Origin of the sequence: Pararhodonellum marinum (assembly GCF_015354735.1) — a bacterium.
Classification (GTDB): Bacteria; Bacteroidota; Bacteroidia; order Cytophagales; family Cyclobacteriaceae; genus Pararhodonellum; species Pararhodonellum marinum.
This window is the reverse complement of the sequence record NZ_JACEFJ010000001.1, coordinates 576,714-633,623: the sequence shown is the minus strand read 5'-3', so window position 1 is coordinate 633,623 and position 56,910 is coordinate 576,714. Positions and strand designations below refer to the sequence as shown.

Sequence of the window (56,910 nt, the reverse complement as noted above, 5' to 3'; positions counted from 1 at the left end):
AATCTGCCAGGCAACGCCGAATTTATCATTGAGGAAACCATATTTTTCACTCCAGTCATATTTGTCAAAAGGCATCATCACTTGCCCTCCCTGTTGCAAGGCTTCCCAATACTTTTCCGCCTCCGCCAAGGTTTCACAGGTGACATAAAAAGAAATCCCTGGTGAGAAAGGATACTGGTGATTGCCATTGAGTGCCAAAAATTCCTGTCCGTGTAGCTTAAAGCTGCAGGACATGAGGGTCCCCTCAGGCATCCCATGCTGATCTTGTCCGGCTTTTTCAAAATAAGCCTTATGACCTATTTCGGAATTCCCAAAAAGCTCAACATAAAACGAAACTGCTTCCTCGGCCTGCCGATCAAACCAGAGGCACGGAATGATCGGATAAATAGAATTGGACATGATTAAGGGGTTTTAAATTTCAATTCATTCTTTGTTGGGCAACTCAAAGTCGAGCATCCAATCTTTACCATACTTATCCTGTATGGAGGCAAAAAGGCTGCCCCAGAAAGATTCTTTGAGTTCATCATACACTTTTCCTCCTTCTTTCAAAAGGTCATATACCTTTCTGATTTCCTCTTCAGAATCAAAGTTGACAGCAAGACCTACTTCTGTTCCAGCCTTAAATCCACCTGGAGGAGTCATGTCTGTCCCCATGATGATAAAGTCCCCATGGGAAAGACTGGAATGAAGGATGCGGTCTTGTTTATCTGGGGGCGTCTGTTCGGACATTGGAGATTCGCCAAAGGTCTGGAAGGTCAGTTCTCCCCCGAAACATTTCTGGTAGTAGGTCATGGCTTCCCGGCAATTCCCATCGAAGCCAAGGTATGGATTGATTTTGATCATACTTTGCTGGATTACAAATTTATAGTGCTTGTACAAATTTAATGGATTCAGAATCCAGAAGACATGTGCAAATCCGACAAAGTCATGGGTTGATTGCGACAGCTTTAAAGCCTACTTTTATGGGAACAAATTTGACAAAAAGCTTGACCATGAAAAACCCTCCCGATAACATTGAAGCCTACTTTGATCAATTTCCTGCTGCTGTCAAAAAAATGCTTAATGAAATCAGGCAGACCATCCAACTCGTCGTGCCAGATGCAGAGGAGTGTATCAGCTACGGGATTCCCACATTTAAACTTCATGGTAATCTGGTCCATTATGCAGCCTTCAAAAACCATATCGGATTTTATCCTACGCCTTCAGGCATGGAAGCTTTCCCTGCTGAGATAGTTAAATACAAACGGGGGAAAGGATCCCTTAATTTTCCTTTTAATGAACCCTTGCCTTTGGATTTTATAAGGGAGGTGGTAAAATTCAGGGTAAAAGAAAATCTTAAAAAATAATCATTACGATAGACTTGATTTTTCTCACAGATAACACAGATGACCACAGAAAATCAAGAAAAAATCTGTGCAAATCCGTGGAATCTATGAGCCAATTTTTTTTCTCAATCAAAACCTAAAAGCTTATAATTTTTCTCACAGCTGGCACAGATGACCACAGAAAAACAAAAAAATCTGTGCAAATCCGTGGGATCTGTGAGCCAATTTTTTTTCTCAATCAAAACCTAAAAGCGTATAATTTTTCTCACAGATAACACAGATAGCCACAGAAAAACAAAATAAAAATCTGTGCAAATCCGTGGGATCTGTGAGCCATTTTTTTCTCGATCAGAACCTGAAACCTTATTATTTTCTCACAGATAACACAGATAGCCACAGATGATTTTTGAATTCGGAGAAAATCCGTGGAACCGGTGACCCATCTTTTCTTTCTCAATCAAAACCTAAGACTTTACAGTTTTTCTAACAGATAGCACAGATAGCGACAGAAAAAAAAAAAAATCTGTGCAAATCCGTGGAATCTGTGAGCCAATTTTTTTCTCAATCAAAACCTAAAAGCGTATAACTTTTCTCACAGATAACACAGATAGCCACAGATGATTTTTGAATTCGGAGAAAATCCGTGGAACCGGTGACCCATCTTTTCTTTCTCAATCAAAACCTAAGACTTTACAGTTTTTCTAACAGATAGCACAGATAGCCACAGAAAAACAAAATAAAAATCTGTGCAAATCCGTGGGATCTGTGAGCCATTTTGTTCTCGATCAGAATCTGAAACCCTATTATTTTCTCACAGATAACACAGATAACCACAGAAAATCAAGAAAAAATCTGTGAAAATCCGTGGAATCTGTGAGCCAATTTTTTTCTCAATCAAAACCTAAAAGCGTATAATTTTTCTCACAGATAGCCACAGATGATTTTTGAATTCGGAGAAAATCCGTGGAACCGGTGACCCATCTTTTCTTTCTCAATCAAAACCTAAAACCTTAATATTTTTCTCACAGATAGCACAGATTACCACAGAAAAACAAAAAGATCCGTGGGATCTGTGAGCCATAAAAAATTACTTGTCTACTTTTCGGTTGTACCTGCTTACAAAAGCACGGACATTTGTAGAAATCATTCTAAATTGAACCATGGAAAACAGCTTGAACCAACTTCGTCAACCTACCCATCTCCCCCATACATTCTTTGAAGATGGTCTTTTAGTTACCAATAATAAGATTGGCGCGGATGATGATCCAAGCTTCGAGCGGATGTTTCAGGCTGTGCTTGAAAAAGACAGCACCTTCGAAGGGGTATTTTTTACGGGAGTCAAAACTACGGGGATTTTCTGCAGACCTACCTGTACGGCCAAGAAGCCAAAAATAGAAAACGTGGAATTTTTTAATGACACTAAAGCAGCCATGTTAAAGGGATACAGGCCCTGTAAAATATGCAGGCCTCTGGAAAACCCAAGTAAAACGCCCGATGCGATTAAGGAAATCATGAACTTCATCACGCAAAACCCTTTTTTAAAAATAAAAGACTATGATCTGGTCAAAAAAGGGCTGGATCCCACACAAGTCAGGCGTTGGTTTCAGAAAAATCACGGCATGACCTTTCATGCCTATCAGCGGTTGTATAGACTAAATTCAGCATTCAAAAAAATTAAAGAAGGAGAAAGCATTACAGGAACTGCATTTGAAAGTGGATTTGAATCACTAAGCGGTTTTCAGGATAGTTTCAGGCAGATCTTTGGCGTGTCACCTACCGACGCCAAAAAACAAACCATACTGGACCTCAAAAGAATCGAGACCCCGCTAGGAACCATGGTGGCCTGCGCCAGTCCTGAAGGCATCTGTCTATTGGAATTTACCGATAGAAAAATGCTGGAAACCTCTCTGAAAAAATTGGCAAAATCCCTGAACGCCACCATCATCCAAGGTGCCAATGTGCATTTTGAAACGCTGGAAATGGAATTGAGTGCTTATTTTGAAGGAAAGCTGAAAAATTTCGAAACCCCTTTACATCTGATCGGATCTGAATTCCAGCTTTGTGTTTGGAATATGCTTAAAGACATCCCTTACGGTGCTACCAGAAGCTACAAGCAACAGGCGGAGGCCATTGGAAAACCCAGTTCGGTTCGCGCAGTCGCCAACGCCAATGGCATGAACAAAATTGCAATACTTATCCCTTGCCACCGGGTGATCGGTACAGACGGGCAACTTACTGGCTATGGCGGAGGAATTTGGCGGAAAAAGAAATTGCTTATGTTAGAAAAAACCCTTCCCCCATCAGACCTTTTTGGTGGACAAAATTTAGGATGAGAGCTCTGGGTTTTTGTGTCAAGCAGGATTTCTTTTATTTGCTTTCGATGCATTCCTCAAGGAGCATTTTCTATTATCTTTGAAGCCGATACCGATTTAAGAAACATGGCCAATTCCGATGCTTTGAAAGCCTCCCTTTTTAAACCTGTGGACAATACATTTTTGGTGGTCTTTAGGGTGGCGTTTGGCTTTCTGATCACTGCTGAAGCTTGGGGAGCTATTATGACCGGATGGGTCAGACGCGCATTTGTGGAGCCGGTGATGACTTTTCCTTTTTTGGATTTCCCCTGGTTACAACCCCTACCTGGAAATGGCATGTATGTCTACTTCATCATCATGGGAGGGTTTGGGATTTTGGTGATGCTGGGGTATTATTACCGCATCGGCATCGTGGGCTATACCATACTCTGGTCCATGGTCTATTTCATGCAAAAGACCCATTACAACAACCACTATTACCTGCTCATTTTGCTATGTCTGTTCATGTGCCTGGTGCCTGCCCACAGGGCTTTTTCATTGGATGTCAAAAGGAAACCGGAAATCCGCAGCCAATTCTGTCCGAATTGGTGCCGCTGGATTTTTATTATCCAAATGGGCATCGTATACACCTATGCAGGAATAGCCAAAATCAACACAGACTGGCTGCAAGGCATCTCTACCAAGGTTTTGTTGAGCACCAAGCAACATTATTGGCTGGTCGGAGAATGGCTTCAGCAGCCCATCATGCATTTTTTCGTAGCCATAGGCGGTCTGCTTTTTGATCTATTCATCACACCCCTGCTGCTGTGGAACAAAACCCGGAAGTGGGCCTTTATGGTTTCCATCTTTTTCCACCTATTCAATTCCTTTATCTTTCAAGTGGGTATTTTTCCCTACATGAGCATAGGATTGTGCATCTTTTTCTTTCCACCGGATCAGGTTCGGGAGACCTTTTTCCCAAAACGGATTCCTATTCCCCATCCACCCAACTATCGTTATCAACCCTATCTGATTTATGGAATGATGCTTTGGTTTTTGGTTCAGGTGATGCTTCCTTCCCGGCATTGGTTGTTTGACAGCAATGTGCATTGGACCAATGAGGGCCATCGCCTGTCCTGGAGGATGATGTTGAGGATGCAGTATGGTCATGTAAGTTTCCAAGTGGTAGATGGGGAGTCTGGGGAAACAGAACTGGTCAACCTATCAGATTACCTAACTCCCAAGCAAATGAATGCAGTAGCAACCCATCCAGACATGTGCTGGCAATTTGTACAGCGGTTGAAGGAGGAATACAGTGCCAAAGGAAAAGCCCGTGTGGCCATTTATGCGAAAGGCATGGTCAGCCTGAATCAGCGTCCTTACCAAGCCCTTTATGATCCTACTGCGGATCTGGCTCAGGTGGATTGGTACCGGTTCAAAAGTGCGGATTGGTTGCTGCCTTTGGAGTCAGAAAAATAAAATAAGGACCAAAATTCCGAGGTGACTAATCGCTGTTTTGGTTTAACCGATCAAGAATAGGCTTTTTTTACTTATCCCTTTTATCCTGCATTGCTGTAGCCCCATGTTGAGTACAATTGATTTTTAGCTTAATTTTTAAAAAAAAGATGGAACCTGCTAAAACAATGACCGGTAACAATCCTACCTGGCTGAATCGCTTGGTGTATGCTTTGATGATTTTGGTATCATTAATCAATTATTTTTGGCTAAAGGAAACAAGTCAGGCCTTTGTCACTTTTATGCTGGCTTTGGCTTTTGATCCATTCGATCCTTCCGTAAAATGGCAGGATCGGCCCTTGTGGCAAAAAGTTTGGTTGATTGGGCACCTTTTGATCGGTGTAATCATTTTAATGATGCTGATTTTAAATAAAAATTAACGTCTGGAGAGCATCGTAAATGGAAACAGCAATAAATTCCGGATGAAGGTAAATGATAGATCTATGGCGAAACCCAATAACCTAAAAGGCAATACCAATAACCAAATGATTGGATAAAGCACAATGGCCAGAATGGCTATTGGCCAGCACAACACCAACAAGATAAACCAAAGTAAGAAACCTACCATAAGCACAAATATTTCAAAAATAATATCAACTTTGATACCATGTTAGAAGTATTTGATAATGAATCAATTAAATAAAATGAAAAAGCAAAAGAGGGATATAATTGAACAGTAGGTGTTCGAAAATGAACCCCTGATTAAAATTGACCTGGGTTCAAATTATATTCGAGAATCTTATGGCACCGTTCTATTTGGATTCAACAAGCTTACGACCCTGCTTTTAACATCAGGTTTGAAATCGGATTTTTTTTGCAATATCTTCTGAGATGTACAAGGCGTCATGCTTGATTTCCCGGATCTGACCGGTGGGACTTACCCAAAATCCACAAAAATACAAACCGTCCCTGCCAAATTGCTTTTGTTTCCTGATGCTGAATTTAAGGTCTTCAAAACGGCTTTCGGCAATATCTAAAATTTCTACAGACTTTTTGTGAAATCCAATTCCGGCTATGATCGCACCGAATTCTTCTGACCTTCCATCTTCAAAATGTACTGTGTTTCCTTCGATTTCCTTTACACCCGGAAATATGGAAACATGACCTTTTCGGATCAATTTTATCGTGCCGATGTCCAAGACCGGTATTTTCCCTGTTGTGATGATTTGTTCCGCTGGTCCATAAGAAGGTGTTTTCAAACCAATCTTGTTGAGATCCCCCACCAAAAGCTTGATCAAAGGACCATTCATCTGATCAACCAACTTTGGGGGCAGTTTCCTGTTCAATATGGAAAGTTGGGTCACATCAATCCCAAAAACCTCCCTGGGTACAACATTGACCGGAGATCTCACTGACATGGCAGGTTGGGCACCTTGTTCATGCAAATCTATGGCAATTTCACAGGCCGAATTGCCAAAACCAATCACCAGTACTTTTTTTCCGGCATATCGCTTACCTGTTTTGTATTCGCTACTGTGCAGGATGTCTCCTTGGAAAGTATCCATCCCTTTGATATTAACTTCCCGAGGCTTGCCATAAGCTCCTGTGGCCATGATTAAATAATCGGACTTGATTTTACCCTTGGTAGTTTCGATGAACCAAGCTCCTTTATCCCTGAAAATTTTTTTTGCTTCTTTTTCCAATTGAACCTTGATACCAAACTCCTTTCGATAGGATTCCAGGTATTCAATGACTTGAAGTCTGGATGGATATTTGGGATAATCAGCAGGCATGCTTTTGAAAGGGAGGGCAGATAGCCTTTTATGGGTATGCAGGTGCAACCTTTCATAGTGGCGGTGCCATGAATCCGCTATCCGGGAGGATTTTTCGATCAGCAGATAGGGTATATTTTCTTTCTGCAAACAAGCGGCGGCAGCCAAGCCGGAAAAACTAGCCCCAATGATACATACTTTAGTGTTTTCCATATTATCCTCGTTTTTTTGACCAATGTTCAAAAATTTAGACAGCATGGCCTTCCCTGCCAGTTTTTTGTCCAAAACCAGACTAACCTATTCCACCTCTAAGGCTGTTACTTCGATAAACACTGGTCTCATATCTACAGGATACCCCTCGATTTCATCGCCACTCACCGTTACTTTTTTTCCAACATACTGATCCAGATCCACAGTAGCGCTCCTCAATGCATAGAGGATGTTCTCAGTCTGATTGCCAGTTGTTGAGGCATTTCCTGTAAGGGTATGGGTTCCGTATTGGTAGGTAGTCATGCCGGTTTTTTCCAGAACACCTGTCCATTTTGAAACCTCTCCATTGGCTTGGCTCGTATTTTTCTGACAGGATGTGAATAGAATCAGGCAAAACAAGAAGACGACAACATTACATTTTTGGTACATAAGATTGATATTTAAATACATGAATTATCTATCTCAATATACTTTTTTCAAGTGAATCTTCTATGGATATAAGTCAAATCTATTGGGCTGGAAATTGATTAAATATTGAAAATCACCCCACTCCCACTCTGGGAAGTCCAATCAAAAAAATTCTAAAGTATGTACAGAAAACTTTATCCTGTAAATAAAATCAATTTAGAGTTGGGTTGACCTTTTGGTCTGGCTCGGGTAAATTTATAGCATGATTACTGCCTACAATCCCAAAAATCTGCACCTCGAGTCCTTGGTTCACAAAATTATGGTGATTGAAACCCATGATGAAGAAATACAGGTGGAGTTACCCTTCTTTGCAGATGGATTTCCTGGCATTTTGTATTATGAAGCTGCTCAGGGTGTGTACCTCAGCGGCAAAAGGCTTTCTGAATTAATGCTTTATGGACAGACCATTTCTCCCATTACTTTGCAGATCAAAGGCTCCTATAAGCTCATCATTCTTCAACTTTATCCTTTGACTTCCAAATTGCTGCTTTCCATCGATCCAGCCACACTTAATGAGGATTGCCATGACCTTGCCGGGGTTTTTGAACCCGGTACCCTGGATGTACTTAAAAAACTAAAATCCACACCGGATCAAATCCAGCATTTGGAAACCCTACTTGAACAAAAACTTAGGAACACAGCCTCCGGTCCTGCCGAAAGTATACAGCTGGCCCTTCAGCTGATCTGGAAAAGTCGCGGACAGATGGGCATGCATCAATTGAGTCAAAGACTTCCCTTTTCCGAACGGACTTTCGAAAGACAGTTCAAAAGTCACATAGGCATCAGCCCCAAACAGTTCGCCAAGATCATACAGTTCAATGCCTCTTTGCTGCAACTTTCAGAAGAGCGCTTTCAAAAATTAACCGATGTGGCTTTTGACAACGGTTTTAGCGATCATTCCCATTTCATCAAAACATTTCGCCGCTTTGCCGGAAAAAGCCCCAAAGAATTCCTGGACCAGATATCATGACCCTTTTCCTCAGATTTTTTGACGGTTTTTTACAAGTCTGTGGTAAAGTTTTGTTCGAGATTTGGAGGAAACAAAAATCGATCAATCATGAGAGTTTTGGTATTTGGAGCCAATGGCACGGTTGGAAAACACCTGGTCAGCCAAGGGCTGGAAAAGGGGCATTTCGTCACAGCATTTATGCGACACCCGGAAAAGTTGGCATTTCAACACCCTTCCCTACAAAAGGTTAAGGGCGATGTGCTTGATCCACAGTCCATAAGAAAAGTAATGGATGGGCAAAATGCGGTTTTGATAAGCTTGGGAGACGGGCGAAAAGGAACAGTAAGGGCTTATGGAACCGCACAGATTGTCAAGAGCATGGAAGATGCCGGTGTAAACCGACTGATCTGTCAAACCACACTGGGTTGTGGGGAAAGTTGGCAGAATCTGAATTTCTTCTGGAAAAAGGTGATGTTTGGATGGTTTTTAAAAGCTGCTTTTGAAGACCACCAACTTCAGGAAAAACATGTGATGGAAAGTGGCCTGGACTGGACGATTGTCAGGCCTGGAGCATTCACAGATGGGCCGCTGACCAAATCCTATCGGGAAAACTTTTCACCTGAGGCCACTGATTTGAAACTCAAAATATCAAGAGCTGACCTTGCCTATTTTATCCTTCATGAAATAAATGAAGCAAAATACCTTAAGCAGGCAGTTGGTCTTTCCTATTGATCATGAAACAAAATGTATCATTTCACTTCAAAAGTCTTCCTCACCTGTTACCCGCCATAGGAAGATGACATGCTCTGCCCCATCCTCCATGACTATCTTTCTGGTTTCCTCAGGCTCCCAATCCCCCATGTCAAACCGGTGTGAAATCACGCGCGTTCCGGGCTCCAGTTGCAAAATTCTGGGTCTGAGCTTGAGGTTGATATCCGGAAAAAGGTAGAGCACCAAAACGGTGGCTTCGCTCAAATCCATGGCAAAAAGATCCCCCTGAACAAAGGTCACCAGATCGGATACTCCGGCTATTTGTGCATTTTCATTGGCCTCATTGACCAATTCTGCATCTATTTCTACCCCGAGTGCCCTGATCCCAAATTGCCTGGCCGCTGCGATGGGTATCCGGCCATCCCCTGAACCCAAATCATACAATACATCCTCAGACGTGACCTCAGCCAATTGGAGGATTTCCTGGATTACCGCGGGAGGTGTGGTCACATAAGGTACTAAGTCCGAAAAATCGGAACCCTTGTCCTGACATAAACCACAGGTCATTGGCAAAACTACTAACCCCACAAAAAGCCAGAAGATTACTTTTTTGTTCACCTTAACTTTCAGCCTCATAAATCCAATTCCCATATCCTCTCAAGTTATACAAACCATTTCAATTTAAGAAAAACACCACTTTTAGTTTAGAACGTGTAAAAAAGCTGAATGCCAATTCCGAAATACAATTGAATTGTTGATGAGTGAGAATTGATGGCTTTATTTTTATTACTTTTGATAACCTATGGAAAATGAAAATCCTTCAACTCAACCCAACAATCCACTTCATGGGGTGAAATTAGCGGATATTTTAGAATATTTGGTGGAAAAATACGGATGGGAATACTTGGGTGAAAAAATCAACATCCGGTGCTTCACGCATGACCCATCCATCAATTCAAGTTTGAAATTCCTACGAAAAACAGATTGGGCCAGAACAAAAGTAGAGGAGCTTTATTTAAGGTCGTTGAAAAGGAGATAGTAAAATTTTGTAAACTTTTTTTCTGAAAATTAAAAATCATGAACCTTGTAAGGAATATAAGGTCATTTAAGTTTGTTTAAAAAAGATTAGGTTTTGAGGATTTTTAAAAAAGTGACTTTTTTATGAATTGTTTTTTGGAGGAAATTGAATTAGCCAATCATTTAAATTTGAAATAGGCCCAACTGATGAGTATTCCAAATTATTTTCCATTTGAGGTACCTCTTCATTGCCGGTTTGGTTTTCTTTTCCCATCAACCAAAAGTTATACAATATTGCCAGAAAGATCATAAAATAATATCCTCTATGACCAGCTATTTTATTTTCAATTTTTCCCATGGCGAAAGAATCGTTCATTCAAAACCTTATTTCACACGATATTAGGACTATATCGCTATGCAGTCAAAAAAAAGGGATCAACTGTCAAGTAAATGGGATGGAATGATCTAACATCGGCTTGGCTAACTTGACTCACTTTTCTGCCAAGTATCCAGACGATAATAAAAATGCTGTACATCCTCTTCACCCTGATGTGGGGTATTTCTGTAAAACTGCACCGCATGCGCCTCTTCCCTATCGGCCTGGACAAACACCTCTTCAAAATCATTTTCCTGGCAGTAAGCATTCAATCCTTCAATCAACCTTTTGCCAATTCCATGTCTTTGAAGGTGCTTAGCCACCGCCAAATCATACAAATAAGCCAAAGGTCTTTCTGAATGATACTGGTCCAGAACGTATGCTGTCAAACCTCCCACTACGGCTTTTTGATGGATGGCAACGTATACGATGAACTTATCTGAACGCAAAAGTGAATTAAGGTGCCTCTCAGAAGGAAGAGGCGCCTGAGGCAATTCGAAAACAGATTCAAAAAGATGGATAAGCTCCACAAAATACCCAATATCTGTAGGTTTTAGTCTTTTGATCAGTATCGTTGCATCTTTCATGGGTGAGGCCTTAGGGTTCTATATGGAGTTGATGTTTCTTTAAAAGCCCAGGCAATCCTGAGAGCGAAAATTTGGCTTTCCTGATCCGATTGGTTTCCGGATCTATTTCAAAGTTTTGGGCATTTCGGAAATCGGCTTTTTCAAGTATGGTCCTCTCAAAGTTGGCCATCAACAGATTGCTACCATCAAAACTCGCTCCTGTCAAATCACTTTGAGAAAAATCCACTTCCTTTAGCTGGGTTTGATAAAAGACAGTGTGTTGGATTTTGGTATTGAAAAATGAAGCATGGTCCAGGACACAAGTGTGGAATGAAAAAACCAACCCAAATGGATTGCAGGTATCAAATCGCCAGCCCAACATTTTGCATTCCCTAAACTCCACCTCTTGGAAAGAAGCATCCCTTAATTTGGCCAGACTCATGTTGCAGGCCAAAAACCCGCAGGATGTAAAGATGCATGCTGAGAGATCACTTTCGGAAAAGTCACAGTGCAGAAACCTGCAGTTTTCAAACTCCCCAGTCACTTTTTCCTTTCCAAAGGATACCCTTTCGAAAGTCTTGTCTTTTACATACATTTAATTCAATGATTTCGGTTAATCAAAGCATTTACTCTTCCATCAAAGTTACAAAAGGCAGAATACTTTTTGTTCCGTAGATTCAAATCCTTTTTGGAATCTATTTTACTCTAGGATTTATTTCAATACCCCTTGAATGATAGGTAATAAAGCCAATATCCCATTGCCCAGATAATGGACAATAAAACCAGCCCAGGTATTTTGGAATTTTTGTGACACAAAGCTTACAGTTAATGTAGTTGGCAACAGATAAATGATGGTCCATGGATATATGGGGGTATGAAATAAGCACCAAAATATGCCGTGATAGACCCATGTTACCTTTCCCCAGGTCAGTTCTTGCCTGGGTAATATATATCCCCTAAACCATAGCTCTTCTCCCAAAATATTAAAGAAAGTCAGGAAAATGAAATAAACCGGGATGATCCAATAGGTGCCCTTTAAGGGAATTCCCATAAAGTTCCTGAGGCCATCGACTGGCAAGGCCTTTTTGGGATTGAGGATGTCAGGAAAAAAATCAGGAGGGGAAAACAACGGAAAGGAGGCAATATAAGTGGATGTCGGTATCAATATACCTGTAATCAAAAATCCAATCAAAAATAAAACAAAGCACCAAAAGATTTCTTTACCTGAAAGTCTTTTTAAACGAAGCCTGTGTTTCCAATGCCTGAGATTTCCCTCCCGGGATAAGGCAAGAAAAGTTGCAACCATTAAAATTGTTAATGGAATACTATAACTAATTATAAATGACCAAAATGGATGTACGCCAGAATTTATTAACTCCGGCATTAGATTATAAATACAAATCCTAAAAAGTAATGCTGATAATCCGAAAAATAATATTGAGCCCGCTAAGCCTAATGGTTTAAAATCAACTTTACCCATATCGTTCAACTTTTAAAATTCGAACCTATCTTTGAAGTAAATTCTAAAATCTACCATACAATAAATTGATTTTAAAATATTTAAATAGACAAATTCACATTAATATTGAGTTCTTTAGGATGTAAAATTTTTTCTCTAAAATGAAAAAAAATAAAAATAAATCTATTCCCAAATCGGATAAAAATCAATAGATCAAAACAATTTTTCAATATTAAATTGAATACGATTAATTGGTAAGGCTTGGGTGGTTTTAAGGGTTGAAAATGAAAAACCTGATTTTTAATACCTTCGGCCAAATAATAAAAATCTTATAATTTCATCCATCCTACAAATCCTGCAATCCTGTATTTGTCATCGCAACTGAAAGTTTTTTAGGACACCTTTGTCCTATTCAGTAAAATAAATCCCAAAATGAAACTGGACAGCACTATCAGTTGGATAAAAGAAAAAGATCAATGGCACCTGACCTATGGGGAAGACCATTTGATTTCATTGGGCACTCCAAGTAATGGATTCAGACCCTTTACCATGGAAGGACGGAAATTTAGAATTAAGCCACAGGGATTTTGGCAAAACAAATGGCTGATCACCAATGATTATGGGCAGCATATCCTTAATATGAAATTTGGCTTCTGGGACAGTAAAGGTAGAATTCAATTCAGGGACGGGGCTAAATTTGAATGCCGCTTTCACCAAAATCCAAATTTTATGGTCAGCATCAAAGATCTCCGGTACGGCGAAGACTTGCTTACCTATAGTCTTATTACAGAAAAAAACGGAAGCATTAAGAAAGACCTTATCCTGCATCAAAAAGAGGCATTTACAGATAAATTGCTATTTTTATTGACATTAGGTATGTGTATGACCTTGCATTACCACCACGATGGCATGGATTTAGGTACATTTTTGACTTTATGTACAGCCGGATGAGTGGGATTTCAAGTGCATTTCCAAAGCAACAAAAGTACTTGGATTCGCCAACCAACCTCGCTTATACAATCATGTCTTTAGAATTGAATTTCATCGACCGACTTAAGTTTCATCTGGTACACAACCGTAAAACCCAGCTTACGGTCGGTACAGCTTTGTTTTTGTTGAATGTCATTTGGTTAGGTCCTTTTTTGAATGCGGGCAAAGTTTCCCCCTTGTACTATTTGCTATTTCCATTTGTGCTTTCCCTGTTCCAGTTTACCAGTACACCCCTATTGCGGGGGCTGGGAATTTACAGGTACTACAGCCATTTCTTACTGGGATACTTACCTGGCAAGTCAAAACAAGAATTGCATACTGGTACTTCGTTTGACTATTTCCTACACCTCAAATGGTCCGACCGAGGTGTTAAATCAAGGGATTATATTTTTGGAGAATTGATTCAGGGCTTATTGAATTTGATCAAAGAAGTGGAAGAAGGTAGATTGCCTCTTGAACTCAACATTGTGGCCACTTCTTATTTTTTTTCTAACAGAAGTCTTGAAAAATTGGGTTTTCGACAAACCTCTGCAACTCTTTTTAACCGTTTGAACGTCCTGCTCAATTTTCTGGATATTTTCTGGATGTATTCCTTTTCGAGAAACAAATTGGTTTTTCCCAATCTTCTTAAAGTGAAAAAAATTGAAATACTGGCCGGTGAACTGCTGGAAGAAAAGGAAACCTTAAAGCAGATAAAACGAAGGTTTGAGCAAAAAAGGAATCGTCTTGATTTGCCGCTAACAGACAACTCTGATGAAGTTCATGGCAAAATTTAAAAAAATAACTTAATCAAATACTTTTAATTTTTAATATTAAACATTGATTACCAGTTATTTATGTATGATAAAGAAGAAAAATGAATAACCCAAATCTGCCCAGTCAATCCAAATTGTATTGGACCCTGCAGGTCCTGGGTTGGTCTGGTATGGCTTCTATTGCCATTTTAAATTATTCCATTTTTGCGAGTGGGGCATTTTCTTGGAAATTTGCAGCCATACAGTTCGCTGCTGCCATGGTAGGTCTGCTATTTTCTCATTTTTACAAGAAATTTTTCCTTACATCTGAAATTTGGGAAAAGTCATTTGTGGTGATATTTTTTAAAGCGCTGCAGGCTATCCTTATCATCACATTTGCCATGTCGGCGGTTACGCAGTCCGTAGTGCTGGTACAAAGTTCATTTGTCTACACCCCAATAAGCTTTGCCATTCAGTTTGTCATACAGGTTTTAAATTTCGGAGTATTTGTCGCGCCATGGGTGACCATTTATTTTATTTACAAGATCGTCAACAAAAACAGAGAAATCACTGAACAAAAACTTTGGGCAGATGCATTGACCAAAAGTTCCGAACTGGAATTGCTCAAATCCCAACTCAATCCCCATTTCCTTTTCAATGCGCTCAATTCCATAAAGGCTTTGGTGCTGCTGGACGGAGAAAAAGCAGGGTTGGCCATTTCCAAATTAAAGGAGCTTTTAAATTTCACATTAAACCATCAAAAATACCGACTTATACCCCTTGGCAAAGAATTGGCGGAGGTAGAAAAATATTTGGACCTGGAAAAAATCAGGTTTGGTAAAAGACTTGAATTCTCAATAGAAGCAAGGCCAGAAACCTTGGAGGTGGGTACCCCTCCTGCCATGCTGTTGACCCTGGCTGAGAATGCCATCAAACATGGCCTCAATCATTTACCAGAAGGTGGCTTGATTCGAATTCAAGCAGAATTGGTGAAAAATGAATTAATCCTAAAATTGACTAATAGCGGGCAACTCAAAAAAAACGCACTGCCAAGTGGAATCGGCCTGAAAACCATCAGAAACCGATTGATGCATTTATTTGGTGAGCAAGGGGAACTCGACCTCAGGCAATTACCCAACATGGAAGTCAGTGCAATCTTACGGCATCCAGCCAACAATTCAAAAGAAGCTATTTCCGCAAATCAAACTCTAATTTCAAGAAAGGAAATAGGGATTAGCGAGCAATCAACTACACCAATCAGCTGATAAGGGATGCAAAAAATCGAAAAAATTTCCAAAACCAAAATATACTGGTTGCTTCAGGTCTTGGGTTGGTCTTCCATGTCAATTACAAGCATTCTCAATCAAAAACTGCTTTTGGAAAGTAACTTAGATGCAGGTGAAATTGTCAATACTTTTGTATTTGGATTTTTCTGTCTTGGCATCAGCCATTTTTATAGAAAATGGTTTATCCCTTCATCGCTTTTTGAAAGGCCGTATCCGTTTATTTTTTTTAAAGGATTACAAGCTATTGTGGTTACTGCCGGGACGGTGGTTTTGATATTTGCAGGGATTACTTACTGGTTTTACCCTGAATATTTGACCTTTACTTATTCAATCGTTCAATTTATCAATTATGGCACCTACTTTGGCGCTTGGATTACCATTTACTTTTTCTTCAAGATTCTGGAAAGAAACAAGCAGGTGATTGAGGAAAAGTTGCTTTCAGATGCCCAGAAAAAACAAGCTGAATTGGAGTTGTTGAAATCCCAGCTAAAGCCTGAATTTTTGTTTAAAAGTCTCGAAAGTATCAAATCTCTGGCCATGCTGGATAAAGCAAAAGCGCGTGATACCCTGATCAAACTCAGTGAACTTTTGCGTTTTTCCCTCAATTATCAAAACAGTCCATTGATTAGTCTGCAAGAAGAAATGCAGGAAGTAGAAAAATACCTGATGCTGGAGAAAATCTGTAACAATGACCAGCTGAATTATAAAATATCAATGGACATTGAGGCTTTGGGTCAAAGTGTGCCTTCAACCATGGTATTTACAATGGCAGAAAACGCCGTTAATAACGGGATGAAAAATCATTGGGAAGGCGGGGAGTTATGGATCAATGCCTTCACCAAGGACAACCACATGCACATACAGGTTGACCATCTTGGGAACCTTGCTGAGATGAACATGGAAAGCGCTATGATAGACAACATTCGACAGCGTTTGGAGAAATTATTTGGCCGTGAGGCCTACTTTCACTTTTTGAATTTTGAGCCAGAAAAAGTAAGGACAGTGATTTCCTATCCTCTTCAAAAACAATATCCCAAAAACGAAGTCTAGAAGGTATGAAAAACGTCAACCGTTTATCCCACAAACAAAGGTATTGGTTGCTCCATATAGGAGGTTGGCTGGGTTTGGTCTTTGTAGAAACCATCAATTACACTTTCTTCATTGTTCGGGAATTCAAATGGGAATTCGTCATCCAATTTCTGATAATGGCCATCATTGGTATAGTGGTTTCCCATTTTTACAAAGTATGGATGATCAAACCCAAGACATTTGAACTTTCCTCTCCTACCATCTGGACCAAGGCTTTTTTGGACGTTTTGCTGATCAGTACTGCTTTGGTTATTTTTTCCTATCTGCCCGTCTTGATCGCCAATTTCGAATTATTAGAAGAAAATTGGAAGGAGGCGGCAATCAGTTTTTTTGGTCAGATCATGAATATTGCCCGGTATGTAGTGGTCTGGATCATCATTTACTATTTGTACAAAATCAGGTTGAAAAACCAAGAAATTACCGAGAAGGTGTTGAAAGCAGAGAACCTCGCTAAAACCTCTGAGCTCGAGTTGCTTAAGACCCAGCTCAACCCCCACTTTCTCTTCAATGCACTCAACAGTATCAAAGCACTCGTATTGGTTGACAGTGAAAAAGCCAGAACAGCCATCATCAAACTGAGCGAACTGCTCAGGTTTACCCTGAACTATGAAAAGTCACCCTTGATCAGCATTGAGGAAGAATTTCAGGAGGTGGAAAAATACCTGGAATTGGAAAAGATCCGGTTTGGAAATCGGCTGACCTACAAGCTGGATATGCTGGCAGCGGTACAGGAGCTTAAAATTCCCCCAGCTATGGTTTTGACCTTGACCGAAAACGCCATCAAACACGGCATCACCCAATTGCCCGATGGAGGGAATATCAGCATTAAGGCAACATTAGAGCAAGAAGCTGTTCTTATCGAGGTCTTTAATTCCGGTGAATTAAAAGCCAAAAACCTGAATGGCATAGGTCTCCAAAACATCCAAAAAAGGCTTCTAAATCTATTTGGGGAGAATGCAAGGTTTGCCTTGAATCAGGTTGAATTGGACGGGGTCTTGGCCACGTTGATTTTTCCGGTTTGCCGGGATGGACATTTGATGAAGGAGAACAACCCAAATGGTACTGGGTAATCAAAGAATAGTAATTTAAACTTAATCAAACCATAAAGCAGAAATGCCATGAGTTACAATGCAATAATCATCGACGACGAGGCTTTGGCCATCACCGAACTGGAAGTCATGCTGAAAAACTTCCCGGAAATATCCGTCATTGGAAAATCTGAGCGGGCCAGTGAGGCGGTGCAATTGGTCAATGATCTTCATCCCGATCTTATTTTTCTGGACATCAACATGCCGGGTATGAATGGTTTCGAATTGTTAGAAGAATTAGAGGAAGTTCCTGAGGTGATTTTCGTCACTGCTTATGATGAGCATGCCATCAAGGCTTTTGAAATCAATGCGCTTGATTACCTATTAAAACCCGTCAACCCAGCAAGACTGGCAGAAGCGGTCAAAAGGCTGGAAAAGAAAAGTGAAAAAATCAGGGAAAAATCCGAATCGGATCGGCTCAGTCTGGACAAGCGCATTTTTATCAAGGATGGGGAAAAGTGCTTTTTTGTTCCTGTAGCTGATATTTTTCTTCTGGAAAGTGAGGGGAATTATGTGAAGGTACATTTTGGGGACAAGAAACCTTTGCTCCATAAATCTCTGACTTATATGGAAAACAGACTGCCTTCAGATGTCTTTTTTCGGGCCAATCGGCAGTACATGTTCAACATGAATTTCGTCAAGAAAATAGACCCATACTTCAACAGCACCCTTCTGGTGGAATTACAGAGCGGACACAAAATAGACCTGAGCCAAAGACAAAGTGTAAAATTTCGGGATATTACTGGTGTGTAAGATATTTAGCTCAAAGCTCAAAACTGAAAGTAGGGTAAACAGTGAACTGAAAAACAGGATATCGGGAAAGTGAAATAGCTCGAAGGTGAAAGCTGAAAGCTGAAAGTAGGAAAAACAGTCACTTTACCGTCACGCTGAGCGGGCCGAAAGCCTGCCCGCCGAAAGCAGGGGTCTTCGTTTTTTCATAGTAATGAAACAACATTTTTACCGTCACTCTGAGCGGAGCGAAGCCTGCCCGCCAATGGAGGGAGTCTTCTTTACTTCGGAGAGATGCCCGATGATCGAAAGCCATTTTATGTTGATTGATATAATTCAGATTTACGATTTACGAATGCGGTATTACGAATGATGAAATAAGAATGGGGTCGGTGTCACTTTTTCAATAAAAACTGAAAACCAGGATATCGGAAAAGTGAAATAGCTCGAAGCTGAAAGCTGAAAATAAGGACAACCGAGAACTGAAAAACAGGGCAACAGAGAACTTGGCAACTGGACAACGGGGGTTTAGCTGAAAACTAACTCAAAAATCGTAAATCGTACATCAATAATGAGTGTTAAGCTTGCCAACAATCGGGAATTTAGGTAGTTTATGTTTTGGTAGCAAATGGACCTAAGTAAGTTGAATCATTTGAACCCTTTGGCTGACTTTCCTCTTCAGAAACTTACCTAAAATGAAAATTCCAAATCTTTTGCTTTTTTTTCTCATGGCTGGCCCTTTGCTGGCTCAGCAAGCCCAACCCATTTTGGGAGAAATGCCCCAGAAATTTCAGGAGACATTCTTACCTGAGCCGGAAGGGGTGGAAGTGGAAGTTTGGGTTGACAAGCTGCATATTCCCTGGAGCCTGGCCTTTCTACCGAATGGAGATGCATTGGTTGCCCAAAGAACCGGTGAAATCATGCGAATTCCCAAAGGGTCAAGCACACCGGTTTTGTTCCACAAAGTCTCCGATGTAAGCCCCATTGGGGATGCCGGCCTGATGGGTATGGCCCTGCATCCGGAATTTGAATCCCAACCTTTTATGTACCTGATGTATACCTATGGAGAAGACAAAGACAGGTTGACCAGTAAGGTGATTCGCATGCGGATTGAAGAGAAAGGACCCATAGAAGACATTGTGATCGTGGATAAGATTCCTGCCTTTGCCATCCATCTGGGAGGAAGGATAGCTTTCGGTCCTGATGGACATCTGTATATTGGTACCGGGGATTTAAGCCAGCCTTTTGTGGCTCAGGATTTGGAGTCTTTGGCTTCAAAGATCCTAAGGGTAACCGCTGAAGGAGATATCCCAGAGGATAATCCATTTCCTGGATCACCCATATATTCCTATGGACACAGAGTGGTACAGGGTTTTGCCTGGCATCCTGAGACCGGGACGATGTTCAACTCAGAACATGGCCCTTCCGGCGCACCGGAGGAAGGGGGTGTTCGCTATCGAGACGAAGTCAATGTGGTGCACAAAGGCAAAAATTATGGCTGGCCCCATGTGGTCGGGGCACCAGGACTAGAAGCCTATGAAGACCCCATCTTAAGTTGGAATCAAGCTGCTTTTCCACCAGCTGGTATGGCCTTTCACCAAGGTGATTTGTTTCTGGCCTCTTTGGCAGGTCAGGCTTTACTTCGGATCCGTTTTGAAGAAGATGGTGAGGACGTCATCTCCACGGAGCGGTGGTTTTCCTCTGAGCTATCAAAAGGAACCTATGGCCGGTTTCGGGATGTTACCGAAGGGCCAGATGGGTATCTCTATGTATGCACCAGCAATACGGACGGCCGAGCGGCATTGAGACCCAATGATGATAAAATATTGAGAATTAAGTGGCGGAAACCATAAAGAGCTTTTTCGAATTTTTAATGGAAAAAAATAAGTGGGTTCTATCTGTTTTAGACCTTATCAAAATTCTTTGCATTCCTTTGCTGGCTCTTTGCCTGGGAATGGATCCGGTATATGGGCAGCATGAAGCTCCAAGGATCTACACTGAAGATATTATTCGCTTCTGGGAGGCCTATGATGCCCTGGAAGAGGCCGCTTCTACTGAAGATAGCATCAGGCTGATTCAGACCCTGTATTTAGATCAGGCCAGTGAAGGATTCCGGCGCTTTATCAAAGCCCGAGAACTCACTGCCGAAAAATACGTCCAACAAATAGCCCATGCCCCTAAATTCTGGGAATCAGTGCGGGAAAAAACCCTTGACATCAAAACCTATATTCCGGCCATTGAAGAGCAGTACGTTCAATTCCGCTCGGCTTTAAAAGGATTCAAAAATCCGCCCATTTGTTTTGCCATTGGGGTATTGTCCACCGGGGGAACGGTACAAAAAGGCTGGCTGCTGATCGGAACAGAAATGGTGGTGGCAGACAGCACGGTGCATAAAGAAGAACTAAACTCGTGGTTGAAAGCGGTATTGCCTGACCATGCCCAAGTACTGGAATTTACAGCCCATGAACTTGTCCATACCCAACAGCGATTTGGCATGGGGGCCATGTGGGGGCACCTCAATCACCGGCTTTTGAGCATGAGCATCCATGAGGGGGCCGCAGATTTTCTGACCCAGAAAGTGACAGGGGCCACCATCAACAAAAGCATGTATGCTTATGGATATGAAAATGAGGAGGCATTATGGAAAGAATTTTCCCAAGAAATGTATGGCAAGGACTTTAGCAATTGGTTATACAACGGCACCGGCTCTACGGATAGGCCTGCCGACTTGGGCTATTTTATGGGATATCGGATCTGTGAAAGCTATTATGAAAATGCCAAAAACAAGGAAAAAGCCCTGAACAAGATCCTAAAAACCAATCGCTACCGCAGGTTTTTGAAAAAAAGCGGGTACATGGAAAAATTCTAATAACGAATTTGGTTTTCAGCTTGCTTGCCAGTAAGGTACAATCCACGATTAAAGGTGACTGATGACCGAAGAAGGGTGTTGCGGCGATCTTAACATTTAACCCTGGTTTTTATTGATTAGGCATGTGGCTAACCTAAAGATGCACAAACAATTGACCGGATTTTTCTGTTAATATTAGCATTTTGGAAGTTGAAAAGAACTCTGAAAAATAGATGAAAGAAGTAAGATTTCTGATTGAAATTTTGTTTTTGTAAATTGAGGCAATGAAAAAAAGCTATCCGTGAAACACAAAATCTTTTCTGTCGTGGCATTTGGCCTCTTTATGGGGCTTTTACCTATCTCTTGTACAGATTTGTGCAATGGGCCCTGTGGTTGCAATCCCGTTTTCACCACTCCAGAAATGAGTGTGAGGGGTTTTTCATCAGAGACCCTTTTCCGAACCGATAACAATGAACCCATCAATCCAAGCCTTTTTTACCACTTCAATGCTCTTTACAAGGCCTTTTGGGTTTCGGATACAGAGTTGCTTTCCCAAACCACTTCTGAAGGAAATGGTCCTTGGTTTACTCAAAAAGCGGTAGCTTGCAGTGTATTGGAGGCCCATTCCAAGGAGACGCTCCAATCATTGAGGGTCATCAACAAAAGAGTAACCCAGCTTCCGGGCGAAACCCTCATTATGGATCAGGACATCACCAACAAATTTTTTATCACAGAAACCTTTCAGGTTGAGTATGAGATCAGTGATTTTCTGAAAACATCGAAAAACTTTTTCAGGGATGAAAATCTCTACCTTAAATTCAGGACACCACCTCAGGGAGAAACAGAACTTCTTTTTGTCATTGAAATCGAATTGAGCGACGGGGAAATGTTTACCCTGGACAATGAGACGATGCGGATTAAGTGAAAAGTCAGCTAGATGTACTTATGCGATGTGCAGTACCTTTAATTATGTCTACTTAATTGCTCTCAACTAAATTTTCTTTACTCTACAAAGGTTTCTTTTATCATCAGACCTTGTCATCTACTAATACAAGATCTATTTCTCCCTCTTTTCTACCTTCTTTCTAAGACGCTCAATAATTTTTTCTGTAGGAATAAGTTTGTGTGATTTCATGATACATTCATAATTGTGTAAAATGGTAAAAATAAGCACAATTAAAACCATCTATATTGACAAAATATGAATATTAAGGAATTAATGCTGATTCTTTCAGTTAATTTTAAGGTTCTGTTTTTTGAGGAAGTAAAACGGTCGTACCGGAAGGTAGGATGGACTCAAAAAGGCTAAATTTTGATTTGATGCAATAAGTAAAAAAACTGAACTTGAATTTTTTACCACTCAACATCAAATGCAAGTTAACTCTCGTTTTTCGCTTTCAAATTCAGGAAATTCAAAGGTGTCAATACTGCAATTGATGCGTTTTTATAATCTTTGACGTTTCTTGTTATAATAGCATTTACATCTTTAATTTTTAAAGCAGTTGAATACTGAACTGAATCCTCAAAATCCGTGAAATCGTATTTTAGCGCTTGCATGATTTCTTCTTTTGTAGTTCCAACAATTTCAGTCATTTCAATAAGGATTTCAATAACCTCAATTGTTCTTTTGTGTCCTAAAAACCTCCTGACAATGTAGTAAATGTTATTAATGCTAACGGCTGATAAGTAAATCTTTACTTTTCCCTGTTCATTAAGTTCAAAAAGTTCACTTGCAGGATTTGCATGAGGTTCTCTGTCCGTAAAAAAATCTATAACCACATCAGAGTCAACAAAAAGTTTATATTCCATATTTTTTTAAAAGTTCTTCGGTTAAGATTTGATTGAAATCAACATTATCTTCCGCTTTAATTATTCCCCTCAATTTTCGAACTTTTGGAGAAAGTTGCTTTTCTTTAATTTTTGTCCTGTCAGCCGTTAAAAATTTGAAATAATTTTCAACCATTTCTGATAGGCTTTGTCCCTTTTCCTTTGCGTATTTTTTAGCAATCTCTATAATCTCCTTTTCTATTGTTAAAGTCAATTTTGTATTCATTTTCATTGCATTTTTTAATAAAGATACGTGTTAATAATCAATTTATCAACACGTGTTTGAAATAAGATCTGATGTATTTTAGCCAAGCGCTGTGACGTGGATTCAGCAACTCATATAGCAAACAATATCTAGACCTGAGGAAAATCCGTGACGATTTTCAGAGTAGGTCAGAATGAGTCATTGATTAAATCTGTTGTTGCAAATATTCCTAAGTGTGGCATATTACAGGTTAAAAAATTGTCAATGATTATGGCTTTATTTCCAGATCCACCAAAACCGGAAAATGATCCGAGGGATACTTTTTACCGTAATGATCAGACAAAACCCCGTAGCGCTTCACCTCAAATTCCGGTGAAACAAAAACATAATCTATCCTCCGGTCCGGCATCATTTCCCAGTCAAAAGCATTAAACGTTCCAGAAGGGCCATAAGGTGGGATTTTACTTTTATTTTTGGTATCGATCAGCCATTTGGAATCCATGACGGCGGCATAAGCCGGGTTATCATCCTCCACATTGAAGTCTCCCATCAAAATGGTGGGAACACGTTCTATATTCAGTTCATTGATTTTACGGACAATCAATTTGCTGCTTTCTTCCCTCGCCTGTTGCCCCACATGGTCAAAGTGGACATTGAACACATAAAACATCGCTTCTCCTTTTTGGAATTTTCCCCAGGTACAGATCCTGTTGAGGGCGGCATCCCAGCCTTTGGAAGGTTTCTCCGGGGTTTCCGAAAGCCAGAAATTTCCTTCTTCCAACAAAGTAAACTGCTCAGGGTCATAAAAGATGGCTGAGAACTCCCCTTCTTCACCCCCTTGGTCCCGTCCTACGCCTATGTAAGGAAACCCGAGGGCCTCTTCCATGTCTTTCAACTGATGACTGAGTCCTTCCTGTGTGCCAAACAATCCGATTTGATGAAATCGGATTAGATTGATCAGGTGGGAAGACCGGTCCTTCCACAGGTTTCCGTCATCCCCCGGATTGTCAAATCGGATGTTGTAAGTGGCTACAACCATTTTTTCCTGAGCCATGGCTCCCGAAGGATTAAAGCAAGCCAGAAAAAGAAAAACAAGCAGTACAGCGTATCTCATTTGGTTCAATTTTAAGACTCAAGCTATTGAATTTTGACAGTAATTTCAATCAAAATAGGGACTTTCGAAGCCCAGTTTTTTCAGTCCTTCCTGGATTTCAGGGGCACCCATCAATAAATCCCACCCTAAGCCCGTTCTGTGGTTTTCGATCATGGCCACTGTGGGCCCCTGATCAATGGCCAGGTAGCGCTGCGGGTACCAGTTTTCCTCCGGACTCAGTGCATCATAAAACCCATACACCCCAAAAGTTTTCTTTCCGTAGTTGTAATATAGGTTTTTGATAACGTCCATGGACTTTTCTGGGGTATAGGGTATGGATGAAAGGGCTGCAGTGGGTGAGATGACACCTATATCACTTCCTGGTTTATGGGCCATGTAGCCTCTTGTCGAATAGCTGGCTGTCAACCCCCAAAGATCCTCCCCGTAACCCTTGAAATCGCCTTCGTTTTTCACACACCATGCCCTATTGACTAAAGTATGGTTGGTATTGTGTTCCCAGTAGTCTGCATACCTGTCCTTCAAGCCTTTGGGACTTAGCCCGATATAGGAATAGTGGGCCCAGAAAAGCGGACCTCCCATTTCTTCAGCCCCGTTGTGTTTAAGGGCGAGTGGATAGCCGAAAGGTTCCGCCTCACTTTTGATTCCTCCACTCCTCGCCCAACCTTTGTGGTAGGGTGTTTCATTTATCCCGTGGGTGGGTGAGGATGTGGCCAGAACATAGGTTATCAGGCATTCATCATACCCCCTTATTGGGAAGTTCATGACCCACTCTTTATCTGGAGACCAATGCCAAAAAAGGGCATCCTGCCCTCCTTGGGTGTACCAGTCCCACTCCATTTCTTTCCAGAGTTGATCGATTTTCTGTGCCAAATCCTGCTCACTTTCATCTCCGCTTTTGTAATATTCCCTTACCGCTAGCAATCCCTGCATCAAGAAGGCGGATTCCACCAGGTCCCCCCCATTGTCATTGGTACCAAAAGGCTTCACTTTGCCGGTTTCCCCGTTCAGCCAATGGGGCCATACGCCATGAAACCGATCTGCTGTTGCCAAAAAATCGGCCATTCTGTGGAACCTATCCAGCCCCTCCTTTTTAGTAATCCATCCTCTGTCAATTCCTGCCAATAATCCAAAAATACCAAAACCTGTGCCGCCAGTAGTGACGATATGAAAATCATCTTCCGGATAATCCCCATCCAGGTGAATCCGTTCCCGGGCCATGCCTGAATTGGGTTCGGCTCCTTCCCAAAAGTACCTGAAAGTATAGTACTGAACCATGTCAAGCAATTCCTCATCGGAAAAATGTCTTGTGGAAACCTCCGCTTCACCAAGCTCGAAGGCCTCTCCTGCGGCGTTGACCCCTTGGAGTTTGTACCTGAGGTTGAGACCTTCACCCAGATCATTGACAAAATCCATGAAGATGGTGTCTTCCAAACTGGCCCTCTCCGAAAACTGCCTTCCATCGGAACTTGCCAGGATAAGATAAGATGCGGCCTCCGCATCCGGATTCCATTTCAATTCCACATGGCGATCAAAGCCTTTGGCTTTGAGTTTGCCATCATAGTTCTTTTGGGTTTGTCCACAGCTCATCAGAAGCAAAATCGTCAAAAAATGTACATAGGTGTTACACTTTGCAAAGCATCTCATTTCGGTGTTTGGGTTTAAGGTTAGGATGCATTTTTTAGGGTCAATTCAGCTGACAACCCTAAAGTAGGAATTAATTTTATTCGTCGGAAAGTAGAAACTAGGAGTTTCAAAGATCCGGGTCAGTGCGCTAGTAAATGAACTGACCCGGTTTGGTTTAATAATTGGGATTCTGTGTGATTGCCCCGCCACTGATGTCAATTTCTGCTTGGGGTATGGGAAATACCTCATGCTTACCGGGAACCCAAGTGATGCCGAGGTCGGCAAATACCTGCTGGGCCTGACCGGTGCGCACGAGATCAAAATAACGGTGCTGTTCCATGGCGAGCTCCACCCTGCGCTCCTGATAGATGGCATTCCGAAGATTACTTTGATCGGTGGTGGTCACATCTGGAAGAATGCTGGAATCTCCACCTCTAGCCCGCTCTCTGACTTGGTTGAGATAATTCAAAGCTTGCGTACTGTTGCCAATTTCATTGGCTGCTTCAGCCGCAATCAAAAGAACATCCGCATAGCGCAGTAACCTGATGTTGGCACCGCTGTTGCCAAATCCCCCGGGAGGAATTTGTGGCACCCAGGCTTTTTTGCTGAACCTGGCATCAGGACCCATGTTGGGATCAGCCATCACGACCTGCCCAGTTGGAAGGGTTTGTCCGTTGAAAATGATGGTTGCATCTCTTCTTGGATCACCCGGTTCATAAGCATTTACCAGATCGTCCGACGGGCTGTTAAATCCCCATCCATTGTTGGGATTGCCACGGATGCCTTGAACCTCGTTGAATTGATGGCCTCCGCCTCCCTGTTCCAAAGCTACCGCTGAGACTTCAAAAAGACTTTCCGAAGAATGTTCTCCTTCCTCTCTGAACAAAGCCTCATAATCTCCAAACAAGGCATATTCTCCTGAATTGATTACTTCCTGGGCTTGGTTGAAGGCATTCTGGAAATCATCCCTGAACAAATAAACTTTGGCCAAAAGACCTTGAGCGGCACCGCTCGTCGCTCTACCCAATTCCGTATCCGGATATTCCGATTTTGCAGGTAAATTCTGCACTGCAAATTCCAGGTCCGCCACAATAAAGTCATAGATCTGTTCCTGAGGCAACCTAGGCTGGAAATATTCATTTGGCTGCAGGGGTCGATCTACAAGAGGAAGATCTCCGTAAGCCCGGACCAGAAAAAAGTAAAAATAAGCCCGGAGAAAGCGGGCCTCGCCGATTACCCTTTGTTTTAAATCCTCGTCCATATCAATATCAGGGACATTGGTAATGACCTGATTGGCCCTGAAAATGCCTTGGAAATATCCGCCCCAAACCCCTACTACCGCATTATTGCCCGCATCGAAGGTGAAATCATTGATGTCCTGTAAAAAAGCGGCATCTCCGGGAACGGATCCTTTGTCGGCATCATCAGATGCAATGTCGGTCAGCCCAATGTAGGAAAAGACATGGACATTGAAACTCCTGAGATGACTGTAAATTCCATTGGTGGCTTCCACCGCCTGTGTTCCATTCTGGAAAAAACTGTCTATCGTCAATTCTGCTTTGGGGGATTTGTCCAAAAACTCATCCGAACAGCTACTCACGAAGAAGCAGCTACAAACCAGACAAAAACTGAGCAAATTATACATTTTATGATTTTTCATTTTCTTGACGTTTTGGATTTAGAAATTGGCACTGATTCCTAGGTTAAAAGTTCTTGCAAGCGGGTAAATGGCCGAATCAAATCCGGTACCCAACACATTACCACCACCAATTTCAGGTGTGTAACCGGTAAACTTGGTGAGCGTAAACACATTGGTTCCTGAAAGGTATACCCTGAAATTATTTACCTTAAACCTGGACAACATGCCCCGCGGAAAGGAGTAACCTACTTGAACATTCCTCAACCTTAAAAAGGATCCATCCTCAATAAAGCGGTCCGAAACCTCGTAGTTGTGTCCACCATTGGTAATCCTGGGCTCCGTATTGCTGGTGCCTTCACCAGTCCATCGATCCAGGAAGCTGGTTTCGAAATTGTAGGTATTAAATCTCACCTGCTTTTTGGCATTGTAAATCTTGTTGCCATAGGTACCGTTGAAATCCGCCCTCATATCGAAACCTTTGACCTCAAAACCAAGGTTGAAGCCGAAAATCAGGCTTGGAATCGGACTCCCTAGAATTACCCGGTCATTGGTATTCACTACACCGTCACCATTGGTATCCACAAAAATCAAATCTCCAGGCACTTCAGGACCACGAGTTGGGGAGGCTTCGATTTGCGCTTGGTTTTGGAAAATACCGGCTGTTTGGTAGCCAAAAAAGTGACCGATAGATTCACCTACGATGGTCCTCGAACCCAATAAGCCTCCCACGCCAACGGCACCGGCAAAAATCGCTTCATTACCTTCACCAAGGTCCAACACCCGGTTATTGACTGTTGATGCCACAATACCAAAATTATAACTTACTTCACCCACCCGGTCTCGCCAATCCAGTGTGATGTCAAAGCCTTTGTTTTCCACACTTGCAGCATTTACCACCGGGAAATTGGAAGCTCCTACATAGGCGGGAATCGGCACACCGACCAAGATGTCATTGGTTCTCCGGTAGTAGTAATCCACCTCTGCCCGAAGTTTGTCTTCAAACATACCAAGCTCAATTCCGATACCCGACTGAACCGTCTCTTCCCATTGGATAAATGGGTTGGCCAGCCTTGTGATGGCAGCCCCATAGATCAAGGATTCATTTACACCAAACACCGCATTGGTATTGCCAGTAACCACAGGCCGTCCTTCATATTCTCCGATCTTGTCGTTTCCGATGATTCCCCAGCTTGCTCGCAATTTCAGATCACTCAGAACATTTTGGTCTCGAAGAAAACCTTCTTCTATAATTCTCCAGCCTGCTGCCAAAGAAGGAAAGGTTCCATACCTGTTTTCCCTCCCGAACCTGGAAGACCCGTCCCTTCGGACAGTACCGGTGAACAGGTACTTGTCATTGAACACATAATTTACCCTAAACAGGTAAGAGGCCATGGACCAGTCTCTGGCAAAATTGGCATTGGTCTGGGTGGTCAATTCCCCGGCATTGAGGTACCAGAGGGCAGGGTCCTCTCCGGGGAGATTCCTTCTGCCTCCTTCAAGTTGTTCGAAAACAAACTCCTGGGAGGTAAATCCCGCCAAAACATCCAATCGATGTTTATCCCACTGATTACTATAATTCACCGTATTTTCCCATAGCCAATTGCGGGTTTGGGAATTTACTCTTGAGATGCTGTTTTCTATCACCTGCTGCTGTGGGGATACGAAAAACACAGGAGTGAACACCCTGCTGTCATTGAATCCCAGATCTACACCATAACTGGACCTGAAGGTAAAATGCTCAAGGAAATCCACATCCACAAAGAAATTTCCTACCGCTCTGTAAGCGTTGTTATCATTGTTGGCGTTGAATTCAAATTGAGCGGCGGGATTGCCCACTGGGCTGGTATTGGTGAATGACCCGTCGGGATTTTGGGGAGTAAAAATTGGAAAGGCCCTGTATGCATTTGCAACTACCCCTCCCGGCTCATTTTGGGAATTGCTATAAATCAGCGAGAAATTATGCCCAAATTTGATGGCTTCAGAGGCCCTATACTGATTGTTGAACCTCAAGGTCAAACGTTCAAATTCTGATTCCCTGATCACCCCTTGTTGGTTAAAGTAATTCATGGAAATATTGAAGGAGGTATTGGTCGTACCGCCTGAAGCGGCCAAGTTGACACTGTTTATGGGAGCAGTCCTAAAGATCACATCCTGCCAATCTGTACCGACACCGAATTCACTCGGATTGTAAAGAGGTTCATTGCCCACATTTTGTTCCAGTTCATTCGCCAGTTCGGCGAACTGCCGGGCATTGACGAGGCTGATGCGGTCAGGCACATCCTGTATACCCGAATAAGCATCAACGCTGAAAGTGGTTTTTCCTTCAAATGAACCCTGTTTGGTCGTGACGATCACTACACCATTGGCACCCCGTGAGCCATAGATGGCGGTAGCTGAAGCGTCTTTCAACACTTCCATGGATTCCACATCGTTGGGATTGATAAAATCAATGTCATCCAGCAACATGCCGTCTACTACAAAAAGCGGATTGGCATTATTGAGTGTTCCGACACCCCGAATCCGAATGGTCGTTCCTTCACCGGGCCGCCCAGAAGCGGAAGTTACCTGAACCCCACTTACCCTTCCCTGTAAGGATTGGGTCACATTCGCAACAGGAAGCCGGACAATTTCCTCTGTTTTGATACTGGAAATCGCACCCGTCAGATCACTCTTACGCTGTGTACCATAGCCCACCACGACAACCTCATCGAGTGAGCGGGTATCTTCCTCCAGGACGATGGACACATTGGTTCGGCCGTTGAGTGGAATGGTTTGTGAACTGAATCCTATAAAAGACACCGTGATGCTGACATCGGCAGAGGAGACATCAAATGAAAAATCTCCATCTAAGTCAGTCACTGTCCCGTTGGTGGTTCCAGCTTCTATGACATTTACTCCGGGTATAGGATCTCCCGAAGCATCTACTATATTACCTGTGATGGTAACACTTTGGCCATAGGAAAGGGTACTGTTCAGCAACAGGGAAAAGAAAAAAACGTGAATCCACCTGGGTTTAAACAGTAGCCCCGCACGAAACCAAACTTGATTTTTTGGTAGAATTTTTAACATGGTTATGAATTTAGGGTTTAAATAAATGTTGATTTTCAAACGTTTGAACCAATTTTCAAAATCTCAAAGAAATGTAAGTAATTCATCAAAAAATAGGTTAAAAACAACTATAAATAGATTAAAATTAAATTTAAAACAGATATTAAATAACGATTAATATCACGCTTTAATACCTTTCTAAAGTTGGATTAGAGAACGATAGACTGATCTTTGAGACCATAAATAACCCATGAATACCAATGCGAAAAATAGCTGTTTCTTGCAAGTCAAAAATGTCAATTCAACAAACCAGTCTTGTGCTTTTCTTCATCCAATAAATCCCTCCATCGGAAAGTGCTTTCTTCTGTCCATGACAATACTTTTTTCTTAAAACTCCAAACGGTGTTTTTTCTCATGTCCAATTGTCCTGCAAGTTCATCCAAAGTGAGTTTTTCTACGGGATTCAAAACCGAATAAGCGATGAAAAAAGCTTTTTCCAAGGGAAACCTTACCCCATGAAAAATGGTGCCGGCTGTTACTGATTCAATATAGGCGCATTTAGAACACTTTTTGGTAAACAGCTTGGGCCCATCTGATGATTTGGTATTGCCACACTGCCGACATTGGAATTTCCGCTCTTTCCACTTATAAGCCTCCAGGTATCGCAGGCATGCCGAGGCCTCAGGAAAAATGCTTTTGAACTCCTCATAAGAAAGTTGCTTGTTGTCCAGTCTCATTTTGATCGACTCCCTTACTTTGCCTTTCAATCGCCAGTTGTCCTGATCCAGAATGGCATTCATGCGCTTGATTTCTTCATCTTTTTCCAAAATCCGCGCATTGGTGATCTCCAGTTCCTGGTTTTTATGCTCGAGTTCCCGGGTTCTTTCTTTGACTTTGGCCTCAAGTTCCCGGTTGACCTTATCTTTTAAGGCATTGTTGGCTTCCATCTGTCGCAGCGTTTTTCTCATGGCCATGTCCCGGTATTCCTTCATGATCCTGAAGCGGTCTCCCAAAGCCATGGTAAGCAGGATCATTTCAAGTAGAAATGCCAAGTGAAGGCTATAATAGCCCAAGGTGGAATGATCTATGATAGATGTACTGACCAAAACTTTGATCAAAATGCCCACAAACAATACCCCATAAGCCACCACAAAGAATCGAGCCACTTTATAGCCTTTGAGCAAGATGAATATGCTTGTAATGAAAACACACACAAAAGGCAGAATATCAAAATAACTGATTTCAAAAAAGAGTTTGTCAATCAGAAGTCCCATTCCTAATACCAACACATTCAACCCTAAAATGACCTGAAGGATCCGGTGAGCATACCGGGCCCTGTTTTTGGTGTTAAGAAACCTGATGGAAAACAGCACGGCCCACAGGACAATGGAAAACCGGAAAAATCCATTGGCAATCTGATTGAATTCAGGGAAATTGGGCCAAATGTACTGGAAACCTATCCCATCCAAACATAGGGCATAAGCAGCCACACTCAAAAGATAGAGGATGTAATAGATGTACTTGATTTCTCTTATGGCCAAAAAAACCAAAAGGTTGTAAATACAAATGATGGCAATCATGCCATAGAAAATCCCGTAGAGAAAATACTCATTCAGGGCATAAAAAAGAAATCGGTTCACAGACCTGACGGCTATCCTGATATCCGCTTTTTGGTCAGATCGTATTCGGAAATAGTAATTGACAATACCCTCCCTGTCATTTTTCAACAACATTTCGAAATTTTTATGCTTAAAATCCCTGGTATTGAATGGGAGGGCATCTCCAAAACGCCTATGGTCATACAGACCGCCTTCGAGGGGAAGATAAGCCTCCAAGTCATCGATGGTCTGATCATAAAATTCAATCAGCCAGCTTTTTTTGGAAGCTGGGTTCAGCTTTACGGAAAGTTTGACCCAATAAGTATGTTCGGTATTGAAACTGTTCTTGTTGTTGGAAGGTCTTATCTTGAAGTGCTGCTGAAATTTGGGATCCATGATCTGATGAAACTCCAAGGTATTGGTGGTGTCTTCAAAAAACTCCAATTGGTCAATGGAATAGATTCTTTCCTCCAACTGATCATCAATCTGAAGGGTGAAATTTCCGGATATACTTTGGCCAAAACCCTGAAATGAAATGAGGATTAGGAGCCATAAAAAGAAGAAAATTTTTCCATTCATAGCTCCAAGTTCAGGATTTTTTTTCCTGAACAAAAGCAATATTACGTAAACATCAAAAATCCTTGAAGAATGGATGTTTTTGCATATATTTTTGTCTTTTTAAATATTTTTTAGGACTTCATTATAAAAAAACCAGTCAAATAAGATTTTTTCACTACAAAAAAAATTTCAGCTGAATTTAAAATTGGCCCATTTAAATTAATCCTTTTGCATACCTGAAACTTACTCCTCTTTACCTGATTATCAATTCCCAAAAACTGGTCCCTATCGGAATTCATCCCTGGCAAAATGCGGATTGTAAATCAAGCCGATCACATTGCCCCATGGGTCTTTGACTGTGGCCACCTCTATTTCTCCGCCTACATTGGATGGAGGTTTTCGGGGAGTGGCCCCGTTTCTGATCATGTGGATGTAGACCCGCTGAATGTCATCCACACCCCAGTAGGTGAGGACATTTTCACCTCTTTCCACAGGTTCCTCTTCCGGCAAAAGTCCCAATTCATAGCCCCGGATATTGAATCCCACATAAAATGGTTCATCAAAATAGGGCTGGGTTTCGAAGAGGGTGGCATACCACTGTTTGGCTTGTCCCAAATCCGGTACCATGTAAATGGTGGTTCTTAATCCTAGATATAGACTCATTTCATTTAAGTTTAGTGAAAACTGTTGTTTTTTTCCTCCGGATAGAAGATATCCCGCTAATGGAAGTTTAGTGATTAAAAGGAATAGTTGATCAGGTAAAGTTTTTTTTCCTGATTCTCATTCCAAAAGACAATTTCGACAATTTTAGGCATTTGCCCTAAGTTTATTTCAGTCCAATACTTTCCAAGAAAAGAATTCAGCCCTGCATATGGGGGGGGGATTTGGATGAAAGCAATTTACTGCCAAAGTCAATTGAATCATGTAAACGAAGATACATAAGCATTTCCGTTTCATAGTGCCACCATTTTATGGCACATTTAAAAGAGATTCCAGACACTGATATCCCCGCAAACTTTTTCATCCCTTCACCTTTACTTTGCTTCATTTTGATGTTTTTTTCTCTAATTTTAGATAGAGAAGTCAAATTCAATCATGGAAAAAAGTACTTTGATAGATCAATCTTATTGTTTGGAAAAGTTCCCCGGTAAAGGGGGATGGACTTATGCCCTGATTCCGCAAATCCCTCAGGAAAAGCGCTTTCCCTTCGGTTGGTTGAGGGTAAATGGAACGATAGATGAATTCCCCTTGGCGCATTACAAACTAATGCCCTTTGGCAATGGACAGCTGTTTCTTCCTGTCAAAGCTGCTATCCGTAAATTCATTAAAAAAGAAGCTGGTGACTGGGTACATATACGCCTTTTTGCAGATGAAGGCCCAAAGGGCATTCCGGAGGATATACTATCTTGTCTTAAGGAGGCACCAAAAGCTTACCATAATTTCATAAACCTACCAGATTGGGAACAAAAACTCCACATTGATAGCATGTATGATGCAAAAATGGACCATACCCAAGTCAACCGGCTGGTTCTTCTGATCAAAAAACTGGATTTTTAGATCATAACTTACATCTTCACTTTAATTGACTTCCCCCATTTAAGATTATCTCATTATCTTTTCCTTTCTCAGAACAATTGCCTTATTATTTACTTAAACGTAAAAGTAAATTTGTGTTTTTTGCCACAATACTTCCATGATTAATCCTTAATTTTATTATTATCATCATTTCAAATTTATGAGGGTTTTACCTTTCAAATCCGCCTATACACTGTTTTTGGCCTTAATGGTTTTATCAGGAAATCTGCATGCACAGATGGACAGCACCCTCTCAGCCCAAACCGAGCCTACAAGAAAACTTTCCATTATTCCCTTGCCGGTCATCTCCTCCAATCCCACTTCAGGTCTGATTTTAGGAGTTGCTCCTTCTTTTAATTGGTTTGCCGGCGATCCTTCGACTACCAGCATGTCTACCGCTTTGGGCATGGCTTTGGTGACCACCAAAAGACAGCTTTTTACGTCCATGCGTTCCAATGCCTATTTGAAAGATGATGCATGGGTTATCCTGACTGACATCCGCTTCAACATCAACAATCAGCCCACCTACGGGCTAGGCACCAAATTATTTGCAAGAGAACATCAGATTCCAGGACCCTTGGAATCTGCAGATTTGGTCAAAGAAATGATTTATTTCAACCATTTCAGGTTTTATGGGACAGCTTTAAAAAGGCATCAAAAAACAAGGTTTTTTTACAGGCTAGGATATCATTTTGACGCAATTTATAGCATAGAGGATGAAGAATTGGATCTGGAAAGCAATCCCCAGCAACTCACCTTCCACCACCAATACCAGACACTCAAAGGACTGCCTTTGGAGGCCTACAGACAGTCGGGCATTTCCATGAACCTACTTTTTGACAGCAGAGACAATGTGGCCAATCCTTACGATGGACAGTTTATGTTGCTCTCTTGGCGGGTGTCGCCTGAAGCGCTGGGAAGCACAGTCTCCGGAAGTCAGTTGTGGGTGGAATATCGGAATTACTTTACCTTAAACAGAGAAAGGCCAAGAAACTTACTGGCTTTTTGGACCTATGGATGGACGGTGACTGGGGGTGATCTGCCCTACATGTTTTTGCCAGCTTTGGGATGGGATATGTTTAGCCGCTCAGGTCGACCTTACACTTTTGGTAGATTTAGAGGTGAAGACCTGGTATATGGAGAACTGGAATGGAGATTTCCGCTTCAGCAACGTAAAGACCGATTTGGCGGTGTCATTTTTGTCAACACCACCTCAGCGAGTAGCCGAACAGAGGATGTGGCCCTTTTCAGTCAATTCCAGCTGGGCTATGGACTGGGCATCAGGTACATGGTCTTAAAGAAAAAAAGGGTCAATATAGGATTGGATTATGGCTGGGGGACAAGGGGGGCTTCGGGCATTTTCCTTAATGTCAATGAAATGTTTTGACCGGAATAATGCTTAGACCTTGACCACTTTCCAGGTGCCTTTTCTGAAAAACCAAAGGGCAATCATGGCATGTAAGGAATGGCAAAAAGCGATGCTGATGAAAATGCCCACCACCTCAAGCTGGAATACAATGGCCAGCACATAAGCCATGGGAATCTCTATGAACCAAAATACGCCTACATTGATATAGGCTGGAGTTTTGGTATCACCGGCTCCATTGAAAGCCTGAACCATGACCATGCCCACTGCATAGAAAATATAGCCCAGCACCGTGATTTTTAACCCTTTGGAAGCAATGGCAATTACTTCCGCTTGTTGGGTAAAAATGCTGACCAACCAATCCCCGAAAATTAGATAAAGCAAGGTCACCACTGCTAGAAAGAAAAAATTATACCTCGCCGTTAAATAGGCGGAAAGTTCTGCTCTAAAATACTTGTGGGCTCCCAAATTCTGTCCTACCAAAGTGGCCGCGGCCGCAGAAAGTCCCCAGGCAGGCATCAGACTGAACAAAAGTATTCTGAAAGCAATGGTATATCCCGCCACTGCAGCGCTACCGAATTCAGCGGCAATACGCGTCAGGATGATCCACGCTGCTGAATCGATCAGAAACTGTCCCATCCCACCGGCTGATATGGAAATGATTTTTCTTAAAGTAGTCAACTTGATCTTCAGGTTGTCCCGAAGAATCACTAAGCGGTGTTGGCCATTTAACAAGTGGTACAATTGATAAATCACCCCTATACTTCTACCTATTGTGGTAGCCCAAGCGGCTCCTACGAGTCCCAAGCCTTCAAAACTTCCCAATCCAAAAATCAAAATGGGATCAAGAATGATGTTCAGCCCGTTGGCAAGCCATAGGGTGCGCATGGCCAAGTGGGGTTGGCCGGCCCCACGGAAGGCCCCATTGATCAAGAACAGCAACATTATGGCTGTATTTCCCGCAAAAATGATCCTTGTGTAAGCGGTTCCTGTGGCAATGACTTCTTCTTCTGCGCCCATCAAAAGAAGGACATCTGCTGCAAAAATATAACCTAGTATCCCCATCAGAAAAGAGGCTATCGTCCCAACCAGCAGCAATTGAAAAGCCACAGTACCCGCTTTCTTGTATTCCTTCTCACCAAATCGCCTGGCTACCAAAGCCGTTGCAGCCATGCTTACCCCCACTCCTACCGAATAAATAATGGTAAGAATGGCCTCTGTCAGTCCCACGGTGGCTATGGCATGCTCCCCAAGTCTGCCCACAAAAAAAATATCCACCACTGCAAACAGGGATTCCATCACCATCTCCAAAATCATGGGTACGGCCAAAAGGAAAATTCCGGTTTTGATCCCGATTTTGGTATAATCCTGCTCCACCCCTTTGAGGGCATCTCTCAACAACCCAAATCGATTTGGTGATTTCATAACAAATCAAAAGTTTGAATAGGGAATTCCTGGAAAATAAGAATCGGCAAAGTTAGTTTAATGTCAGAGATTCTGAGCAAAAATCCGCCAAATTCGTCACTCATTTTTTGATAATCGAAAATCAAAAAGGTATCAGAATGGTAAAAACCGCGAAGGGTTCACCCTTTAAACAAAGACTTTTTCTACTCAAGACATGGGACATGCATAAAAACCGTCAATACCTGCTCGATGGTTTTCTCTATTGTGACAACAAACCGGAACGGATTTTTTTTACCACTCATCAAAAATTTGATGAACTAAATTCAATTTAATTAAGACAGCCCTTGAAAGAATGAGAAGAAATCATTTTACTTCCATCAGAATCCCTTTAAATAAATTTCTACACTCACCAAAATAAATTATATTATTGATTATCAACACATTAATCGAATTTCTTTCTTAAAATACATGTTAGGATTGTATCCATTAATTCATAGGCGAAAGTTTCACAAAAATTTACTTTTTGTTTCAATAAGCGTCAAAATGCCTTTTATCCATTTGATCTAAAGAGATTCGGGGAGGCTATCCGTAAGGTACATGTTCTTCTATACAGAAATTCTTTTTAAATTGAACACAAAACCTATTAATATGAAGATCTACAATAGCCCTGAAGGCATCATCATCGGAAATTCCAACAAATTTTATTTGCTCGGAAAACTGGATTGGGATGAGTTTGTCAATCAACCTAACCTTCACCAAAAAATCAAAGAAAAAATTGCCTCAATCAGCCCGAAAGCATGGGATGAGAGCAAAGCGATGATTCCGATCGGAACCCAGGAAATCTGGGCCGCAGGCGTTACTTACATGAGAAGTAGAGAAGCCAGAATGGAAGAATCAAAGGAAAGTGGCGCAGATGTATTCTATTCAAAAGTGTATGAAGCGGAGCGGCCTGAATTATTTTTCAAATCCACCCCTTACCGGGCTTCAGGTCCTGGAGATCCTGTTTACATCAGGAGAGATTCCCAATGGAATGTACCCGAGCCGGAATTGACCCTTTTTGTCAATAAAGATGGAGACATTGTCGGTTATACCGTGGGAAATGACATGAGCTCCAGAGATATTGAAGGGGAAAATCCCCTTTATCTTCCCCAAGCCAAATGCTATGATAGGGCAGCTGCCATCGGACCTTGTCTTTGGGTACCGGAGCAACCAATTGACCCGGACACCTTGATAGAAATGGCCATCAGAAGAAATGGCGCCAAAGTTTTCGAGGGTCAAATATCCATCAACCAAATGAAAAGAAAACACAAGGAACTCGTGGGATTTTTGACCAGAGAAATGAGTTTTCCAAAAGGCGTTTATTTGATGACAGGTACCTGTTTGGTTCCGGGAGATGATTTTACCTTGGCTGAGGGAGATGAAATAGACATCACCATAGAACCCATCGGCACGCTGACCAATCCGGTAACTTTCAAGAATTGATCTATTGTAATAAGCAATCCAACATCAATAGACCTCATTAAGAAAAATCAAAAATAAGGGGAGAAGATGTGGCTATCTTCTCCCCTTTTATTTTTAACAGATTCGCTGGATTCAGCACAGTGGATAGGTGAAATCTTGGTGTCCACCTCATTTTCACAAGGCTAAAATCCATTAACCAAGCCAATGATTAAGCTGATAACAAGCAGAACCAAGAAAATATAGAATATGATCTTGGCGATAGATGCCAATCCAGAAGCTAGTCCGGTAAAACCTAAAATTGCGGCAATAAATGCCACAACCAATGTTACAATTACGAAAGTCAACATGTTAGTTTAGATTAAGGTTGTTTTAAATAGGATAAAATCAATATATTATTGCTATAAATTTACAAAATTCATTTAAAACATAATAAGTATTAGATGATTATTTTATGAATGGTGGTTGATGGTATGCATAAATCAGCTTTTTATACCAAAAACAACTCAGAATACTACCATTCAGCGAAATCTATTATTTTATTTTTGCTATTTATCGAATTACACGAAAAGTCAAATTGATCCTTTCCCCTAACTTTTGGCGGGTTTTGGGCACTTGGTGTTCCCAATGGTGCTGTGTGGCACCTGCCATCAATAAAAAACTGCCGTGTTGCAGGTCCAAGGTCACTTTCGTTCTTTTGTCCCGGTAATGGCGGAAGTGAAATTTTCTCTTGGCCCCAAAGCTAATCGAACCGATCACCGGATTGGGGCCCAGTTCCTTTTCATTGTCCCTGTGCCAGCCCATGCTGTCCTGACCGTGTCGGTAGTAATTTAGCAATACATGGGTAAAATCTACCTTGGCTACCTGCTCTATGCGGTTTTTGATATTGTTCAATGCTTCGTTGAATGGTTGGGCCTGCATGCGAATTCCTGAATAGCTGTAAGGAATCTCTGGGTTTCCGTACAGGGCTGTCAACCGCGGTTGCAACACTTCCTTACCAAAAATCTTGATGGGCTCCTGTTTCCAATGGATGTTTTCTTTAAGGTTTTGGAAAAAATATTGGCTTTTTTCAGGATCGAAAAAATCGGGAAAGTAGTATGCTTCACCTTCATAGGGCAAAAGGTTTTCCGGCGTTTTATGAATTGAGATTTGAGTCATGGGTTTTTACAGAATCACCAACCAATAATTAAAGTCATTTTGATTAAAATGGTTTAGAGAACATCGAGGGTCACAAGCTATCAATGACAAACCGTACTATTGCGTCATGCTGAGCCTGCCGAAGCCCACCTTTCGGTCGGGCAGGCATCTATACGAAAATACGAAGACCTGCCGCTCCGAATGAACGAAGACCCTTCGGCAGGCTCCCACCTCAGGCGGCAGGCTGGGTGACGGTAACAATTGGCTTTGTTTCTCTCCGAAAGAACGAAGACCCTTCGGCAGGCTCCCACCTCAGGCGGGCAGGCAGGGTGACGGTAACAATTACGTTAATTCTCTCCGAAAATACGAAGACTCATCAACAAGTTCCAAATACTAACCGTACTATTGCGTCATGCTGAGCCTGCCGAAGCCCACCTTTCGGTCGGGCAGGCATCTATGCGAAAAAACGAAGTCCTGCCGCTCCGAAAGAACGAAGACCCTTCGGCAGGCTCCCACCTCAGGCGGGCAGGCAGGGTGAAGGTAACAATTACGTTTGTGCGCTCCGAAAGATCGAAGACCCTTCGGCAGGCTCCCACCTCAGGCGGGCAGGCAGGGTGACGGTAATAATTGCGTTTCATCTTTCCGAAATACGAACTGGACATAAAAAGCCCAAAACAGGAAATCAATTCCTGAAAATTGTGGTTATAAGAGAGATCGAATTTTTGTACCAACCTAACCACACACCGAATGAAAGCATCTGACTTATTTATCAAGGCCCTCGAAAATGAGGGCGTGGAATATATTTTTGGCGTTCCAGGGGAAGAAAACCTTGATTTTTTGGAATCCCTGAAAGATTCCTCCATCAAACTCATCATCACAAGACATGAACAAGGGGCAGGTTTTATGGCCGCCACCTACGGCAGATTGACCGGCAATCCAGGGGTCTGCCTGTCCACTTTGGGCCCCGGGGCTACCAACCTGGTTACTCCGGCGGCTTATGCCCAACTCGGGGCTATGCCCATGCTGATGATTACGGGACAGAAACCCATCAAAAAAAGCAAACAGGCAAGGTTTCAGATCATTGACACCGTGGACATGATGCGGCCCATCACCAAATACACCAAGCAGATTGTCAACAGCAACAACATCGCTTCGCAAGTCAGGGAGGCTTTCCGGTTGGCGATAGAGGAAAGGCCGGGTGCCGTACACCTTGAGTTGCCCGAGGACATTGCCCAGGAAGACTGTGATCCGGATGTATTTGAAGTAGTGGGACACATCGTTCCAAAACCTGACGACACTGCCATAGATAAGGCGGTGGAAATGATTCATCAAGCCAAAATGCCCCTGATTCTGATCGGGGCAGGAGCCAATAGAAAAGTCATCTGTGATGCTTTGAAAGAATTGGTAAACCAAACAGGCATCTACTTCTTTACCACCCAAATGGGCAAAGGGGTGATCGATGAAAGACATGCCAAATACCTGGGCACCGCTGCCCTTTCCAGCAACGACTTCCTCCATGCAGCGATTGATGAATCCGATCTCATCATCAATGTGGGCCATGACGTGATCGAAAAGCCGCCTTTCTTTATGAAAAAAGGAGGAAAAAAGGTGATCCATGTCAATTTTTCCCCTGCAGAAGTGGATCCGGTTTATTTCCCCCAACTCAACGTGGTGGGCGACATCACCCATTCCATCCTCAAACTGACCCGAAAAATCAAACCCCAAAGTGACTGGAATTTTGATTTCTTCGAAAAAGTCAAGCAGGAAGTGGCGGGACATCTCAGAAAATATTTTGAAGACACCCGCTTTCCCATGCTGCCGCAGCGCGTGGTCCACCTGCTGCGCAAGAATCTGGGTGACAAAGATGTGATTACACTTGACAATGGAATCTACAAAATCTGGTTTGCCCGAAATTACACCTGCTATCAGCCAAAGACTCTGCTGCTCGACAATGCCCTGGCCAGCATGGGCGCAGGATTGCCCTCCGCCATGGCCGTCAATCTGCTGTATCCTGACCGCAAAGTGGTCGCAGTGGTAGGTGATGGAGGATTTATGATGAATTCTCAGGAACTGGAAACAGCCGTTAGGCTTAAAATGAACTTGACAGTGATCATCCTCAATGACAATGCCTACGGCATGATCAAATGGAAGCAGGAAGACATGGGCTTTGCGGACTTCGGGCTGGACTACAGCAACCCGGATTTTGTGATGTATGCCCAAAGCTACGGGGCACAGGGACACCGACCGGAAAATGATGCTGACTTCCAAAAAATTCTGGGCCACTGTCTGGAAACTTCCGGGGTGCATGTGATTGACCTTCCGGTGGATTACTCCTTGAACCACCCCATTTTGAATGTCATGTTAAAAGAAAAATCAAAAAAACTATGAGTAAAGCAAGCCAACTAAAAGTATATAGCCCCTACGACCAAAGTCTGATCAAGGAAATTCCCATGGTCGGGAATAAAGAGATTGAAAAAGCGTTGAAAACAGCGTATGACCTATTTTTAGATCAAGACAACTGGCTCCCCTCCCATCAACGCATCGCCATACTCAAAAAGGCCGTCGAGCTGATGGAGGATAAAGTGGAAGAACTGACCAAAACCGCAGCACAAGAAGGTGGTAAACCCTATCAGGATTCCAAGGTAGAGGTCATGAGAGCCATCAACGGTGTACAGATCGCCGCCGAAGAAATCGGCAGACTAGTCGGCAAACAAATCCCCATGGGACTGACGGAGGCTTCAGTCAATCGGATTGCATTCACCATCAGAGAACCAATCGGAGTGGTTGTATCATTGTCTGCTTTCAACCATCCCCTAAACCTGATCATTCACCAAACCGTGACCGCATTTGCGGCTGGCTGTCCTGTCATCGTGAAACCCGCCTCCAATACCCCACTCTCCTGTCTTGCCTTTATGGAAATCCTAAAGGAAGCAGGCGTACCTAATGGCTGGGTACAATCGGTCATCTGTGGCAATGAGGAAGCAGAGAAGTTGGCAACCGATAAAAGGGTCAATTACCTTTCCTTTATCGGTTCGGCCAAAGTGGGCTGGTACCTCAAATCCCAACTTGCTCCCGGAACCCGGTGTGCATTGGAGCATGGAGGGGCAGCCCCGGTCATCGTAGAAGACGATGCAGATATGGAAGCCATGTTGCCTTTGCTGGTAAAGGGAGGCTTCTACCATGCCGGGCAGGTGTGCGTCTCGGTACAAAAGATTTTTGCCGCAGAAAGTGTGGCCAAAAAACTGGCTGATCGGATCGCAGAAAAAGCCAAAAAACTGGTGGTGGGTGATCCTTTGGACAAAAAAACCGAGGTGGGGCCCTTGATTTCGCCCAATGAAGTGGACCGCATCCATAAATGGGTGCAGGAAGCGGAAGAAAAAGGGGCCAAAATCCTATGTGGGGGAAAGAAAATCTCCGATACCTGTTATGAACCTACTGTGCTCTGGAATCCTCCTCAAGATGTGAAGGTTTCCAAAGAGGAGATTTTTGGACCTGTGGTATGTGTGTATTCCTATTCGGACCGACAGGAAGCCATCAAATTGGCCAACGCTTTGGAATACCACTTTCAGGCGGCCGTCTTTACTCAAGACCTTGATGTGGCTATGGATACGGTCAAGAAGCTCAATGCCACTGCCGTGATGGTCAATGACCATACCGCTTTCCGGGTGGATTGGATGCCTTTTGGTGGGCGGGACGCTTCAGGGGAAGGCTTGGGAGGGATCCCCTATTCCATGCATGAAATGACCCGGGATAAACTGATGGTGATCAAAAGCAGGTTTTTGTAGGATCTTTTTGAAGTATAATGAATATTTGACATCAATGTTCGATTTGCTTGAAGGCGAGATTGATATTAAATGGATACTGGGATATTTTGTGGATATTAGGCTATGGCCTGATCCTATATTTACCAGATCAAATACTTGTAGGTGTGGGATTTCGGATAGAAAACCCAATCCGCTTGAAATTAAATAAACATGGAATAAAGGGATCCGGATTTAGGAAAGCCCTCTCATTCCATGTTTTCTTTTTTAGTCTCAGAGTTCTTTCCGAATAAGGGAAATTTTAGTAGAGGTAATTTGATCAATAAATAGCTTCAAGCGACCATTTTTAAATTTTGCTCCTCATCTACGGCAAAAACCAGACAAGAAAACCCATATCTAAAAAGAGGTTCGGTTATTTTTTGTATAAAAAATTTAGCATTAAGCAATATTTTTCCTAGTTTCTAAGCTGAAACTTTAATTCTGGAAATTAGTAGGGGAAACCATGGAAATAATACGCAAAGAAAATGGCAGCAAAGGACAATTTCAAGCCTTGAAATCAGGGCTAGAAGTTGGTTTGATGACCTATTCCGTAGCTGGAAAAGACAAAATCATCATTGACCATACCGAGGTATCTCCCTCAGAAAAAGGGAATGGTGTGGGTCAAGCCTTGGTGATGGAAGCCGTAAAGTATGCCCGCCACACAAAAATCATGATCTTACCCCTCTGCCCTTTTGCCAGAAGTGTCTTCGCCAAAAACAAAGAAATTCGGGATGTTTTGGTTTAATTGACCTGGTCTAAAAGGGAAGTTTGCAACCAGCAAGTCAATATCCTAGAAATCCATAGCAAAAAATCGATCAATTTATATGAGCAAGAAAACCTATACCAACGGAGAAGTCACCATCACATGGGAAGCAGAAAAGTGCATCCATTCTGCCAACTGCGTCAATGGTCTGCCTGAAGTGTTCCAAGCCGATGCCAGACCTTGGATCAAACCTGAGGGTGCCCCTACTGAAGCCATAGTAGAACAGGTGAAGCAATGTCCTTCAGGAGCACTGGGGTATTTTTACAATGATGCAGACAAACAGGAAAGTGAAAGCCAAATAGACTTTGACCAAGTGGTAGAAATCATGCCCAATGGCCCCCTGATGGTGTACGGCAATATCGCGGTAAAGTACAAAAACGGGCGTCAGGAAAAAAAACACAAAATTACGGCTTTTTGCCGATGTGGAAGTTCTCAAAACAAACCTTATTGTGATGGAACCCACAAAAAAATCAGCTTCGAGGGCTGAAAGCTTTTATCCTCAATTTCAGCACATTCATGAAACAAATCCTAATCATTCTGGCCCATCCCAAATTTGAACATTCCGTCGTAAACAGGGCCTTGATAGATGCTGTAAAAAACCTGGAGGGTGTGAGGATACAGGATCTGTATGAACTGTACCCTGACTTTAACATTGATGTACAGCGGGAACAGGAACTGCTCTTCGGTAGTGAGGTACTGGTATGGCACCACCCTCTGTATTGGTACTCAGCCCCTCCCCTGCTGAAGCAGTGGATTGATCTGGTTCTGGAATTTGGCTGGGCCTATGGGCCTAGGGGTATTTATCTGAGCAATAAGCTCGTACTGAGTGCAGTGACTTCGGGAGGACCTCAGGAGTCTTATTCGGCCCATGGCAAGCATGGACACACTTTCGGTGATTTTCTGCTTCCTTTTGCGCAAACCGCCAAACTTTGCCGCATGCAATACCTGCCATTCTTCCATGTAGGAGGCACCCATAAAATCAATGCCAAGGAACTGGACGAAGCGGCCTCGCAGTACCGGAACCTCCTTATTGCTTTACGGGATTCCACGAGCGTAGCTACCCATCCCACACCTTCTTCCAACAGTCAACCTTAAGATCAAACAGCCATGGAAAACAGCTTTTTGTTTCAAGCCATCATATACCTGGGAGCAGCGGTGATCTGTGTCCCCATCGCCAAAAAACTTGGACTGGGTTCGGTGCTGGGTTACCTTATTGCAGGTATTGTAATTGGTCCCTATTTAATGGGTTTTATTGGCGAGGAAGGGGAAGACATCATGCATTTCGCGGAATTTGGCGTAGTCATGATGCTTTTCTTGATCGGATTGGAACTTGAGCCGGCGCATTTGTGGAAGATGAAAACCATGATCTTAAAGGTAGGGCTTTCCCAAGTGCTGATCACAGCCTTGGTTTTCTTCGGTATCGCCTTGGCTTTGGGCCTGCCATGGCACATGGCCTTGGCCATAGGAATGGCGCTTTCCCTGTCTTCTACTGCCATTGTCCTGCAATCCCTGAAGGAAAAAAACCTAATGGATACCTTGGCTGGGAAACATTCCTTTGCTGTGTTGTTGATGCAGGACATAGCGGTGATTCCCATCCTGGCCTTGATGCCACTGCTTGCTCTGACCGACCTTGGCACAGTGTCGGAACATGGAAGCCTTTTTGACGGGTTGGCGCCATGGATTCAGACCCTTTCTGTAGTTGCTGCCGTTGGGGTGGTGATTTTGTTGGGAAAATTTGCCGTAGAACCTTTGTTGAGGATGGTATCAAGAACCCGGCTGCGTGAACTGTTCTCAGCGAGTGCTTTGCTGATTGTGATTGGCATTGCCTTTTTGATGGAAGCGGTTGGGTTGAGCCCTGCTTTGGGGACCTTTTTGGCAGGAGTCATTTTGGCCAACAGTGCCTTTAAACATGAATTGGAGGCTGATCTGGAGCCTTTCAAAGGGCTATTGTTGGGGCTTTTCTTTATCGCTGTAGGTGCATCCATCAATTTTGAACTGATCTTTGGCAATGCCGCCATGGTCATTGGCCTCACCTTCGGCATCATGTTGCTCAAAGGCCTGGTACTTTTTGGAATCGGAAAAAATGCCAAATTAAGCCTGGACCAAAACCTGCTTTTTTCCATCGGCTTGGCGCAGATCGGGGAATTCGCCTTTGTGGTGTTTTCCTTTACCTTGCAGCTGGGGATCCTGGATCGGGGGACCACAGACCTGATGATGGCAACGACAGCTTTGAGCATGACCCTCACCCCCATATTCAACCTGATGAATGAGCAGCTGCTGCTGCCGAGGGTGGGTGTCAAAGAATCCACTGCGCTACCCGATGATGAGATCGATGAAAAAAACCAGGTAATTCTCGTGGGTTTTTCCCATTATGGCAGTACGGTAGGACGGTTTCTACGGGCGAGTGGTGTATCGGCCACCATCTTGGACCATGATGCGGACCGGGTGGATCTGTTGAGAAAAATGGGCTTTAGGGTCTTTTACGGGGATGCCACCCGACTGGACCTTCTGGAGTCTGCCGGAGCTGCAGAAGCACGGTTATTGATCTCAGCGATCGATTCTCCAGAAACCAACCTGGCTCTGGTGGAGACGCTTCAGAAACATTTCCCCAACCTGGAACTGATGATCCGCAGCCGCAACCGGGCAGATGCCTACGAACTGATGGAAATGGGGGTGGAAAACATCTACAGGGAGCACCTTGACACCTCCATCCGCATGGGCAAAGATGCACTGATCAAACTAGGCAAAAGGGCCCACACCGTACAAAGGCTGGCCCAGAATTTCCAGAAATATGATGAAGCTTCTCTTCGTGAACTGGTCAAGGTCAAAGATGACCAACAACAATACATTTCTATGGTCCGACGGCAGATTGAGATGCAGGAACAACTGCTTACCGGTGAAATGAAGCGGCGGTTTTCGGTCAATGATCATGCTTGGGACAGTGAGGCGATCAAAAAAGAAATTGGTTGATATTTGGTGATATTTATGGATGCTGGTTGATATTGATATTAGTTGAAATTGGGGGATATTGGTTTCGAGATAGGCTGTGGATTTTTGGGTAAGCGGTTTTTGAATCTGAAGGAAGATAGATAGGTTTTTTAAAAGGGGGGTTTTGGTGTCTGAGTGGAAAGTAATCAACTAGACATTGCTTATTCCGGGATTTTTAACTAATTTCATTGGTGTTTTTAGTCTAATTTTTTATGAAAACAATTGTGGTGAAAAACGGCTACAGGGGGAAAAAACCTGTGATCAGGTTGGAATTTCCCTATGATTTTGAGCTGAAGGAAGCTATTAAGAAATTTGAGGGGGTAGATTGGGATCCAAAGGAAAAGGTATGGTGGATAGCTTATACGGATGACAGGCTCACTGAACTCCTTACATTTTTTAAGGGGAGAATCTGGCTGGTTATTCTCAGTTTAAACGGGTGAAGGTAGAAAGGGAATTTGATCCATTGCCTCCGATATCTGAGGAAATCAGACAGGAAATTGACAAATTCTCAGATTGGATGCGGAACCTAAGGTACTCCGAATCCACTATTAAGAACTATTCAGGGGGGTTGGGTTTATTTTTCAGGTTTACCGGAAATAAAAATCCCGAACTTATTTCTAATGAAGACCTGGAATCCTTTCATAAAGACTATATTATTTTAAGGAAATATTCAGCTTCTTTTCAGTCACTTGTTATCAATGCAGTAAAGCTATATTTTTCGAACAGACAAAAAAGAAAGCTGGAGATTCAAGGGATAGAGCGGCCAAAAAACCCGAGAATTTTACCCCATGTTCTGAGCAAAGAAGAAGTGAAAGCGATCTTACAGGCACATCAAAACGTAAAGCACCGGACCATGCTTTCGTTGATATATGCCTGTGGTCTCAGAAGGTCAGAGTTGTTGAACATCAAGATCGGTGATATTGATTCCAAAAGGGGAATGCTGCTTATCCGTCAAGGGAAAGGCAAAAAGGACAGGATGGTACCTATCAGTGAAAAGATCTTGGAATTGCTCAGGGAATATTACAGGTATGAAAAGCCAAGGGTGTATCTGTTTGAGGGTATGATCATGGGCCAGACCTATAGTCCCACCAGTTTGCAGGAAGTCTTGAAGAATGCTGTTTTAAAAGCAGGAATCAAAAAGCCAGTAACGCTGCATTGGTTAAGACATAGTTATGCAACTCATTTATTGGAAAGGGGTACAGATTTGAGGTACATTCAGGAATTACTTGGACACAAGTCCAGTAAGACTACGGAGATATATACCTATGTGAGTGAAAAAAAGATCAAAGAGATCAAATCCCCATTTGATGATTTATAAATAAAAATAGGGAAAACTGTATAAATGTAACCAGATTAGTTAAGTATATTCGGAAAAACCGTAACAATAAGAGAGTTAGCGGTCACCTTAAAAACAAGACATAGTAAAACATAAAACTATAAAAAATGGCAAAAATTAAACTAACCAAAGTAGAGATAAACAAATTCAAAAGCATACAGAACACTCAATCTGTAGAAATTGAATCAGGTATTACAACAGTTGTTGGAATGAATGAATCAGGGAAAACTAACTTTTTGACTGCTATTGCGAAAACCAACTACTTTAATGACGATAATGACTTTACTTTTGATTTAACTCAAGACTACCCACGAAATGAGCTAATTGACTTTCAACATAGTGATGAAGACTGCAATATAATTCAATGCTACTACGAGATTCAGAAAGAGTTACTTGAAGCAATTGAAGAAGAATTTGGGAAAGGTGTATTTAATTCAACGGAATTCAGCTACACTTGGACATACAAAAACAAAACCTCTTTCACAGGTATAAATGCTAGCATTAAAAAGTATTTGGAAAGTATTGTTGATGACTATAGTTTATCAAAAGAGACCAAACAAAACATAAAGAAAGTAAGTCAGCTAAAGGAAATTGATGCTATTCAGCAAGCTGAAGGTGATGAAGATTTGCCTAAACTTAAAAAGGAGATTAAAAGCATATTGGACGGTGGATTTCCTAAATGGGGGAATGAATTAGAAGCATATATTGCCAAAGTGTTTATTAAACCTAATATGCCAAAGTTTTGGTATTTTGACGATTATTATCCTCTCCCGGGAAAAATCAACATTAACAAATTAAAAAGTCAACCACCATCTACGGAAAAGGACAAGACATCAATAGCCCTTTTCGAACTTGCAAGAATAAAACCAGATGATATTCTGAACTCTACAGAACAAGACTATGAAAAATACATAGCTTTACTCGAAGCCTCTTCAAACAAGATTACAAGTGAAATTTTCAAGTATTGGTCAACAAACAAGAATCTAGATATTGAATTTAAAATACAGAATGTAAGCAATTCACAAGGTCAGCAGGAAAAAGTTCTTGACATTAGAGTAAAAAGCCAAAGACATAAAATAACCCTTCCTCTTGACAGGCGAAGTAAAGGTTTTAATTGGTTTTTTTCATTCATCATTTGGTTTAGTAAAATTCAAGCGGACAAAAATTCAGACTATGTCCTCCTTTTAGACGAACCAGGACTGAATCTGCACGCTTCCGCTCAATCAGATTTATTAAAATTCTTTGAAGAACTCTCCAAAAAATATCAAATAATTTATACTACACATTCGCCATTTATGGTTGAAAGTGAACATTTACAAAGAGTAAGAACTTGTTTTGAAACTGAAACAGGAACAGTAATTTCAGACTCAATACAAGAAAAAGACCCTAATACTTTATTTCCTTTGCAAGCGGCACTTGGCTACGACATAGCCCAGAATCTATTTGTTTCCAAAAACAACTTACTCGTTGAAGGACCTGCGGACTTAATTTACCTAACTCTAATGTCAAGCATTCTTGAAGCAGATAAAAAAACACATCTAAATGACCAAATTACAATTGTTCCTGTTGGTGGCTTGGACAAGGTTTCAACTTTCATTTCTTTGTTACGGGGCTCAAAACTGAACGTAGCTTGCTTACTTGACACATTCACTGACCAAAAAGGAAAACAAAAAGTAGATGACCTAATCCGTAACAGAATAATAAAAGACAAAAACATCAGATTTTTTAACGAGTTTTCTAACAATGGCAAAAACGTAGCTGACATAGAAGATTTGTTTGATAAGGAAGAATATTTAAATCTTTTCAATCAAGCATTTGATAAAGACTTTAAACCAATCAAAATAGGCGACCTTGACGCTTCTTTGGACACAATTATTAAACAAATAAACAAAGTAATTGGTAAAGACAGATTTAATCATTACCGACCAGCAAACAAATTAAACCAGCTTGGAGTTGACAAAAGTTTCTTCAAGAAACAAACATTAGACAACTTTGAAAAAATGTTTGCAGAAATAAATAAACTATTTGACAAATAAAACAAGGAAAGGCGAACCGCTAACAGGCGTTTGGCTCAATGGCGGGTGACGTGGTTAATTGAACATTCTACCTCGCATCAACTTTTGTGGTGTATTGACAGTTTTGTACTCCGAAATCCGCCACTGCGCCAAGCGCCAAAACGTCAGGCTGTGAAAAAAAGCCTTGATTTTTGTAAAAACCCTGTTTCTGAGCCGTATAGGCGGTTTGTATCAGACAAGCCTTGAATCCTATTCAAAACAGAAATTAGTTTTAATACCGGCCTATCCAGGCCAAATTCTTTGCATAAATCTTTCAGGGGCTTTAAAACAGTGGATTTTGAAGGCAAAGAGACCTTTTTGTAGTCCGGGATCCATTTCCTGAGCTTTTCCATCAGACCGGTCATGCCGAGTATGTTGATGGTTCGTTTGAGATTATAAACCGTCATGATGAGTGCAAACTCACCATTTACTTTTTCCAATCCCCGGAGGTCTGTATAATTAAATCCCCACTTCCGTTTGACAGTGCCGAAGATGTGTTCTATGATCATCTGTCGTCTTTTGTAGAGCGGCTTATTCTCTTGTAGGTTTTTGAGGTTTGTTTCCACAGCATCGGCATACTCGCTTCTTTCGATTTCCCTGCCCCCGTCTTTTCTTCCGGTGCACAGTTGTTTGACCGGGCAGTCCTTACAGTCCGGAGTCCTGTATTTTTTGAACAGATGGCTGTCCCATTGTCTGGTTTTATTATGCCATTTTCCCGTAGTGGTGAGTGTTTTCCCCTGTGGGCAGGTGTAGGTGTCGGTATCCGGATGGTATATGAATCTGGTTACGAGATAGTCTTCGGTTGTACCATGTTTGTTAGAGTTGACTATTTCGTTGGGTGCCACTATGGTCTGCATGCCATCCTGTTGGCACTGTTGTATTTCTCTTCCGTTGTGGTATCCTTTGTCGGCCAAGACTGTCAAATCCTCAGAATCCAACCCCTCTTTAGCTTCCAGAGCGATTTCATGGAGGGCGTTTCTATCATTCCGGTTGATCACGTGGGTACCTACCACGAGATTGTGTTTGTCATCCACGGCAGCCTGGACATTGTAGGATACTTCGACCACCTGTCCCCGTCCGACTGGCGTCAGCCGGGCGGGCCTGAACGAGCAATGCCTTGGAGTCGGGATCTGTGGTGCTGATCTGGGTTTCTCCGCTTTGCTGTAAGCGTTCTCCAAGCTGTTCGTATCTGATTTTGTTTTCTTTGAAGTAATCAAGTTTCTCCTGGATGAGCTGGATTTTCTCCTCTGTGATTTCGAGTGAATCTGCATGGTCAAGTTGCCGGAGGTATTCTTCGGTCTTCTGCTCTATATAGCTGAGATGCCTGTCGATTTTGCTTTGGCTGTAATTATTCTTCTTGCTGTTGGAGGCCCGGAACTTGGAGCCGTCCACCGCGACTGTCTTTCCGCCGATCAGACCCGCTTCTTTGAGGAACAGCACATAGAGCTTGAAGCAGTTTTTGAGCGCTTTGGGATTATCCTTCCTGAAATCGGCAATGGTGTGGTAGTTGGGAGCGAGTCCGTTGAGCAGCCATCTGACTTCGATGTTGCGCCCGCATTCCCGCTCGAGCCTTCTGCTGCTGCGGATGCCGTTGAAATAGCCGTAGAAGTAGAGTTTGAGCAATACTTTGGGATGAAATGAAGGTCTGCCGTCCAATGGGTTGGAAGACTTTTGCTCTTGGCCTTCTTTGGGTCCGGGAGGTTTTGAAACAAACCCCAATAGCTTAAGGTCGAGCTTTTCGATGAAAGCATCGATGATTCTCACAGGATTGTTTTTATCGACAAAGTCATCTAAACTTGAAAAGGTCATTTGGAACCGGTCAATTCCTTGGATATAGTGCATAGAGATAAAAGGGGATTGTTAAAAATAACCTCAACTAAATTTACTAAATTTCAGGAGATTGTGGAATAAGCCACTAAAAAATAAGAGAGGCTTTTTTCACAGTCTGACGTTAGCAGCAATTAATGAATATGAACTCAGCAGATTGGTATAAGGACGGAAGAACGGAAATCATTAATGATTTAAGCGTTTTCTTCAAACGATCAGGAAAAGGCAAATCGCTGATTTGTATTCACGGGTTTCCTTCATCATCATGGGACTTTGCGACAATATGGCCTTCATTAACAGAACGATTTGATGTAATGGCTCTTGATTTAATAGGGCTAGGCAAATCGGCTAAACCCAACCGGCCTTTACCAATCAGTTTACAAGCTGATATGATTGAAGGGTTAGCGGTTAAGGCCGGAATCACCGAGGCTCATATATTCGCACATGACTTAGGGGATACTGTTGCCCAAGAACTTTTAGCCCGTCAATTTGAAAAGTCATCAAAGATTAACTGGTTATCTTGTGTATTCATGAATGGAGGCTTATTTCCTGAAACACATCATGCCCTTTTTATTCAGAAGTTGTTAATGTCTCCTCTCGGACCTTTTATAGCAAAATTGATGTCCGAAAAGTCCCTGAAAAAGAGCTTCACCAAAATTTTCAGCAAGGCACATCCTCCTACCAATGAGTTCGTACATGAAACATGGAAGTTGACTTCGGGAAATAATGGTATTTCAATGATGCCCATACTCATTCGTTATATAGAAGAACGAAGAACAAATCGTGAACGGTGGGTTATGCCCTTGGTAAATGGAGTTGTTCCAATAAGGTTGATAAACGGAATCGAAGATCCGGTTTCGGGTAAACATGCAGCAGACCGTTTTGCTGAATTAGTTCCTAATGCAGATATTGTGCTGCTGGAAAATTCCGGACATTATCCCCATGTGGAAACTCCGAAAGAAGTATTAAAGGCTTTTTTTGAATTTCATGATAAATTATGAGTATAAGCTGCTAACAGCCGTTTTGCAAAAGCGGGGGTTTCGTTCTTTTATGACATTGAAGTGCTAAATTCAAGCTTTGTGCATCTAATGAAGTTTAGTGCTGGAAAACCCCACCTTCGAAAAGAGGCAAAACGTTAGGCAACATTTAAAAAAAATCTACAAAGAACAAATATTTTACTTATCTTTGACGTTAGTAACGTAAAACAAGACTATGATTATTTCTTTTGGCTCGAAAGAGACCGAACAGATTTGGAACGGAATCCGAGTCAAGAAAATGACGATTGAAATTCAAAACGTTGGACGTCGGAAATTAAGAATGTTGAACAATTCGCAAGATATTGCCGATTTGCGAATTCCACCATCAAACCGACTTGAAAAACTTACTGGAAAATTAAGTGAATTTTATAGTATTCGGATTAATAAACAATGGCGGATTATCTTCATTTGGGACAAAGGAAACGCAAGTGAAGTGGAAATAATTGATTATCATTAAAAAAATAAAAAAATGGAAAAGTTAGCAAATGTACATCCTGGAAAAATCTTGAATTACGAATTTCTTGAGCCATTGGAAATCACCGCATACCGACTTTCCAAGGACTTGAAAATTCCGCAAACTCGAATTTCGGAAATCATAAAAGGAAATCGCCGAATTACAGCAGACACAGCTTTGCGATTGAGTAAGTATTTTGGAAATTCTGCAAAATTTTGGCTCGGACTTCAAGACGATTATGATATTGAAGAGGAAAAAGAATCGAAAGAATCGGAACTGAACGAAATAAAGCATTACGAAAACAAAAACGTTGCCTAACACATATACTTTATGGCGAGATGGTTGTTAAATCGAAAGTTATTGTCTTTTTAAAACCGATTAATAGATAAACCGAATAATCTCGCACGTTTGCCCGCCACAAAGCATATGCGAGAAACGTTGGTGCACATTTTAAGAGCACGCCTAGTAAATACAAAGCAACTTTTAAAATCAAGAAAAATCACGTAATTTTGTATCCAAATGAATACAGATAGGTAGATGTACTTTATTGAGAAGACTGTTGAATTTGATAAGTGGTTGAAAAAATTAAAGGATTTGAGGGCAAAAGCAAAAATTTTGTTCAGGATCCAAAAACTTGAAATTGACGAACATTTTGGGAATTGCAAACCCGTTGGTGAAGGGATTCATGAATAGAGGATCGACTATGCAAAAGGATATAGGATCTACTTCAAGGAAAGAGATGGGAAAATTATTATTCTTCTTGTAGGTGGAGATAAATCAACTCAAAAAAAGGACATTGATAAAGCAAAAGAAATTTGGAACAGAATAAAAAAATAAAAAATGGAAACATCAAAATTTGATATAGCGGACTATTTGGACAGTAAAGAAATGATTGCTGAATATTTGAATTCTGTATTGGAGGAAGGGGATAATGATGATGTAGTTGTAGCCCTTGGGCACATTGCAAAAGCAATTGGGATGTCCAAAATAGCGGAAGAAACAGGAATGAGCAGACCAAGTTTGTATAAAGCCCTATCAACTGGTTCAAAGCCTCAATTTGAAACAATATTGAAAGTATTAAAAGCTGTCGGTGGTCAAATTAAAATAAATCCTATATCCACGTAAAATAAAAACGATGCCACAACATCACCTTGGACTCAATTCTAAAATGGCAAAGCAGAATCCTTGGATAATCGGAATATTAGGTTTTGGAGTTTTTCTATACCTAGCATGGAATAATTTTGAAATACCATTTGCTCCATGGACGAAAACTTTAGAAACAAAAGCTGAAATCACAGATAATGTACTTGGGTATGGTCCGAAAGGAATGGGATATACCCAAATCATAACGATAACCTATCAGGTTGATGATTCGGTTTATGTCCAGAAGAAAAAACTTTCCCAGAGAATCGATAAAAAGGAAATTGGATCGAAGGTCTTAATAGAATATGCTGTTAAAGATCCTGGCAATTTTGAAATCAAAGGTTTTTTGAAACAATGAACTAATATTTTTATCAAAAAACTTTATCTTCCTCCATGGAAACAGTCGACTTCATTTCTGAAATAGTGGTTTTCAAACCCTCCCAAGGTAGCAATGAATTTGAAATCATTTTGGATGGGGAGCACGATACGGTTTGGGTTAGCGAACAGCAATTAGTTGAATTTTTTGGTAAAGCCAGAAGGACTATTGGTGAGCACATCCGAAATATTTACAAAGAGGGAGAATTGGATAAAGAGTCAACCTGGCGGAATTTCCGCCAAATTCAAAAAAAAGGAGAAAGAAAAGTAAAAAGGGAAGTTTAAGCTTATAATTTGGATGAAAGAGGAATAAAAAAAATAAGTGAAAATACATTGGTAGCCCTGGCATTGGCAGTAGCGCAAAGTTTACCCGAGCATAGGGATTTGATGATAAAACTGATAGTGAACCTAATTAAGAACTGAGTCCAACATCACCTTGGATCCAGCGGGCGGTTCCGAGAAAATTGAAAGTTCATTATCTTTAAGAAGTTAGGAGTAGGCTGGAAGATAACGTCTCCGAATGCCCGCCTGGAGTCAGACAGGCCCGCCGTCTCCAAGCTGAATCACGTTGTAGTGCATTCAAATGAACAGACAGAACATCATAATATCAATTTTAATTTTGCTTTTTTGGGGCTGCACTCAAAACGAACCAATGACAGTTGTGAGTTGGAAGACATTTTCACCACCCACTGACACTTTGATATATGTAGACAGAATTTCAGATGACTCATATAACTTTAAAGAACTTCATTTTATATTGTTTGTAGACTCTCTATTGAAGGTGGCATTTAAGAGTGAAGGGGGCATGGAAAATATTTTTGAACAATCGGGTTATGAAATCTCATTAAGTGACGAGACCTTTTTTGATGGAGTAGAATTTAAACTCTGCAACATTTACCATCAGGATTGGCCATTTAATCAAAGATTTATATATAACCAAAAAACAGGAGTTGTTGGCTTTTTCCCTTCACATTCAAGGAAAGAGCATTATTTACTGTTTACAGCAGAGAGTTCAGACACAACCTACAAGTTAACTGATGAATTATTAACTTTTTTTCAGAAGGACACTACCCTAAATCCACCCCCACCCCCTATGCCGATAGACATCCCTGTGATAGAAGTTGAAGACGAAATTGAGATTGACGAAGAAAAATTGGAAAGCGCAAAAACAAATTGACTGATAAAGGATAAGAACGTACGACAACATTAGCTACCATC

The 56,910-nt window shown here is 41.9% G+C and carries 59 protein-coding genes (1 of these 59 cut by a window edge); 36 read left to right on the top strand and 23 right to left on the bottom strand.

Going from position 1 to position 56,910, the window contains the following annotated elements; translation table 11 throughout:
• Together H1A14_RS02745 and H1A14_RS02740 are read right to left on the bottom strand one after the other, a co-directional pair.
• Positions 1-399: the 5' end (the start) of a VOC family protein gene (locus H1A14_RS02745; protein WP_228527516.1), read on the bottom strand. 486 nt of this gene lie to the left of the window's left edge; the window shows 399 of its 885 coding nt (coding positions 1-399); it begins with the start codon at positions 397-399; the stop codon falls past the left edge of the window.
• Between the two features lie 24 nt (positions 400-423).
• Positions 424-843 carry a VOC family protein gene (locus H1A14_RS02740; protein ID WP_194774654.1) on the bottom strand — a complete coding sequence of 140 codons (420 nt, stop codon included), beginning with the start codon at positions 841-843 and terminating at the stop codon, positions 424-426.
• Between the two features lie 149 nt (positions 844-992).
• Here H1A14_RS02740 and H1A14_RS02735 point away from each other — a divergent pair, with 149 nt between their 5' ends.
• The 4 genes from H1A14_RS02735 (at position 993) to H1A14_RS02720 (ending at position 5,511) form a co-directional block, all read left to right on the top strand.
• Positions 993-1,346 (top strand): iron chaperone, encoded by a 354-nt coding sequence (locus tag H1A14_RS02735; protein WP_194774653.1) that lies wholly within the window; start codon positions 993-995, stop codon positions 1,344-1,346.
• A gap of 1,139 nt (positions 1,347-2,485) precedes the next feature.
• Positions 2,486-3,658 (top strand): bifunctional transcriptional activator/DNA repair enzyme AdaA, encoded by a 1,173-nt coding sequence (locus H1A14_RS02730; RefSeq protein ID WP_228527515.1) that lies wholly within the window; start codon positions 2,486-2,488, stop codon positions 3,656-3,658.
• A 105-nt stretch (positions 3,659-3,763) separates the two neighbouring features.
• Positions 3,764-5,095: an HTTM domain-containing protein gene (locus H1A14_RS02725; protein ID WP_194774652.1), complete on the top strand. Its 1,332-nt coding sequence runs from the start codon at positions 3,764-3,766 to the stop codon at positions 5,093-5,095.
• A 164-nt stretch (positions 5,096-5,259) separates the two neighbouring features.
• Positions 5,260-5,511, top strand: coding sequence for a hypothetical protein (locus tag H1A14_RS02720; RefSeq protein ID WP_194774651.1), 252 nt, complete (start codon positions 5,260-5,262; stop codon positions 5,509-5,511).
• Here H1A14_RS02720 and H1A14_RS02715 read toward each other — a convergent pair.
• The 3 genes from H1A14_RS02715 to H1A14_RS02705 all read right to left on the bottom strand — a co-directional run bounded on the left by H1A14_RS02715 (position 5,508) and on the right by H1A14_RS02705 (position 7,482).
• A complete protein-coding gene (locus tag H1A14_RS02715) occupies positions 5,508-5,699 on the bottom strand; it encodes a hypothetical protein (RefSeq protein ID WP_194774650.1) in 192 nt (63 codons plus the stop codon). The two genes, H1A14_RS02720 and H1A14_RS02715, sit on opposite strands and share 4 nt — an antisense overlap.
• Positions 5,700-5,922: 223 nt before the next feature.
• Positions 5,923-7,056, bottom strand: a complete 1,134-nt coding sequence (locus H1A14_RS02710) for a flavin-containing monooxygenase (protein WP_194774649.1) — start codon at positions 7,054-7,056, stop codon at positions 5,923-5,925.
• 84 nt (positions 7,057-7,140) lie between these two features.
• Positions 7,141-7,482: a hypothetical protein gene (locus H1A14_RS02705; protein ID WP_194774648.1), complete on the bottom strand. Its 342-nt coding sequence runs from the start codon at positions 7,480-7,482 to the stop codon at positions 7,141-7,143.
• A gap of 241 nt (positions 7,483-7,723) precedes the next feature.
• Between H1A14_RS02705 and H1A14_RS02700 the strand changes: the two genes are divergently transcribed.
• A complete protein-coding gene (locus H1A14_RS02700; protein WP_194774647.1) occupies positions 7,724-8,491 on the top strand; it encodes a helix-turn-helix domain-containing protein in 768 nt (255 codons plus the stop codon).
• Between the two features lie 87 nt (positions 8,492-8,578).
• Positions 8,579-9,202, top strand: coding sequence for an NAD(P)-dependent oxidoreductase (locus tag H1A14_RS02695; protein WP_194774646.1), 624 nt, complete (start codon positions 8,579-8,581; stop codon positions 9,200-9,202).
• A gap of 27 nt (positions 9,203-9,229) precedes the next feature.
• Here the strand turns inward: H1A14_RS02695 and H1A14_RS02690 are convergent, their stop codons facing one another.
• Entirely contained in the window at positions 9,230-9,832 is a 603-nt protein-coding gene (locus H1A14_RS02690) for an SAM-dependent methyltransferase (RefSeq protein ID WP_194774645.1), read from the bottom strand.
• Between the two features lie 151 nt (positions 9,833-9,983).
• On the opposite strand from H1A14_RS02690, the gene H1A14_RS02685 reads away from it, so the two are divergent.
• Positions 9,984-10,220 carry a VF530 family protein gene (locus H1A14_RS02685; RefSeq protein ID WP_194774644.1) on the top strand — a complete coding sequence of 79 codons (237 nt, stop codon included), beginning with the start codon at positions 9,984-9,986 and terminating at the stop codon, positions 10,218-10,220.
• A gap of 120 nt (positions 10,221-10,340) precedes the next feature.
• Here the strand turns inward: H1A14_RS02685 and H1A14_RS02680 are convergent, their stop codons facing one another.
• From H1A14_RS02680 to H1A14_RS02665, 4 genes are all read right to left on the bottom strand, one after another.
• Complete coding sequence (locus H1A14_RS02680) at positions 10,341-10,556, bottom strand: hypothetical protein (RefSeq protein ID WP_194774643.1); 216 nt, start codon at positions 10,554-10,556, stop codon at positions 10,341-10,343.
• Between the two features lie 122 nt (positions 10,557-10,678).
• Positions 10,679-11,161, bottom strand: a complete 483-nt coding sequence (locus H1A14_RS02675) for a GNAT family N-acetyltransferase (protein ID WP_194774642.1) — start codon at positions 11,159-11,161, stop codon at positions 10,679-10,681.
• A gap of 10 nt (positions 11,162-11,171) precedes the next feature.
• On the bottom strand, positions 11,172-11,735 hold the full coding sequence (locus H1A14_RS02670) for a pentapeptide repeat-containing protein (protein ID WP_194774641.1): 564 nt from the start codon (positions 11,733-11,735) through the stop codon (positions 11,172-11,174).
• 117 nt (positions 11,736-11,852) lie between these two features.
• Positions 11,853-12,446: a CPBP family intramembrane glutamic endopeptidase gene (locus H1A14_RS02665; protein WP_194774640.1), complete on the bottom strand. Its 594-nt coding sequence runs from the start codon at positions 12,444-12,446 to the stop codon at positions 11,853-11,855.
• 585 nt (positions 12,447-13,031) lie between these two features.
• On the opposite strand from H1A14_RS02665, the gene H1A14_RS02660 reads away from it, so the two are divergent.
• From H1A14_RS02660 to H1A14_RS02620, 9 genes are all read left to right on the top strand, one after another.
• Complete coding sequence (locus H1A14_RS02660) at positions 13,032-13,550, top strand: hypothetical protein (RefSeq protein ID WP_194774639.1); 519 nt, start codon at positions 13,032-13,034, stop codon at positions 13,548-13,550.
• A 71-nt stretch (positions 13,551-13,621) separates the two neighbouring features.
• On the top strand, positions 13,622-14,365 hold the full coding sequence (locus tag H1A14_RS02655) for a hypothetical protein (RefSeq protein ID WP_194774638.1): 744 nt from the start codon (positions 13,622-13,624) through the stop codon (positions 14,363-14,365).
• Between the two features lie 80 nt (positions 14,366-14,445).
• Positions 14,446-15,588: a sensor histidine kinase gene (locus H1A14_RS02650; RefSeq protein ID WP_194774637.1), complete on the top strand. Its 1,143-nt coding sequence runs from the start codon at positions 14,446-14,448 to the stop codon at positions 15,586-15,588.
• A gap of 6 nt (positions 15,589-15,594) precedes the next feature.
• A complete protein-coding gene (locus H1A14_RS02645) occupies positions 15,595-16,659 on the top strand; it encodes a sensor histidine kinase (RefSeq protein ID WP_194774636.1) in 1,065 nt (354 codons plus the stop codon).
• A 5-nt stretch (positions 16,660-16,664) separates the two neighbouring features.
• Positions 16,665-17,768, top strand: a complete 1,104-nt coding sequence (locus tag H1A14_RS02640) for a sensor histidine kinase (RefSeq protein WP_194774635.1) — start codon at positions 16,665-16,667, stop codon at positions 17,766-17,768.
• Positions 17,769-17,816: 48 nt separating this feature from the next.
• On the top strand, positions 17,817-18,539 hold the full coding sequence (locus H1A14_RS02635) for a LytR/AlgR family response regulator transcription factor (protein ID WP_194774634.1): 723 nt from the start codon (positions 17,817-17,819) through the stop codon (positions 18,537-18,539).
• A 671-nt stretch (positions 18,540-19,210) separates the two neighbouring features.
• Complete coding sequence (locus H1A14_RS02630) at positions 19,211-20,368, top strand: PQQ-dependent sugar dehydrogenase (protein WP_194774633.1); 1,158 nt, start codon at positions 19,211-19,213, stop codon at positions 20,366-20,368.
• A 20-nt stretch (positions 20,369-20,388) separates the two neighbouring features.
• Positions 20,389-21,384: a gliding motility protein GldB-related protein gene (locus H1A14_RS02625; protein ID WP_194774632.1), complete on the top strand. Its 996-nt coding sequence runs from the start codon at positions 20,389-20,391 to the stop codon at positions 21,382-21,384.
• A 280-nt stretch (positions 21,385-21,664) separates the two neighbouring features.
• Positions 21,665-22,288, top strand: a complete 624-nt coding sequence (locus H1A14_RS02620; RefSeq protein WP_194774631.1) for a hypothetical protein — start codon at positions 21,665-21,667, stop codon at positions 22,286-22,288.
• 452 nt (positions 22,289-22,740) lie between these two features.
• Here the strand turns inward: H1A14_RS02620 and H1A14_RS02615 are convergent, their stop codons facing one another.
• From H1A14_RS02615 to H1A14_RS02580, 8 genes are all read right to left on the bottom strand, one after another.
• The gene (locus tag H1A14_RS02615) at positions 22,741-23,172 is read right to left on the bottom strand and encodes a type II toxin-antitoxin system VapC family toxin (RefSeq protein ID WP_194774630.1); all 432 of its coding nucleotides are present in this window, start codon (positions 23,170-23,172) and stop codon (positions 22,741-22,743) included.
• Positions 23,162-23,416, bottom strand: coding sequence for a DUF6364 family protein (locus H1A14_RS02610; protein WP_194774629.1), 255 nt, complete (start codon positions 23,414-23,416; stop codon positions 23,162-23,164). The genes H1A14_RS02615 and H1A14_RS02610 overlap by 11 nt, the downstream gene beginning before the upstream one ends.
• Before the next feature lie 247 nt (positions 23,417-23,663).
• A complete protein-coding gene (locus tag H1A14_RS02605) occupies positions 23,664-24,509 on the bottom strand; it encodes an endonuclease/exonuclease/phosphatase family protein (protein WP_194774628.1) in 846 nt (281 codons plus the stop codon).
• A gap of 45 nt (positions 24,510-24,554) precedes the next feature.
• Positions 24,555-26,153 (bottom strand): glucoamylase family protein, encoded by a 1,599-nt coding sequence (locus H1A14_RS02600; protein ID WP_228527513.1) that lies wholly within the window; start codon positions 26,151-26,153, stop codon positions 24,555-24,557.
• A gap of 154 nt (positions 26,154-26,307) precedes the next feature.
• A complete protein-coding gene (locus H1A14_RS02595) occupies positions 26,308-27,792 on the bottom strand; it encodes a RagB/SusD family nutrient uptake outer membrane protein (RefSeq protein WP_194774627.1) in 1,485 nt (494 codons plus the stop codon).
• Between the two features lie 18 nt (positions 27,793-27,810).
• Positions 27,811-30,840: a SusC/RagA family TonB-linked outer membrane protein gene (locus H1A14_RS02590; RefSeq protein WP_194774626.1), complete on the bottom strand. Its 3,030-nt coding sequence runs from the start codon at positions 30,838-30,840 to the stop codon at positions 27,811-27,813.
• A gap of 275 nt (positions 30,841-31,115) precedes the next feature.
• Positions 31,116-32,996: a 7TM diverse intracellular signaling domain-containing protein gene (locus tag H1A14_RS02585; protein ID WP_194774625.1), complete on the bottom strand. Its 1,881-nt coding sequence runs from the start codon at positions 32,994-32,996 to the stop codon at positions 31,116-31,118.
• A gap of 264 nt (positions 32,997-33,260) precedes the next feature.
• Positions 33,261-33,638 carry a VOC family protein gene (locus H1A14_RS02580; protein WP_194774624.1) on the bottom strand — a complete coding sequence of 126 codons (378 nt, stop codon included), beginning with the start codon at positions 33,636-33,638 and terminating at the stop codon, positions 33,261-33,263.
• 432 nt (positions 33,639-34,070) lie between these two features.
• Between H1A14_RS02580 and H1A14_RS02575 the strand changes: the two genes are divergently transcribed.
• Positions 34,071-34,532, top strand: a complete 462-nt coding sequence (locus H1A14_RS02575; protein ID WP_194774623.1) for a DUF1905 domain-containing protein — start codon at positions 34,071-34,073, stop codon at positions 34,530-34,532.
• A 178-nt stretch (positions 34,533-34,710) separates the two neighbouring features.
• Positions 34,711-35,937: a BamA/TamA family outer membrane protein gene (locus tag H1A14_RS02570; protein ID WP_194774622.1), complete on the top strand. Its 1,227-nt coding sequence runs from the start codon at positions 34,711-34,713 to the stop codon at positions 35,935-35,937.
• Positions 35,938-35,949: 12 nt separating this feature from the next.
• Here H1A14_RS02570 and H1A14_RS02565 read toward each other — a convergent pair whose 3' ends face one another.
• Entirely contained in the window at positions 35,950-37,341 is a 1,392-nt protein-coding gene (locus tag H1A14_RS02565) for an MATE family efflux transporter (protein WP_194774621.1), read from the bottom strand.
• 627 nt (positions 37,342-37,968) lie between these two features.
• On the opposite strand from H1A14_RS02565, the gene H1A14_RS02560 reads away from it, so the two are divergent.
• Entirely contained in the window at positions 37,969-38,802 is an 834-nt protein-coding gene (locus H1A14_RS02560) for a fumarylacetoacetate hydrolase family protein (protein ID WP_194774620.1), read from the top strand.
• Between the two features lie 161 nt (positions 38,803-38,963).
• Here H1A14_RS02560 and H1A14_RS02555 read toward each other — a convergent pair whose 3' ends face one another.
• Both H1A14_RS02555 and H1A14_RS02550 read right to left on the bottom strand, forming a co-directional pair.
• The gene (locus tag H1A14_RS02555; protein WP_194774619.1) at positions 38,964-39,128 is read right to left on the bottom strand and encodes a DUF1328 domain-containing protein; all 165 of its coding nucleotides are present in this window, start codon (positions 39,126-39,128) and stop codon (positions 38,964-38,966) included.
• Positions 39,129-39,330: 202 nt separating this feature from the next.
• Positions 39,331-39,936 carry an alpha-ketoglutarate-dependent dioxygenase AlkB family protein gene (locus tag H1A14_RS02550; RefSeq protein WP_194774618.1) on the bottom strand — a complete coding sequence of 202 codons (606 nt, stop codon included), beginning with the start codon at positions 39,934-39,936 and terminating at the stop codon, positions 39,331-39,333.
• A 726-nt stretch (positions 39,937-40,662) separates the two neighbouring features.
• Between H1A14_RS02550 and H1A14_RS02545 the strand changes: the two genes are divergently transcribed.
• From H1A14_RS02545 to H1A14_RS02510, 9 genes are all read left to right on the top strand, one after another.
• Complete coding sequence (locus H1A14_RS02545) at positions 40,663-42,303, top strand: acetolactate synthase large subunit (protein WP_194774617.1); 1,641 nt, start codon at positions 40,663-40,665, stop codon at positions 42,301-42,303.
• Positions 42,300-43,700, top strand: a complete 1,401-nt coding sequence (locus H1A14_RS02540; protein ID WP_194774616.1) for an aldehyde dehydrogenase family protein — start codon at positions 42,300-42,302, stop codon at positions 43,698-43,700. The genes H1A14_RS02545 and H1A14_RS02540 overlap by 4 nt, the downstream gene beginning before the upstream one ends.
• Positions 43,701-44,178: 478 nt before the next feature.
• On the top strand, positions 44,179-44,460 hold the full coding sequence (locus H1A14_RS02535) for a GNAT family N-acetyltransferase (protein WP_194774615.1): 282 nt from the start codon (positions 44,179-44,181) through the stop codon (positions 44,458-44,460).
• A 79-nt stretch (positions 44,461-44,539) separates the two neighbouring features.
• Positions 44,540-44,965: a (4Fe-4S)-binding protein gene (locus H1A14_RS02530; protein WP_194774614.1), complete on the top strand. Its 426-nt coding sequence runs from the start codon at positions 44,540-44,542 to the stop codon at positions 44,963-44,965.
• A gap of 29 nt (positions 44,966-44,994) precedes the next feature.
• On the top strand, positions 44,995-45,573 hold the full coding sequence (kefF, locus tag H1A14_RS02525) for a glutathione-regulated potassium-efflux system oxidoreductase KefF (RefSeq protein ID WP_194774613.1): 579 nt from the start codon (positions 44,995-44,997) through the stop codon (positions 45,571-45,573).
• A 12-nt stretch (positions 45,574-45,585) separates the two neighbouring features.
• Positions 45,586-47,448, top strand: a complete 1,863-nt coding sequence (locus H1A14_RS02520; RefSeq protein ID WP_194774612.1) for a monovalent cation:proton antiporter-2 (CPA2) family protein — start codon at positions 45,586-45,588, stop codon at positions 47,446-47,448.
• Between the two features lie 230 nt (positions 47,449-47,678).
• Positions 47,679-47,906 (top strand): hypothetical protein, encoded by a 228-nt coding sequence (locus H1A14_RS23145; RefSeq protein WP_228527511.1) that lies wholly within the window; start codon positions 47,679-47,681, stop codon positions 47,904-47,906.
• Positions 47,903-48,784, top strand: coding sequence for a site-specific tyrosine recombinase/integron integrase (gene xerA / locus H1A14_RS02515; RefSeq protein ID WP_317174845.1), 882 nt, complete (start codon positions 47,903-47,905; stop codon positions 48,782-48,784). The genes H1A14_RS23145 and xerA overlap by 4 nt, the downstream gene beginning before the upstream one ends.
• A 125-nt stretch (positions 48,785-48,909) precedes the next feature.
• Positions 48,910-50,838 carry an AAA family ATPase gene (locus H1A14_RS02510; RefSeq protein ID WP_194774611.1) on the top strand — a complete coding sequence of 643 codons (1,929 nt, stop codon included), beginning with the start codon at positions 48,910-48,912 and terminating at the stop codon, positions 50,836-50,838.
• A gap of 143 nt (positions 50,839-50,981) precedes the next feature.
• Here H1A14_RS02510 and H1A14_RS23140 read toward each other — a convergent pair whose 3' ends face one another.
• Complete coding sequence (locus H1A14_RS23140) at positions 50,982-51,923, bottom strand: transposase (RefSeq protein WP_317174844.1); 942 nt, start codon at positions 51,921-51,923, stop codon at positions 50,982-50,984.
• Positions 51,883-52,698, bottom strand: coding sequence for a transposase (locus H1A14_RS23135; RefSeq protein ID WP_228527509.1), 816 nt, complete (start codon positions 52,696-52,698; stop codon positions 51,883-51,885). Before H1A14_RS23135 ends, H1A14_RS23140 begins: the two co-directional genes overlap by 41 nt.
• A 128-nt stretch (positions 52,699-52,826) precedes the next feature.
• Here H1A14_RS23135 and H1A14_RS02500 point away from each other — a divergent pair, with 128 nt between their 5' ends.
• From H1A14_RS02500 to H1A14_RS02470, 8 genes are all read left to right on the top strand, one after another.
• Positions 52,827-53,684, top strand: a complete 858-nt coding sequence (locus H1A14_RS02500; RefSeq protein WP_194774610.1) for an alpha/beta fold hydrolase — start codon at positions 52,827-52,829, stop codon at positions 53,682-53,684.
• A 211-nt stretch (positions 53,685-53,895) separates the two neighbouring features.
• Entirely contained in the window at positions 53,896-54,177 is a 282-nt protein-coding gene (locus tag H1A14_RS02495; protein WP_194774609.1) for a type II toxin-antitoxin system RelE/ParE family toxin, read from the top strand.
• Between the two features lie 12 nt (positions 54,178-54,189).
• Positions 54,190-54,492 (top strand): HigA family addiction module antitoxin, encoded by a 303-nt coding sequence (locus H1A14_RS02490; RefSeq protein WP_194774608.1) that lies wholly within the window; start codon positions 54,190-54,192, stop codon positions 54,490-54,492.
• A 378-nt stretch (positions 54,493-54,870) separates the two neighbouring features.
• The gene (locus H1A14_RS23380) at positions 54,871-55,011 is read left to right on the top strand and encodes a hypothetical protein (protein ID WP_394355322.1); all 141 of its coding nucleotides are present in this window, start codon (positions 54,871-54,873) and stop codon (positions 55,009-55,011) included.
• A gap of 3 nt (positions 55,012-55,014) precedes the next feature.
• Positions 55,015-55,299: an addiction module antidote protein gene (locus tag H1A14_RS02485; protein ID WP_194774607.1), complete on the top strand. Its 285-nt coding sequence runs from the start codon at positions 55,015-55,017 to the stop codon at positions 55,297-55,299.
• A gap of 10 nt (positions 55,300-55,309) precedes the next feature.
• Positions 55,310-55,675: a hypothetical protein gene (locus H1A14_RS02480; protein ID WP_228527508.1), complete on the top strand. Its 366-nt coding sequence runs from the start codon at positions 55,310-55,312 to the stop codon at positions 55,673-55,675.
• A 35-nt stretch (positions 55,676-55,710) separates the two neighbouring features.
• Positions 55,711-55,977: a hypothetical protein gene (locus tag H1A14_RS02475; protein WP_194774606.1), complete on the top strand. Its 267-nt coding sequence runs from the start codon at positions 55,711-55,713 to the stop codon at positions 55,975-55,977.
• A gap of 298 nt (positions 55,978-56,275) precedes the next feature.
• Positions 56,276-56,869, top strand: a complete 594-nt coding sequence (locus H1A14_RS02470; protein ID WP_194774605.1) for a hypothetical protein — start codon at positions 56,276-56,278, stop codon at positions 56,867-56,869.
• Positions 56,870-56,910 lie beyond the last annotated feature (41 nt).

What these genes read in the sequence shown, in the direction of transcription:
- H1A14_RS02740 (WP_194774654.1), bottom strand. Translation starts at nt 843, where the DNA reads ATGATCAAAATCAATCCATACCTTGGCTTCGATGGGAATTGCCGGGAA.
- H1A14_RS02735 (WP_194774653.1), top strand. Translation starts at nt 993, where the DNA reads ATGAAAAACCCTCCCGATAACATTGAAGCCTACTTTGATCAATTTCCT.
- H1A14_RS02730 (WP_228527515.1), top strand. Translation starts at nt 2,486, where the DNA reads ATGGAAAACAGCTTGAACCAACTTCGTCAACCTACCCATCTCCCCCAT.
- H1A14_RS02725 (WP_194774652.1), top strand. Translation starts at nt 3,764, where the DNA reads ATGGCCAATTCCGATGCTTTGAAAGCCTCCCTTTTTAAACCTGTGGAC.
- H1A14_RS02720 (WP_194774651.1), top strand. Translation starts at nt 5,260, where the DNA reads ATGACCGGTAACAATCCTACCTGGCTGAATCGCTTGGTGTATGCTTTG.
- H1A14_RS02715 (WP_194774650.1), bottom strand. Translation starts at nt 5,699, where the DNA reads ATGGTAGGTTTCTTACTTTGGTTTATCTTGTTGGTGTTGTGCTGGCCA.
- H1A14_RS02710 (WP_194774649.1), bottom strand. Translation starts at nt 7,056, where the DNA reads ATGGAAAACACTAAAGTATGTATCATTGGGGCTAGTTTTTCCGGCTTG.
- H1A14_RS02705 (WP_194774648.1), bottom strand. Translation starts at nt 7,482, where the DNA reads ATGTACCAAAAATGTAATGTTGTCGTCTTCTTGTTTTGCCTGATTCTA.
- H1A14_RS02700 (WP_194774647.1), top strand. Translation starts at nt 7,724, where the DNA reads ATGATTACTGCCTACAATCCCAAAAATCTGCACCTCGAGTCCTTGGTT.
- H1A14_RS02695 (WP_194774646.1), top strand. Translation starts at nt 8,579, where the DNA reads ATGAGAGTTTTGGTATTTGGAGCCAATGGCACGGTTGGAAAACACCTG.
- H1A14_RS02690 (WP_194774645.1), bottom strand. Translation starts at nt 9,832, where the DNA reads ATGGGAATTGGATTTATGAGGCTGAAAGTTAAGGTGAACAAAAAAGTA.
- H1A14_RS02685 (WP_194774644.1), top strand. Translation starts at nt 9,984, where the DNA reads ATGGAAAATGAAAATCCTTCAACTCAACCCAACAATCCACTTCATGGG.
- H1A14_RS02680 (WP_194774643.1), bottom strand. Translation starts at nt 10,556, where the DNA reads ATGGGAAAAATTGAAAATAAAATAGCTGGTCATAGAGGATATTATTTT.
- H1A14_RS02675 (WP_194774642.1), bottom strand. Translation starts at nt 11,161, where the DNA reads ATGAAAGATGCAACGATACTGATCAAAAGACTAAAACCTACAGATATT.
- H1A14_RS02670 (WP_194774641.1), bottom strand. Translation starts at nt 11,735, where the DNA reads ATGTATGTAAAAGACAAGACTTTCGAAAGGGTATCCTTTGGAAAGGAA.
- H1A14_RS02665 (WP_194774640.1), bottom strand. Translation starts at nt 12,446, where the DNA reads ATGGTTGCAACTTTTCTTGCCTTATCCCGGGAGGGAAATCTCAGGCAT.
- H1A14_RS02660 (WP_194774639.1), top strand. Translation starts at nt 13,032, where the DNA reads ATGAAACTGGACAGCACTATCAGTTGGATAAAAGAAAAAGATCAATGG.
- H1A14_RS02655 (WP_194774638.1), top strand. Translation starts at nt 13,622, where the DNA reads ATGTCTTTAGAATTGAATTTCATCGACCGACTTAAGTTTCATCTGGTA.
- H1A14_RS02650 (WP_194774637.1), top strand. Translation starts at nt 14,446, where the DNA reads ATGAATAACCCAAATCTGCCCAGTCAATCCAAATTGTATTGGACCCTG.
- H1A14_RS02645 (WP_194774636.1), top strand. Translation starts at nt 15,595, where the DNA reads ATGCAAAAAATCGAAAAAATTTCCAAAACCAAAATATACTGGTTGCTT.
- H1A14_RS02640 (WP_194774635.1), top strand. Translation starts at nt 16,665, where the DNA reads ATGAAAAACGTCAACCGTTTATCCCACAAACAAAGGTATTGGTTGCTC.
- H1A14_RS02635 (WP_194774634.1), top strand. Translation starts at nt 17,817, where the DNA reads ATGAGTTACAATGCAATAATCATCGACGACGAGGCTTTGGCCATCACC.
- H1A14_RS02630 (WP_194774633.1), top strand. Translation starts at nt 19,211, where the DNA reads ATGAAAATTCCAAATCTTTTGCTTTTTTTTCTCATGGCTGGCCCTTTG.
- H1A14_RS02625 (WP_194774632.1), top strand. Translation starts at nt 20,389, where the DNA reads ATGGAAAAAAATAAGTGGGTTCTATCTGTTTTAGACCTTATCAAAATT.
- H1A14_RS02615 (WP_194774630.1), bottom strand. Translation starts at nt 23,172, where the DNA reads ATGGAATATAAACTTTTTGTTGACTCTGATGTGGTTATAGATTTTTTT.
- H1A14_RS02610 (WP_194774629.1), bottom strand. Translation starts at nt 23,416, where the DNA reads ATGAATACAAAATTGACTTTAACAATAGAAAAGGAGATTATAGAGATT.
- H1A14_RS02605 (WP_194774628.1), bottom strand. Translation starts at nt 24,509, where the DNA reads ATGAGATACGCTGTACTGCTTGTTTTTCTTTTTCTGGCTTGCTTTAAT.
- H1A14_RS02600 (WP_228527513.1), bottom strand. Translation starts at nt 26,153, where the DNA reads ATGAGATGCTTTGCAAAGTGTAACACCTATGTACATTTTTTGACGATT.
- H1A14_RS02595 (WP_194774627.1), bottom strand. Translation starts at nt 27,792, where the DNA reads ATGAAAAATCATAAAATGTATAATTTGCTCAGTTTTTGTCTGGTTTGT.
- H1A14_RS02590 (WP_194774626.1), bottom strand. Translation starts at nt 30,840, where the DNA reads ATGTTAAAAATTCTACCAAAAAATCAAGTTTGGTTTCGTGCGGGGCTA.
- H1A14_RS02585 (WP_194774625.1), bottom strand. Translation starts at nt 32,996, where the DNA reads ATGAATGGAAAAATTTTCTTCTTTTTATGGCTCCTAATCCTCATTTCA.
- H1A14_RS02580 (WP_194774624.1), bottom strand. Translation starts at nt 33,638, where the DNA reads ATGAGTCTATATCTAGGATTAAGAACCACCATTTACATGGTACCGGAT.
- H1A14_RS02575 (WP_194774623.1), top strand. Translation starts at nt 34,071, where the DNA reads ATGGAAAAAAGTACTTTGATAGATCAATCTTATTGTTTGGAAAAGTTC.
- H1A14_RS02570 (WP_194774622.1), top strand. Translation starts at nt 34,711, where the DNA reads ATGAGGGTTTTACCTTTCAAATCCGCCTATACACTGTTTTTGGCCTTA.
- H1A14_RS02565 (WP_194774621.1), bottom strand. Translation starts at nt 37,341, where the DNA reads ATGAAATCACCAAATCGATTTGGGTTGTTGAGAGATGCCCTCAAAGGG.
- H1A14_RS02560 (WP_194774620.1), top strand. Translation starts at nt 37,969, where the DNA reads ATGAAGATCTACAATAGCCCTGAAGGCATCATCATCGGAAATTCCAAC.
- H1A14_RS02555 (WP_194774619.1), bottom strand. Translation starts at nt 39,128, where the DNA reads ATGTTGACTTTCGTAATTGTAACATTGGTTGTGGCATTTATTGCCGCA.
- H1A14_RS02550 (WP_194774618.1), bottom strand. Translation starts at nt 39,936, where the DNA reads ATGACTCAAATCTCAATTCATAAAACGCCGGAAAACCTTTTGCCCTAT.
- H1A14_RS02545 (WP_194774617.1), top strand. Translation starts at nt 40,663, where the DNA reads ATGAAAGCATCTGACTTATTTATCAAGGCCCTCGAAAATGAGGGCGTG.
- H1A14_RS02540 (WP_194774616.1), top strand. Translation starts at nt 42,300, where the DNA reads ATGAGTAAAGCAAGCCAACTAAAAGTATATAGCCCCTACGACCAAAGT.
- H1A14_RS02535 (WP_194774615.1), top strand. Translation starts at nt 44,179, where the DNA reads ATGGAAATAATACGCAAAGAAAATGGCAGCAAAGGACAATTTCAAGCC.
- H1A14_RS02530 (WP_194774614.1), top strand. Translation starts at nt 44,540, where the DNA reads ATGAGCAAGAAAACCTATACCAACGGAGAAGTCACCATCACATGGGAA.
- kefF (WP_194774613.1), top strand. Translation starts at nt 44,995, where the DNA reads ATGAAACAAATCCTAATCATTCTGGCCCATCCCAAATTTGAACATTCC.
- H1A14_RS02520 (WP_194774612.1), top strand. Translation starts at nt 45,586, where the DNA reads ATGGAAAACAGCTTTTTGTTTCAAGCCATCATATACCTGGGAGCAGCG.
- H1A14_RS23145 (WP_228527511.1), top strand. Translation starts at nt 47,679, where the DNA reads ATGAAAACAATTGTGGTGAAAAACGGCTACAGGGGGAAAAAACCTGTG.
- H1A14_RS02510 (WP_194774611.1), top strand. Translation starts at nt 48,910, where the DNA reads ATGGCAAAAATTAAACTAACCAAAGTAGAGATAAACAAATTCAAAAGC.
- H1A14_RS23135 (WP_228527509.1), bottom strand. Translation starts at nt 52,698, where the DNA reads ATGCACTATATCCAAGGAATTGACCGGTTCCAAATGACCTTTTCAAGT.
- H1A14_RS02500 (WP_194774610.1), top strand. Translation starts at nt 52,827, where the DNA reads ATGAACTCAGCAGATTGGTATAAGGACGGAAGAACGGAAATCATTAAT.
- H1A14_RS02495 (WP_194774609.1), top strand. Translation starts at nt 53,896, where the DNA reads ATGATTATTTCTTTTGGCTCGAAAGAGACCGAACAGATTTGGAACGGA.
- H1A14_RS02490 (WP_194774608.1), top strand. Translation starts at nt 54,190, where the DNA reads ATGGAAAAGTTAGCAAATGTACATCCTGGAAAAATCTTGAATTACGAA.
- H1A14_RS02485 (WP_194774607.1), top strand. Translation starts at nt 55,015, where the DNA reads ATGGAAACATCAAAATTTGATATAGCGGACTATTTGGACAGTAAAGAA.
- H1A14_RS02480 (WP_228527508.1), top strand. Translation starts at nt 55,310, where the DNA reads ATGCCACAACATCACCTTGGACTCAATTCTAAAATGGCAAAGCAGAAT.
- H1A14_RS02475 (WP_194774606.1), top strand. Translation starts at nt 55,711, where the DNA reads ATGGAAACAGTCGACTTCATTTCTGAAATAGTGGTTTTCAAACCCTCC.
- H1A14_RS02470 (WP_194774605.1), top strand. Translation starts at nt 56,276, where the DNA reads ATGAACAGACAGAACATCATAATATCAATTTTAATTTTGCTTTTTTGG.